The 57,671-nt window shown below is 50.2% G+C and carries 51 protein-coding genes (1 of these 51 running past the window's edge); 32 read left to right on the top strand and 19 right to left on the bottom strand.

What is annotated here, in order from left to right; genetic code table 11:
- On the bottom strand, positions 1–175 hold the 5' end (the start) of the coding sequence (locus GWG06_RS19315) for a heavy metal translocating P-type ATPase (protein WP_235938428.1). 1,880 nt of this gene lie to the left of the window's left edge; 175 of the gene's 2,055 nt are visible here — the first part of the coding sequence; it begins with the start codon at positions 173–175; its stop codon lies beyond the left edge, outside the window.
- A gap of 213 nt (positions 176–388) precedes the next feature.
- Here GWG06_RS19315 and GWG06_RS19310 point away from each other — a divergent pair, with 213 nt between their 5' ends.
- A complete protein-coding gene (locus GWG06_RS19310) occupies positions 389–1,270 on the top strand; it encodes an MBL fold metallo-hydrolase (protein WP_160715290.1) in 882 nt (293 codons plus the stop codon).
- A gap of 136 nt (positions 1,271–1,406) precedes the next feature.
- Positions 1,407–1,544, top strand: a complete 138-nt coding sequence (locus GWG06_RS19305) for a hypothetical protein (protein WP_158631396.1) — start codon at positions 1,407–1,409, stop codon at positions 1,542–1,544.
- Between the two features lie 228 nt (positions 1,545–1,772).
- Here GWG06_RS19305 and GWG06_RS19300 read toward each other — a convergent pair whose 3' ends face one another.
- Together GWG06_RS19300 and GWG06_RS19295 are read right to left on the bottom strand one after the other, a co-directional pair.
- Positions 1,773–3,107 (bottom strand): GntP family permease, encoded by a 1,335-nt coding sequence (locus GWG06_RS19300; protein ID WP_160715288.1) that lies wholly within the window; start codon positions 3,105–3,107, stop codon positions 1,773–1,775.
- 134 nt (positions 3,108–3,241) lie between these two features.
- Entirely contained in the window at positions 3,242–3,871 is a 630-nt protein-coding gene (locus GWG06_RS19295; protein ID WP_160715286.1) for a pyridoxamine 5'-phosphate oxidase family protein, read from the bottom strand.
- 84 nt (positions 3,872–3,955) lie between these two features.
- On the opposite strand from GWG06_RS19295, the gene pdxR reads away from it, so the two are divergent.
- Entirely contained in the window at positions 3,956–5,428 is a 1,473-nt protein-coding gene (gene pdxR / locus GWG06_RS19290; RefSeq protein WP_160715284.1) for a MocR-like pyridoxine biosynthesis transcription factor PdxR, read from the top strand.
- A 118-nt stretch (positions 5,429–5,546) separates the two neighbouring features.
- On the opposite strand, the gene GWG06_RS19285 is transcribed toward pdxR, so the two are convergent.
- Positions 5,547–6,575 carry a mechanosensitive ion channel family protein gene (locus tag GWG06_RS19285; protein WP_235938427.1) on the bottom strand — a complete coding sequence of 343 codons (1,029 nt, stop codon included), beginning with the start codon at positions 6,573–6,575 and terminating at the stop codon, positions 5,547–5,549.
- 131 nt (positions 6,576–6,706) lie between these two features.
- The gene (locus GWG06_RS19280) at positions 6,707–7,474 is read right to left on the bottom strand and encodes a helix-turn-helix domain-containing protein (protein WP_160715282.1); all 768 of its coding nucleotides are present in this window, start codon (positions 7,472–7,474) and stop codon (positions 6,707–6,709) included.
- A gap of 63 nt (positions 7,475–7,537) precedes the next feature.
- Between GWG06_RS19280 and GWG06_RS19275 the strand changes: the two genes are divergently transcribed.
- Complete coding sequence (locus GWG06_RS19275) at positions 7,538–7,990, top strand: putative periplasmic lipoprotein (protein ID WP_160715280.1); 453 nt, start codon at positions 7,538–7,540, stop codon at positions 7,988–7,990.
- Here GWG06_RS19275 and GWG06_RS19270 read toward each other — a convergent pair whose 3' ends face one another.
- Both GWG06_RS19270 and GWG06_RS19265 read right to left on the bottom strand, forming a co-directional pair.
- Positions 7,991–8,557 (bottom strand): NADPH-dependent FMN reductase, encoded by a 567-nt coding sequence (locus GWG06_RS19270; protein WP_160715278.1) that lies wholly within the window; start codon positions 8,555–8,557, stop codon positions 7,991–7,993.
- 43 nt (positions 8,558–8,600) lie between these two features.
- Complete coding sequence (locus tag GWG06_RS19265; RefSeq protein WP_160715263.1) at positions 8,601–8,861, bottom strand: hypothetical protein; 261 nt, start codon at positions 8,859–8,861, stop codon at positions 8,601–8,603.
- Between the two features lie 96 nt (positions 8,862–8,957).
- On the opposite strand from GWG06_RS19265, the gene GWG06_RS19260 reads away from it, so the two are divergent.
- Together GWG06_RS19260 and GWG06_RS19255 are read left to right on the top strand one after the other, a co-directional pair.
- The gene (locus GWG06_RS19260) at positions 8,958–9,899 is read left to right on the top strand and encodes a polysaccharide deacetylase family protein (RefSeq protein ID WP_160715261.1); all 942 of its coding nucleotides are present in this window, start codon (positions 8,958–8,960) and stop codon (positions 9,897–9,899) included.
- Positions 9,899–10,570 carry a class I SAM-dependent methyltransferase gene (locus GWG06_RS19255; RefSeq protein ID WP_160715259.1) on the top strand — a complete coding sequence of 224 codons (672 nt, stop codon included), beginning with the start codon at positions 9,899–9,901 and terminating at the stop codon, positions 10,568–10,570. Before GWG06_RS19260 ends, GWG06_RS19255 begins: the two co-directional genes overlap by 1 nt.
- Here GWG06_RS19255 and GWG06_RS19250 read toward each other — a convergent pair.
- The gene (locus tag GWG06_RS19250; RefSeq protein WP_160715257.1) at positions 10,560–11,066 is read right to left on the bottom strand and encodes a DinB family protein; all 507 of its coding nucleotides are present in this window, start codon (positions 11,064–11,066) and stop codon (positions 10,560–10,562) included. The genes GWG06_RS19255 and GWG06_RS19250 overlap by 11 nt on opposite strands.
- A 146-nt stretch (positions 11,067–11,212) precedes the next feature.
- Between GWG06_RS19250 and GWG06_RS19245 the strand changes: the two genes are divergently transcribed.
- Together GWG06_RS19245 and GWG06_RS19240 are read left to right on the top strand one after the other, a co-directional pair.
- The gene (locus GWG06_RS19245; RefSeq protein ID WP_160715255.1) at positions 11,213–11,506 is read left to right on the top strand and encodes a hypothetical protein; all 294 of its coding nucleotides are present in this window, start codon (positions 11,213–11,215) and stop codon (positions 11,504–11,506) included.
- A gap of 67 nt (positions 11,507–11,573) precedes the next feature.
- Positions 11,574–12,350 (top strand): 3-keto-disaccharide hydrolase, encoded by a 777-nt coding sequence (locus GWG06_RS19240; RefSeq protein WP_160715253.1) that lies wholly within the window; start codon positions 11,574–11,576, stop codon positions 12,348–12,350.
- A gap of 131 nt (positions 12,351–12,481) precedes the next feature.
- Here the strand turns inward: GWG06_RS19240 and GWG06_RS19235 are convergent, their stop codons facing one another.
- The gene (locus tag GWG06_RS19235; RefSeq protein ID WP_160715251.1) at positions 12,482–13,036 is read right to left on the bottom strand and encodes a dihydrofolate reductase family protein; all 555 of its coding nucleotides are present in this window, start codon (positions 13,034–13,036) and stop codon (positions 12,482–12,484) included.
- Between the two features lie 146 nt (positions 13,037–13,182).
- Here GWG06_RS19235 and GWG06_RS19230 point away from each other — a divergent pair, with 146 nt between their 5' ends.
- Entirely contained in the window at positions 13,183–14,169 is a 987-nt protein-coding gene (locus GWG06_RS19230; protein ID WP_127036704.1) for a GlxA family transcriptional regulator, read from the top strand.
- Here GWG06_RS19230 and GWG06_RS19225 read toward each other — a convergent pair whose 3' ends face one another.
- From GWG06_RS19225 to GWG06_RS19215, 3 genes are all read right to left on the bottom strand, one after another.
- The gene (locus tag GWG06_RS19225) at positions 14,170–14,709 is read right to left on the bottom strand and encodes an SRPBCC family protein (RefSeq protein WP_160715249.1); all 540 of its coding nucleotides are present in this window, start codon (positions 14,707–14,709) and stop codon (positions 14,170–14,172) included.
- A 233-nt stretch (positions 14,710–14,942) separates the two neighbouring features.
- Positions 14,943–15,929, bottom strand: coding sequence for an MBL fold metallo-hydrolase (locus GWG06_RS19220; RefSeq protein ID WP_160715247.1), 987 nt, complete (start codon positions 15,927–15,929; stop codon positions 14,943–14,945).
- A 158-nt stretch (positions 15,930–16,087) separates the two neighbouring features.
- On the bottom strand, positions 16,088–16,468 hold the full coding sequence (locus tag GWG06_RS19215) for a VOC family protein (protein WP_160715245.1): 381 nt from the start codon (positions 16,466–16,468) through the stop codon (positions 16,088–16,090).
- A 63-nt stretch (positions 16,469–16,531) separates the two neighbouring features.
- Here GWG06_RS19215 and GWG06_RS19210 point away from each other — a divergent pair, with 63 nt between their 5' ends.
- Positions 16,532–16,813, top strand: coding sequence for a hypothetical protein (locus GWG06_RS19210; RefSeq protein ID WP_160715243.1), 282 nt, complete (start codon positions 16,532–16,534; stop codon positions 16,811–16,813).
- A 12-nt stretch (positions 16,814–16,825) separates the two neighbouring features.
- Here the strand turns inward: GWG06_RS19210 and GWG06_RS19205 are convergent, their stop codons facing one another.
- Together GWG06_RS19205 and bglX are read right to left on the bottom strand one after the other, a co-directional pair.
- Positions 16,826–17,677, bottom strand: coding sequence for an NAD(P)-dependent oxidoreductase (locus GWG06_RS19205; RefSeq protein ID WP_160715241.1), 852 nt, complete (start codon positions 17,675–17,677; stop codon positions 16,826–16,828).
- 173 nt (positions 17,678–17,850) lie between these two features.
- Positions 17,851–20,121, bottom strand: a complete 2,271-nt coding sequence (bglX, locus tag GWG06_RS19200) for a beta-glucosidase BglX (protein WP_160715239.1) — start codon at positions 20,119–20,121, stop codon at positions 17,851–17,853.
- Positions 20,122–20,224: 103 nt separating this feature from the next.
- Here bglX and GWG06_RS19195 point away from each other — a divergent pair, with 103 nt between their 5' ends.
- The 9 genes from GWG06_RS19195 (at position 20,225) to GWG06_RS19155 (ending at position 29,142) form a co-directional block, all read left to right on the top strand.
- Positions 20,225–21,130 carry a helix-turn-helix domain-containing protein gene (locus GWG06_RS19195; protein WP_127036690.1) on the top strand — a complete coding sequence of 302 codons (906 nt, stop codon included), beginning with the start codon at positions 20,225–20,227 and terminating at the stop codon, positions 21,128–21,130.
- Between the two features lie 124 nt (positions 21,131–21,254).
- Positions 21,255–22,016 (top strand): SDR family NAD(P)-dependent oxidoreductase, encoded by a 762-nt coding sequence (locus GWG06_RS19190; protein ID WP_127036688.1) that lies wholly within the window; start codon positions 21,255–21,257, stop codon positions 22,014–22,016.
- Positions 22,017–22,195: 179 nt separating this feature from the next.
- Positions 22,196–22,540, top strand: coding sequence for a hypothetical protein (locus GWG06_RS19185; protein ID WP_160715237.1), 345 nt, complete (start codon positions 22,196–22,198; stop codon positions 22,538–22,540).
- Positions 22,541–22,592: 52 nt separating this feature from the next.
- Positions 22,593–23,300, top strand: a complete 708-nt coding sequence (locus GWG06_RS19180) for an ABC transporter ATP-binding protein (protein WP_127044324.1) — start codon at positions 22,593–22,595, stop codon at positions 23,298–23,300.
- Positions 23,301–23,303: 3 nt separating this feature from the next.
- A complete protein-coding gene (locus GWG06_RS19175; RefSeq protein WP_160715235.1) occupies positions 23,304–24,725 on the top strand; it encodes a DUF3526 domain-containing protein in 1,422 nt (473 codons plus the stop codon).
- A 27-nt stretch (positions 24,726–24,752) separates the two neighbouring features.
- Positions 24,753–26,183 (top strand): DUF3526 domain-containing protein, encoded by a 1,431-nt coding sequence (locus GWG06_RS19170; RefSeq protein ID WP_160715233.1) that lies wholly within the window; start codon positions 24,753–24,755, stop codon positions 26,181–26,183.
- Positions 26,184–26,203: 20 nt separating this feature from the next.
- Positions 26,204–28,300, top strand: a complete 2,097-nt coding sequence (locus tag GWG06_RS19165) for a TonB-dependent siderophore receptor (protein ID WP_160715231.1) — start codon at positions 26,204–26,206, stop codon at positions 28,298–28,300.
- Positions 28,301–28,430: 130 nt separating this feature from the next.
- The gene (locus GWG06_RS19160) at positions 28,431–28,616 is read left to right on the top strand and encodes a pinensin family lanthipeptide (protein WP_160715229.1); all 186 of its coding nucleotides are present in this window, start codon (positions 28,431–28,433) and stop codon (positions 28,614–28,616) included.
- Positions 28,617–28,821: 205 nt separating this feature from the next.
- Positions 28,822–29,142, top strand: coding sequence for a hypothetical protein (locus GWG06_RS19155; RefSeq protein ID WP_160715227.1), 321 nt, complete (start codon positions 28,822–28,824; stop codon positions 29,140–29,142).
- Between the two features lies 1 nt (position 29,143).
- Here GWG06_RS19155 and GWG06_RS19150 read toward each other — a convergent pair whose 3' ends face one another.
- The 4 genes from GWG06_RS19150 to GWG06_RS19135 are packed head-to-tail and all read right to left on the bottom strand — an operon-like array spanning position 29,144 to position 36,748.
- On the bottom strand, positions 29,144–30,991 hold the full coding sequence (locus tag GWG06_RS19150) for a lanthionine synthetase LanC family protein (protein WP_160715225.1): 1,848 nt from the start codon (positions 30,989–30,991) through the stop codon (positions 29,144–29,146).
- The gene (locus GWG06_RS19145) at positions 30,975–31,907 is read right to left on the bottom strand and encodes a thiopeptide-type bacteriocin biosynthesis protein (protein WP_160715223.1); all 933 of its coding nucleotides are present in this window, start codon (positions 31,905–31,907) and stop codon (positions 30,975–30,977) included. The genes GWG06_RS19150 and GWG06_RS19145 overlap by 17 nt, the downstream gene beginning before the upstream one ends.
- The gene (locus tag GWG06_RS19140; protein WP_160715221.1) at positions 31,904–34,522 is read right to left on the bottom strand and encodes a lantibiotic dehydratase; all 2,619 of its coding nucleotides are present in this window, start codon (positions 34,520–34,522) and stop codon (positions 31,904–31,906) included. The genes GWG06_RS19145 and GWG06_RS19140 overlap by 4 nt, the downstream gene beginning before the upstream one ends.
- 21 nt (positions 34,523–34,543) lie before the next feature.
- Positions 34,544–36,748, bottom strand: coding sequence for a peptidase domain-containing ABC transporter (locus GWG06_RS19135; protein WP_160715219.1), 2,205 nt, complete (start codon positions 36,746–36,748; stop codon positions 34,544–34,546).
- Between the two features lie 300 nt (positions 36,749–37,048).
- Here GWG06_RS19135 and GWG06_RS19130 point away from each other — a divergent pair, with 300 nt between their 5' ends.
- The 7 genes from GWG06_RS19130 (at position 37,049) to GWG06_RS19100 (ending at position 46,477) form a co-directional block, all read left to right on the top strand.
- Positions 37,049–38,236 (top strand): efflux RND transporter periplasmic adaptor subunit, encoded by a 1,188-nt coding sequence (locus GWG06_RS19130; protein WP_235938425.1) that lies wholly within the window; start codon positions 37,049–37,051, stop codon positions 38,234–38,236.
- Between the two features lie 21 nt (positions 38,237–38,257).
- A complete protein-coding gene (locus GWG06_RS19125; protein ID WP_160715217.1) occupies positions 38,258–41,437 on the top strand; it encodes an efflux RND transporter permease subunit in 3,180 nt (1,059 codons plus the stop codon).
- Positions 41,438–41,462: 25 nt separating this feature from the next.
- Positions 41,463–42,878 (top strand): efflux transporter outer membrane subunit, encoded by a 1,416-nt coding sequence (locus tag GWG06_RS19120; protein ID WP_160715215.1) that lies wholly within the window; start codon positions 41,463–41,465, stop codon positions 42,876–42,878.
- Positions 42,879–42,944: 66 nt separating this feature from the next.
- On the top strand, positions 42,945–44,045 hold the full coding sequence (locus GWG06_RS19115; RefSeq protein WP_160715213.1) for a sensor histidine kinase: 1,101 nt from the start codon (positions 42,945–42,947) through the stop codon (positions 44,043–44,045).
- Between the two features lie 10 nt (positions 44,046–44,055).
- Complete coding sequence (locus GWG06_RS19110; protein WP_127036344.1) at positions 44,056–44,814, top strand: LytR/AlgR family response regulator transcription factor; 759 nt, start codon at positions 44,056–44,058, stop codon at positions 44,812–44,814.
- 68 nt (positions 44,815–44,882) lie between these two features.
- Positions 44,883–45,464, top strand: a complete 582-nt coding sequence (locus GWG06_RS19105) for a PhnA domain-containing protein (protein WP_160715212.1) — start codon at positions 44,883–44,885, stop codon at positions 45,462–45,464.
- A gap of 137 nt (positions 45,465–45,601) precedes the next feature.
- On the top strand, positions 45,602–46,477 hold the full coding sequence (locus GWG06_RS19100) for an aminoglycoside 6-adenylyltransferase (RefSeq protein WP_420826306.1): 876 nt from the start codon (positions 45,602–45,604) through the stop codon (positions 46,475–46,477).
- 31 nt (positions 46,478–46,508) lie between these two features.
- On the opposite strand, the gene GWG06_RS19095 is transcribed toward GWG06_RS19100, so the two are convergent.
- Positions 46,509–47,813, bottom strand: a complete 1,305-nt coding sequence (locus GWG06_RS19095) for an esterase-like activity of phytase family protein (RefSeq protein WP_160715210.1) — start codon at positions 47,811–47,813, stop codon at positions 46,509–46,511.
- Between the two features lie 524 nt (positions 47,814–48,337).
- Here GWG06_RS19095 and GWG06_RS19090 point away from each other — a divergent pair.
- From GWG06_RS19090 to GWG06_RS19065, 6 genes are all read left to right on the top strand, one after another.
- Positions 48,338–48,853, top strand: coding sequence for an RNA polymerase sigma factor (locus GWG06_RS19090; protein WP_160715208.1), 516 nt, complete (start codon positions 48,338–48,340; stop codon positions 48,851–48,853).
- A 257-nt stretch (positions 48,854–49,110) separates the two neighbouring features.
- Positions 49,111–50,340 (top strand): FecR family protein, encoded by a 1,230-nt coding sequence (locus tag GWG06_RS19085; protein WP_160715206.1) that lies wholly within the window; start codon positions 49,111–49,113, stop codon positions 50,338–50,340.
- 122 nt (positions 50,341–50,462) lie between these two features.
- Complete coding sequence (locus tag GWG06_RS19080) at positions 50,463–54,101, top strand: SusC/RagA family TonB-linked outer membrane protein (protein WP_160715204.1); 3,639 nt, start codon at positions 50,463–50,465, stop codon at positions 54,099–54,101.
- Between the two features lie 11 nt (positions 54,102–54,112).
- A complete protein-coding gene (locus GWG06_RS19075; protein ID WP_127036332.1) occupies positions 54,113–55,582 on the top strand; it encodes a RagB/SusD family nutrient uptake outer membrane protein in 1,470 nt (489 codons plus the stop codon).
- 22 nt (positions 55,583–55,604) lie between these two features.
- The gene (locus GWG06_RS19070; protein ID WP_127036331.1) at positions 55,605–56,453 is read left to right on the top strand and encodes a substrate import-associated zinc metallohydrolase lipoprotein; all 849 of its coding nucleotides are present in this window, start codon (positions 55,605–55,607) and stop codon (positions 56,451–56,453) included.
- Positions 56,454–56,493: 40 nt separating this feature from the next.
- Positions 56,494–57,471: a DUF4302 domain-containing protein gene (locus tag GWG06_RS19065; protein ID WP_160715202.1), complete on the top strand. Its 978-nt coding sequence runs from the start codon at positions 56,494–56,496 to the stop codon at positions 57,469–57,471.
- Positions 57,472–57,671 lie beyond the last annotated feature (200 nt).

The following is a 57,671-nucleotide window of genomic DNA, read 5'->3' as shown; positions in this document are numbered from 1 at the left end:
CGGATAAGGCGCCGCATAACAGGCTGAAATATAATTCGGTGTTTTTACCGAAAATCATCATCGTGTGTTCGTGACCGTGATCTTCTCCGGGAGCATGTACATGAGGAGCCGGTTTGTCTGCCGGTATAGCCTTTGTTGCGGCCGGGGTTGCGGTGGTATTATCTTTCATGTTCATTGGGTTATGTTTTAACATGGCACAAAACATCAGCACACGCTTACAAAGCGTATTAGTTATTAATACTGATGATGGCTTAAAAAAGAGACTGTTTGTATTTACGGGGTGGCTGATGACAACCTTCCATACAAAAGTAATGATTCTTCATTACCGCGCCCAGTCTATTTTTACACGGTGGTTGCAAAAAGCAGGGGGATATTTTTACCTTGCAGTATGAAACAATTGACGATAAGCGGGTATTCCACCGCCCTGTTTTCTACATGGTATTTTATAGAAGAAGCAGGCGTACTTTTTGACGCCGGCGATGGCGTAACTGCCGCCTTGCTCCAGAAGAGCCGGAAAGTTAATCACATTTTCATTTCGCATGCCGACAGAGATCATCTTACCGGATTGTTGCAACTGAATCAGCTGAATGCGCGGGACGGTCTTCCGGTTATCTGCTATCCCCGCGACAGCAAATTCTTTCCTGCACTGGCAGAATTTATCAGCCGCTTCGATGCCTATGCCACCGGGAGTATATGGATGCCCGTTAGTCCGGGCGATGAAATCAGGATTCACAAAGATATGCTGGTCATACCCCTGCGTAACGAGCATGTACGTACCGAAAAGCATATTACCCGCAGCCTGGGTTACCAGCTGATAGAAACGAAGCGTAAGCTGAAGCCGGAGCTGGCAGGACTCTCCAACGCAGAAATAGCCAGGATCAGCCTGGAACATGGGAAGGAGAGTACCACCACAGAAGTACGTACCACGATCCTGAGTTATTCCGGTGATACGCCGGTCGCCGACCCCTCTACATGGGACGGCTCCCGTACCTTGATACATGAAGCCACCTTCCTGGGAGGTGAGGAAGATATACCGGTGCACGCCCATAAGAACCTGCACAGCCGGCTGGAAGAGGTGATGGAGATGGTGAGCGGTATTACCATAGAACAGCTGATACTGGGGCATTTCAGCTCCCGTTATGATGCGGCGGAGATAGACAGGGCCATTTTATCCCTCTGTGATAAGTATGGTATACAGATCCCGGTGTTCCGCGTATTACCCGGTGAAACGGTGAAGGATATCTTACGTTCATCTCCTGTTAATAAATAATTTGCCGTTGATAAGGATATCATTAAACTAGTTTTTAAAACCAAACTATCAGTTTCCCTTAACCTTTTTTGCATAAATCCACGGTTTAACGTATATTCATAAACGAACCTTATTTTTTTGATTTAAACCACGTTTTATGAAAAAGAAGATCAGGAAAAAACTTGACATCAGTAAAATGAAAATCTCTAAACTGAGCGAGGCCAACGACAAAAGAATGAAAGCCGCTACCTTGCCTCCCCACACGTTTGAATGCATTGATATTAAGCTATTTTAGCAACAGGCATTTAGATTATTAATTACGAATTGCGAATTACGAATTGCGAATGAAAGCGAAGAACGGAGGGAATGGTCAGCATTCATCTGTTTGGTTTTTGTTTATGATTTGTAGTTCGTAATTCTTTTTTATGCTGATTCGTGCTTGGAGGATAATTTATCTCCGCTCTTAACTCGTCATTCATCATTGATAATTCATAATTTATCTCCGCTCCTCAGTGACGTTGTGTTAGGTATTTATTAAGAGGCTGATCAGATATACGGCTGCCATGGCTGTTATTCCCATAAAGATGGTGCTGACAGTATACACGCGGAGCATATCCTTCACCTCCAGGCCGGAGAATCGGGCTATTACCCAGAAGTAGGCATCGTTGGTATGCGATATGAGCATGGAACCTGCACCCATCGCCAGGGTGCAGAGTATACGGCCGTTCTCAGTATCCAGTCCGAGGGATAACAGTAACGGCTGTACGATAGAAGCCGCGGTGATAATAGCTACGGTAGACGATCCCTGAGCCGTTTTCAGTATCGCAGTAATCAGGAAGGGGAGTAGCAGTCCCATGCCGGTGATGGCGGGGTTTTGTGCAATATGATGACCAATATCCGCTTTGGTGAGGATAGCGCCGAAAGCGCTGCCACCGCCGATAATAACAAGTATCCCGGCAGCTTTTTCTGCACCTTCGGGTAGTATTTTGCGTAGTGCAGCAGATCCCTGTCTGTTGCCGGTCAGGAGCGCCAGCGCTATACCTGCAGTGATGGCTACTTCCGGAATGCCTGCAATATTGAGGATTTTTATCAGCCAGGTATCGGCTGCTTTATCCAGCGTAAAGAAAGAGCGCAGTGCAATCAGCAATACCGGTATGGCAACGGGCAGCACTGCCTGCCATACCGTGGGCAGTTGCCGTGCTGGCGCCGTAATCACTTCTTCCTGTATAACTGGGGCGGGTATACGTTTTCCGGCGCGGGCCGACCACAGATATCCGCAGAAGGCGGCTGGTATGGCGATCAGCAGGCCATACAGCATCACCTTCCCGATATCCGTATGTATAGTGCCGGTAGCCGCGGTAATGCCGGGATGAGGCGGCATCATGCAATGCACGGCGTATAGTCCTGTAGCCAGCGAAGAGGCCATTACTATCAGCGATATACCGGAGCGCCGGGCCATCGCTTTGTTCAGGCCGCTTAGCACAATAAATCCTGAGTCACAGAAGATGGGCATCCCCACAATATACCCGATGATATTCACTGCCAGCGCAGAACGGCTGCTGCCGATTTTCTGCAATACATAGCCGGCGAGCACGGTAGTACTGCCGGTATGCTCCAGTATCAACCCCAGTGTAGTACCCAGAATAATGAGCAGCCCCAGCGACCCGATGATCTGCCCGAAACCTGTTTTGATGGTTCCCAGTATCTCCGTAAACGGCAGCTGAAAAATCAGACCTGCCAGTACCGCCGCCATCAGCAAGGCAAAGAAGGCATGCAGCTTATAACGTGCCGTCAGCAATATGATAAGTAAAATTCCTGCCAGTAATCCAAGTACGCTCTGAAATAAGGAAACAACCATGGAGTAATGATGAATTATGAATTATGAATGATGAGTTATATGCGAAGATTGATGAGAAGATAATAATTGTTCGCGTAAATCTTCGCTTATAACTCATATTTCATAACTCATAATTCATAATTCATCATTCATAATTATTTCAGGTATTCCGGTAATGGCAGCTGCAGGCTTGTTTCATCCGGAACGGGCGCCAGGCGGCTGTTCCGGAGTGGAATGAGGCCGGACCAGATTGGCAGGTGATTATCTTCGTCTTCGTTGATAACCTGTCCGCTACGTATTTTGGCAGAGGCTTCTTCCAGGCTGAAAGCCAGGATGGTGGTCTTTTTTATTTCGTTGTCCCGGATAGGGCGCAGGCTGTCCCAGCTGTTGGGCGTGATTTTTTCCACAAGCCATTTCAGCGCGTCGGATTTCTGTTCCTTTTCTTCAATCTTTTCCGGTGTGGCAAAGATGACCACGGAGCGGTAATTGACAGAATAATGGAAAGCGGATTTGGCAATAACCAGGTCATCCAGCAGGGAAACGGTAATGCATACCGGTAATCCTTTTTCTATTTCACGTATAAAATGGCTGCCTACAGAGCCATGTATATAGATTTTATCTTCATAACGCACAAAGGCGGTAGGGATAGAAAAGGGCTTGTTATCCATCACAAAGCTGATAGTACATACCAGGGCTTCATCCAGGATGGAGTAGATATTTTCTGTATCGTAATGCGCTCTTTTAAAGCTGCGGCTAGGGACGAGGTGAGCAGGAATTGTAGTCATCGGCTTTTAATTTTCTACAAAGTTGTATCTTTATTGGGTGACTATAATCGTCCGATTTTCATAATTCTGATAGTCCAATTTTTTATGCAACATCTTTATTCGCAGCTGAGGATTGAGAAAGAAGAGCGGCAGCCGGTGTATCTGCAGCTGGCAGACCAGCTGATGTCACTGATACGTAATGGCCCCCTGCATGCCGGGCAGCGCCTGCCCAGCAGCCGGGATATGGCGGAGCAGCTACAGGTGCACCGCAAAACTGTAGTACGGGCCTATGATGAGTTGCTGGCACAGGGCTGGCTGGAAAGCCATACCGGCAGCGGTACCTTCGTAGCCCGGCATCTGCCTAAAACGCAGCTGCAGACATTAAACGGAAAAAAAAGCGATGCGCCGGATCCGCTCACCAAAGCGGGCTTCAGCTTTGAAGTACCGGTACACCTGGAAAGGCCGATCGTGAAATCGGTAGCGCCGCTGCACCTGGACGACGGCTTCCCGGACTCCCGGCTGGCGCCCCTCGAAGAACTATCCCGCTGCTATCGCAGCCAGCTGCTGCTGGGAAATCCGTATATGCGTCTGGGTTACAGCGATACCAATGGTACCCTCTGGCTGCGCCAGGAGCTTTCCGCCTACCTCAACGAAACACGCGGACTGCACACCACACCGGATAATATCCTCGTGGTACGGGGCACCATTATGGGAATGTACCTGGTAGCTACCGGCCTGCTACAGCCGGGAGATAACGTGGTAACGGGAGATCTCAGCTGGGCCGGTGCAGGAGCCAATGCCGCACAGGTAGGCGCCCATCTGCTGAAAATACCGGTAGATGAATACGGACTGGACACCACCGCGCTGGAACAGCTATGTAAAAAGAAAAAAATCCGGCTGGTATATGTTACGCCGCATCATCACTACCCTACAACGGTTATCATGCGGGCAGACCGGCGACTGCACCTGTTGCAGCTGGCAGAGAAATACGGTTTTATCATTTTTGAAGATGATTACGATTACGACTTTCATTATCTCAGCAAACCACTGACACCGCTGGCCAGCGCCGACAAAGCCGGTATGGTCATGTATGGAGGCTCCTTCACCAAAGCGGTATCTCCGGCCTTTCGTATAGGCTACCTCGTTGGTCCCGCAGATGTATTGAACTACCTGTCCAAATTACGCCGCATCATAGACCGTCAGGGCGATAATATGCTGGAAAACGCCATAGCAGCCCTGCTGCAATCCGGCGTGATCCAGCGCTGCCTGCGCAAATCACTGCGCATATACCGCGAACGCCGCGATGTTTTCTGCGATCTGCTGCAAACTGAACTCGGAAAATACGTACAGTTTCAACCACCTGTAGGCGGCCTCGCCGTATGGGCTGATTTTGACAAACGCATTAACATGGCCGCCCTCTCGCAGCAGGCGCTCCGGCAAGACCTGTATATTTACGATGGCAGCGCCTACAGGCAAAGCCTGCCTGCACATAATTTCACCCGCCTGGGCTTTGCCTCCTCCACACCGGAGGAGCTGGAAGAATGTGTAGGGATTTTGAAGGTACTACTTGGAAAGTAATTACGAATTACGAATGGCGAATTACGAATGTAGAAGCGAAGATTAAAACGGAGATCAATGTACTTCTCCGCTTATGTCTTCGCTTCTACATTCGTAATTCGCCATTCGTAATTCGTAATTAATTTTTAACTATTCTCGTAATCGGCAATCCTCCCGGATAGTGCTCATTAACATACTTAATCAGGTGTTCGCGGATATAGCAGCGAAGATCGAAGGCGTTGCCGGAAGTGGCGGCGCTCATCAGTGCCCTGACTTCCAGGGTGCGGTCGGTGATATTGGTGACCTGCAGGGTACATACGCGTTTGTCCCATAGGGGAGAGGTTTGTACCAGGCGCTCGTATTCCTTGCGGATGGCGTCTATAGGGATGGTGTAGTCGAGATAGAAGAAGGCGGTACCCAGTATTTCGGAGCCGGTGCGGGTCCAGTTCTGGAAGGGCTTCTCAATAAAATAATTAATAGGTAATATGAGTTTTCGCTGGTCCCATATACTTAAAACTACATAAGTCAGTGTAATTTCTTCCACACGTCCCCATTCACCTTCCACTACCAGTACATCGTCAATACGGATGGGTTGTGTAAAGGCCAGCTGGAAGCCGGCAAGCAGGTTTCCTAACGATTTCTGCGCGGCGAAGCCAATGATGATGCCACCTACGCCAACCCCGGTGAGGAGACCCGCACCGAGTTTACGCATGCTGTCGAAGCTCAGCAGGATAACGCAGGCTGTTAACACCAGGATCAGCGCTACCGCCAGTTTACGGAGAAACTGCAGCTGGGTGCGTATCTTTCTTTCTTTAAGATTATTGGATTTTTTCAGGTCATAGGTATGGGAAATGTAATCTTCCAACACCTTGATGATGCCAATGACCAGTGCTGCGAAAGACAGCGTCAGCGCTATTTCCGCAGCTTTTCCCATGAGGGGCAGATACTTTGGCGGTACCCGCATCAACGGTAATACCATATTTAATATCAGCAGGGGTAAAAAATAATTGAATGCCTTACCCAGTCTGAAAAGTATGCTGTGTACCAGGGTGAATTCGTCTTTGTTGGCCGCCGGTTTACGCACGAATAACGATAGCAGGAATTTAATCAGCCATCCCGCAATTACTGAAATGCCTACCAGCAGCAGATTCCACAGCAGCGCAGGCAAATGATCCGTTTTATCTAATAATTCATTCCACATAAGCGCCGTTGTCCTCAAAAAAGGTGCCGGGGAGGTATGATGCCAGGAATTAATCCAATGAGGATTTTTACATATTTATTTCAAAACAATCCGTGCAGCTACCAGTAGGCGCCGTCCCTGAAAAATTCCCTCGGCGCTTTGCCGGTGAAAATGCGGAAGTCCCTGATGAAATGCGCCTGATCGAAGTATCCGGCTGCATAAGCGGTGGCAGTAAGGCTTTGGTTGACAGTGTGGGTGTCGATAATATTTTTAAACCTGATGATGTTGGAGAAATGTTTTGGCGTAGTACCTACATATCGCCGGAATCTTTTTTCAAAAGCATCTCTGCTGATGTATAGTTCCTGCAGCAGCGCCGGTATGCTGGCCGTTCCTTTGGCGCTGCGTATCTGCTGTACGGCGTAGGTGATCATAGCGTCCTGTTCCTGCTGCAGCAACGCTTTTTCCAGGAATGTGCTGATGATGCGGATACGTTGCGTGTTGCTCCTGGCTTCCATTAGCCGCGATGTGATTTCATCTGTATTTTTCAGCAGGAGATCCAGGGAGATGCTGGTGTTGGAGATTTCATGCAGCGGCGTGCGCAGGAAGGCGGTAGCGCCGCCTTCGCGGAATTTTACCAGCAGCATGGCCGTATTTTTTTCATAATGTACGGCGTGTGGCGCCTTTCTCAACCCGGAAAGAATGCTATCCGGAAAATGTTCCTGAACAGCTGCATCACTGTAAGAAATACCGCCCTTCAACCGGAATGCCATCACTGCAGCGGTATCCGGGAGGATGCTGTTATGCATGCCGGCCTCGCTTTCTATAATCATCAATGATTCAATGAAAGGCTGCAGTTTTTCCGAAGGAAGATATTTTTCAATTTTCATGTCAGGTACGGCTGCAATAAAGATATTCTTTTTAATCTTGCAGCTGTTTATGTTTATTATTTTATGAAGAAGTATCTGATTTATTCCGCTGTACTGATGACCATTGCCGGATGTGCCTCCCGGCAGACAAAAGATGTTGCGCAGGCCGACAGTACCACACCGGTGGCGGTTTCTGCACCGGCTACTCCGGCAGTTCCTGTTGTACCGGCTGCTTCCGGCGATGAACCAAGACCTTACCCCCATTGGATGGATACCGTGGTGCAGGCCTATATCCTCGTTTCTGAAAGCGCATTGACAAAGCTGGCTGTTAAAGACAGCACTGCTGAATGGCTGTTTGACCAGGTCACGGAACGTGATGGTAACAAATTTGTCGTGTTCCAGATTGGTCAGGATGTGCAGGATGGGGACGGCCGTCGTTTTTCTACCTGCGAGTGGGTATATATCCAGCCACAGACGAGAGAACTGTACCGCTATGATCTGCCCAATGATGAGCTGATAAAATGGACAAAAAAATAATTAAAACAGGGTAGGATGCGGCATTAGTGCTATATCTTCTTCCTTTACCACAGCTGTCAGCGCAGTGATCAGCCTGCGCAGGCTGTCAGCAGTAGCAGGGTCAGTGATAGTTCCGCTGTCGCTGACTTTTGTTTTTACACCGGAGATGACCAGCTGTGCATCTGCTGTAATACGTGATTCAATTATCAGCAGGGTACCCAGTAAAGACTGGTGTGCTTTATGGCCGGAGGTGCCGGCGGTGATGAGTGCCACAGGTTTCCCGGAGAACTCCATGGAGGAAACGGTCCAGTCGATCGCGTTTTTTAATACACCGGGCACCCCGATAGCATATTCGGGTGTGGATATTAGTACGGCGTCGGCTTCCCGCAGCAGTTGCCGGAAGCCGGCTACTGCCGGCGGCGCGCTTTCCGCGTGAAGGTCCTGGTCCGGATTGAAGGGCGGAATGTTCATCAACCCATCGAACAATTCAACGGAAAAAATACCGGCGGCCATAGTGGTCACCGCTTTGATAATATGATGATTGGAAGATACGCTGCGCGTACTTCCACAGATAGCCAATACTTTCATAAGAGATGTTTAACTTACCGCTATCTGCGTAGTGCCGTTAACGTTATTGCACCTTCAGAACAAACACTTCCGGGTTAATATCACCGGGTTGCAGGGCAGAGAGGTTTATCACACAATCTTTTCCCTGCTGCTGCCAGCGAATGCTTCTGTTGCTTCCCAGTACGGTAACGGCGGCCTTTGCAGGCGCGGTATAGTTCCGGATACGCAGCTGTGGCCGGCAGCGCGGAACAATGCAATATAAGGCATCTCTTTTTCTGGTGAAGAACATTTCTATATGAGCGGTATCGCCGGTGGGTTGCACCATTTTTGGAATATCGTAATCCGCGAATGTCTCCGCTGCATTTTAAATCTCAAAATCCCAAAATTCCAAAATCCGTAAATCTTCCCTTATCTTATCGGAATGATAAAATACCTTTTCCTGATTTTCTGCTGGTGCGTATCTTTAACTGCTGCCGCGCAAGCTAAGCTGGTGGCCATAACGATGGATGATGTACCTTTCAATGCGATGCCGTCGCGTTATACGGTGGAGCAGGTGAAGGCGGCGGGAAAAACACTGCTTGAAAAAATTACGCAGCAGCAAACGCCGGTGACGATCTTTATTAACGGAGATGCCTGTATGTCGCCGGAGAAGGCGGCGGAGCGGTGGGAAACTTTGCGCAGCTGGGTGAACCACCCGCTGATTACGCCGGCTAATCATTCGCTGCGTCATCTGAACTGTGGTGAAATGCCGTTGGCGCAATTCCGGGAGGAGGTCAGCATCAACGATTACATCATCCGGAAAGTATGGGGGGATAAGCCTTTGCGCTATTTCCGTTTTCCGTTTAATAATCAGGGAAAGGACAGTGCCGCGCAGGCGGAGCGGCTGCAATACCTGCATGATAAAGGCTATACAGCTGCGCCGTTTACAGTAGAGAGCGCCGATTATATGTATGCCGCCCTCTATGACGCAGCCCTGGCTAGAAAGGATAAAGCCGGCGCAGCAGCGCTGGTAAAGGAATACATCCGGTCTACGCTGGCCGGCTTTGCTTTTGCGGAGCAGCTGTCGAAGGAACAGTTTGGCAGGAACATCCCGCAAATTTATTTGTGCCATGCCAACCAGTTGCATACAGATCATTACGGAGAGCTGATTGCCGCCCTGCGGGAGCGGGGATACCAGTTCATTTCCATGGAAGCGGCCATGCAGGATACGGCCTACGCTTCGCCGGTATATTATTATGGGCCATACGGATTCTCCTGGCTATTCCGGTGGATAAAAGATGCTGCTGTCCGGAAACAGTACCTGCGTAATAGTCCGGATGCAGATGCGAAAATTTATTCCGCTTATGAACAATTATCACACTGATGAAATTACTGACAGAGGCAGAACTGATATGGTCGCCGGTGGTGGCCAATACCCGCATGAACCGCAGCCGGCAGGCAACCGGTGTCAATAGTTATGAAAAGGAATTTGGCTTCAGTCCTGTCAGCTTTCTGGAACAGCGGCTGGCAGCAGGCGCACCGGTAGCATGGCTGGATGTGTGCTGCGGTGAAGGCAGAGCGCTCCTGCAGGCAGCGGATTACTTTGCTGCCCGCGGGTTGTCAGACAAGCTGCTGCTGAAAGGTATTGACCTGCTGCCACCCGCAGATGACCGCGTTATCTTTGAAACTGCTGCCGCAGTAGGATGGAAGCCGCAGGAAACGTATGATCTGATTACCTGTTCACATGGATTGCATTACCTGGGAGATAAATTACAGGTGACGGCCACTTTGCTGAGTGTCCTGAAATCAGCCGGTTGCTTTGCGGCGCATCTGGATCTGCATAACATCCGGATAGCGCAGGATGCCGGCGGAAAATATCTGAAACAGCTTTTTGCTGCCAGCAGTATCCGGTACGATGCCCGCAGGAAACTACTGCTGTGTACCGGGCCACAGCAGCTGCATACCGGGTTGATGTTCCTGGGCGCTGATGATCTGTCAGGCCCCAATTATACCGGCCAGGAAGCCGTTACCTCCTATTACCGGCTTATGCCATAACGGTAACTTTTTCACTGATATGCTGAAGCTGGCGCAGGTGACGCTGTGCATGAACATTGATAAAATGCAGCCATTCCAGTCTGGTCAGCGGACCAAAATCGGGTAGTACAAAATCCAGGCATATCAGATCCAGGTCTTCGGTGGTGGCTATTTCATACAATCTGTCCCAGGCGCCGGCAATATGTTCCAGTACTATTGCTTTCGGCTGATGCTCATCTGTAGGTAAGATAAATTCAGGAGACGAAAATTTAACCTGGAAGTTGAGGAAGAAATCCCGGACGAAGGATACTTTTTCATCCGGTGCGCGGTCAGCAGCTGCGGTGTTGCCAAAGAGGTTGTCGGTGCCTGCGCCTTTGTATACGTGATCTGCTACCTGGGCGGCTGTCCAGCTGCCGGCAAAGGGAACGGTGTTCAGCTGTTCTTCGGAAAGGGAGGAGAGCACATTCAGCAGTTCCTGTCTGGTTTGTTTCAGTTCTTCGGCTATGTGTGGTTTCATGGTTTTTATTTTTTTGTTGATACAAACTTAGCATGAATCATGGAGCTGCATAGGGTGTGAAATTGACAATTAAAGGGTGGTTTGCGTCATCCGGAGGAAGTCGGCTTAAATTTTTATATTGCAGGATGCTAATAAACTAACCCGTCATGACACTTGCCGCTTTTATCGCTTCTGTTAAAGACCCGCAGCCGCCTTCCCTGGATGTATATCTGACTTCCCTGTGGTATGCCCGCAAAGGCAACTGGGATAAGGCGCATGAGCTGGTGCAGGACCTGCCTGATCATGTGGCAGCGCATATTCATGCTTACCTGCACCGGGTAGAGGGTGATGACTGGAATGCTGACTACTGGTACAGGAGAGCCGGTGAAAAGCGCCCGTTTCTCAGCCTGGAACAGGAATGGGAAGCGCTGGCAACCCACCTGCTGCCGCGGGAAAAATAGTGCTTGCGCCACTTTATGATTTTGTCTATTATTGTTTCACCTTCCACGTAAAATAAAAGGTCACTACATGAAGAAAGGAAAATTTTTGCTGACAGTATTTTTAGCGGGCGGATGCTACACCGCTTTTGCACAGGAGAAAACAAAACCCGAAGAGACGGAAGTATACACACCGGTACCGCCGGTAGTACAACCCGGAAAAAAATGCGGGGAGGCGCCATCAGACGCTATTGTATTATTTAACGGCAGCAGCCTGGATCAATGGGTGATGGCGGACGACCGCAATACTCCTGCCAGATGGAATATAGAAAAAGGGGTGCTTACCGTTAACAAGCAAACGGGCAACATCGAAACAAAGCAGGCATTCAATAACTACCAGCTGCATATTGAATGGCGTGTTCCTGCAAACATCACAGGCACCGGTCAGGGGCGCGGTAACAGCGGTATCTTCCTGGCCTCCCTGGGTAAAGGAGATGCCGGCTACGAACTGCAGGTGCTGGACTCCTATAACAATAAAACCTATACCAACGGGATGGCAGGCAGCATCTACAAACAACATGTGCCGCTGGCCAATCCTACACTCAAACCGGGCGAATGGCAATCCTACGATATCATCTGGACAGCCCCCGTCTTCAACACCGACGGTACTGTTAAGCATCCCGCCCGCGTGACCGTACTCTTCAACGGTGTACTGGTGCAGAACGCTGTTGAACTGAAAGGACCAACACAATACATCGGCGATCCGGCATACCGCTCCGCACATGGCCCCAGCCCGATTAAGCTGCAGGCCCACGGCGATAAAAGCGAACCGCTGAGTTTCAGAAATATATGGATAAGACAGATATAGCATTTACGGATTTGGGAATTTAGGAATTTGGGAATTTGGAATGCTGCGAATGATATTCGCGAATGATATTCGCGAATATCATTCGCAGCATTCCAAATTCCCAAATTCCCAAATTCGTAAATCCGTAAATTTTAACCTGGTTTATAATAGAGCACCACGTTTCCTGAATCCATTTTCTTTGTTTCCAGTAATTGCAGGTGAAGCGGGGAGGTAATACCCTGGAATAATTTGCGGCCCTGTCCGAGCATGACGGGGTTAACAATAAGCTGGCACTCGTCTATAAGGCCCATGGATAAAAGGCTCAGCGCGAGGTTGGAGCTGCCAAGGAGCAGCAGATCTTTACCGGGAATATTTTTCAGCCGGGATACTTCGACAGCAATATTATTGCTGATTAATACGGTATTCTGCCAGTCTACGGATTTCAGGGTGCGGGAGAATACAATTTTAGGAAGACCATTCATTTTGGCGGCAACTACCGGGTCATTTTCAATGGCCATCCGGGAAGGCCAGTAGGAAACCATCATCTCATAGGTGATGCGCCCGAATAGTAAGGTGTCTGCGGAATCCAGCAGCTGATGGGCGTAATCATCAAACTCACCGGATACATTGTGCCAGTCTATTTCCCGGTTCGGCCCCTCAAAATATCCATCTAATGACACCATCATTTGAAAAACCACTTTTCTCATAAATATATTTAACAGTTGCGTATAACAAACTTAACCGCATTCACTGAGCTGGTCAGGGGTTGTTTGCGTCAAAAAATGGGGTGTTTGCGACTGGGTTTCGGGCCGTTTGCGACAATTATGTATTTTTACTGTAATTATTTTGGTATATGAAACACATATCTATCCTGGTTCCTAAAGGAAATGTTGCCCTTGGCTGTATTGAGGGCTCTTTTACCGTGTTTAATAAAGTAAACGACTTCCTGGCTGATAAGGACAGAGAGCCGCTGTTTAAGGTACAGCTGGTAGGATTATCTGCTGATACGGAAGTCTATCACCGTTTTTTTTCCGTCACGCCAGACCTGGGCATCCATGCTGTTACTAAAACAGACCTGATTATTATTCCTGCAGTAAACGGGGAAATGGAAAAGGTGATTGAAAACAATAAGGATTTTCTACCCTGGATTGCTGCCCGCTACCAGGATGGCGCAGAAGTAGCCAGCCTGTGTGTAGGCGCTTTCATTCTGGCTTCCACCGGATTGCTGAATGGTAAGAAATGCGCTACCCACTGGGAAGCTGCCAATAACTTCCGTCGTATGTTCCCGGATGTAAACCTGGTGTCCGAAAAAATTATCACTGATGAGAATGGTATCTACTCCAGCGGCGGAGCTACCTCTTTCTTTAACCTGATCCTTTATCTGGTGGAGAAGTATGCCGGGCGCGAGATAGCAGTGATCTGTGCCAAAGTCTTCGAAATAGAAATCGACCGCGTCAATCAGTCTCCGTTTATCATCTTCGACGGACAAAAAGGACATGATGATGAGCCGATTAAAAAGGCGCAGGAGTATATCGAGAATAATTTTATGGAGAAGATAACGGTAGACCAGCTGGCCAGCATGTTATCGCTGAGCCGCCGCAACCTGGAACGCCGCTTCAAGAAAGCTACTTCCAATACCGCGGTGGAATATATGCAACGCGTAAAGATCGAAGCCGCCAAGAGCAGCCTCGAATCTTCACGCGAAAATGTCAGTGAGGTCATGTATAAAGTGGGGTATACCGATACCAAGGCTTTCCGTACTACCTTCAAACGGATAACGGGGTTGTCGCCCATGGAATACCGTAACAAGTACAACCGTCAGGCTGCCATGGCCGGCTGATTATTTTTCCAGTACACCTTTTAAATTGGCAAGGCCCTGTTCGAGGTCTTTTCCCAGCATCTTGTCCATGTCCATGAATAACAGCAGGAAGTTCATCGGATATTTCATACCGCTGCTGAAGCTCCAGGTCACTTTGGTCTGGTTGTCATTCACAGCGGTAGTGGACAGGCGCGCAGTAGCCAGCCCTTCAAATGGCTTGATGAAATGGATGGTTGTTTCCATACTCTCGCCAGGGGTTACTGTTTTAATTACCTGTTCTCCCTGTCCTACTTCTTCCTTGGCACTTTTCCAGGAGTAGGAAAAGCCCGGCTCTCCGTCTGTTCCCTTGTAATCCTTCTGCATGGCGGGATCCATCTGATTCCAGATAGCATAATTATCCTGGTTTTTCAGGTATTTAATGTAATCGAAAACCGGCTGCTTCGGTTTGTTGATGACAACCTCCCGTTGTACTGCATAATCCTTTTTAACAAATAAGGCAATAACCAGGGGAATAGCAATAATGATGAGAATGACAATCAGAATCTTCTTTAAGATCTTCATGGTGGAAATGGTTTAGGTGAAAAGTTACAGGTCTGCTTTGGTTGATAGTTATCATGACAAATGTAACTGGATTTTCGATACGGACACAAGGTTGTTGCATTCCATTTTATTATTTGATTATTTGAGATTTGGTTATTTAAAATGCAGCGAAGGTCTACACGATAAATAATGTTATACGCTACCATCTCTGCTGCATTTTAAATAACCAAATTTCAAATAATCAAATAATAAAATTAACCGGGGTAGGAATAGGTTTCTGCTATCCATTCGTAGCCGTTGCCGTTGATACGGGTGTGTCCTATACCTGGCCATGGCAGATGGTAGGCGAAGATGCGTGTTTTATCTGTTGCGAGCCTGTTAAGTATTGCTTTGCGGGTAGCTGCTGCCTGTTCCAGGTCTGTGTCTCCGAAGAAGCCCCATTCGGGGTGGGGAAACAGCAGCACATCTGAGTGCATCATATCGGCGATATGCACCAGTTCCTCCCTGCCGGAGAAGATGCGTACCAGCGTATGGCCTGGTGTGTGGCCGGCAGCGAGTTCCAGCCGCAGGCATCCGAATAGTTCCGTGGGATGCTCAAACAGTACCAGTTTGTTTTTTACGGTGGTCAGTATCCGTTGGGTGTCAGCAATAATGTTTTGCAGGGCGGCTTTATCGCGGAATTCACTTTTGGAGAAGTCCTGTTTGTCGGCCATCCAGAAGTGGTGTTCTATGGCCGACAGGTGAATGCTGGCGGAGGGGAACAGCAGTTGGCCATCTGTTTTCAGGAGGCCGCCGATGTGATCTGTATGTGCATGGGACAGCACGATGTCTGTCACCTGTTCCGGCCGGAAGCCGGCATCTGCCAGGCTTTGCGGCAGCCAGCCCGAATTTTTGCCGAACAGGGGACCGGCGCCTGTATCTACCAGGATGAGCTGTTTGCCTTTCCTGATGAGGAGTATGTTCATACTGAGATCAATACTGCTGGTGGGGCGGAAGTGCTCGCGGAGCAGGGTGTTCACGGCGGCGCTGTCTGTCCGCGGCGCAAAGGCCGGTTGTACCGGGCTGATAATGAGGTGGCCATCGGTGATAACGGTGAGTTCCAGTTCGCCCAGCATAAAGCGGTGAAAAGGACGTTTACCCGTTGACGTTATATTTCCGTTCAGTGCTGATAGTTTCTTCAATGGCAATGCGGTGGCAAGGCCCATTACCATGAGCTGTTTTACTAGTGCCCTTCTGTTCATGATATGATTATTTCCTGCAAATGTACAGGAGGTGGTATATACCAGACAAGTACGCACTTTTTAGGTACCAGGTTACCTGGCGGAAAGCAGGGAAGGGGTTTTGAAGCTGAAAGTGCCGGCAGATAAGGCTGCCGGCACTTTCAGGTAAAGCAGTGACTTTATTCAGCTGCAGAAATGGATACGTAATATCCGTCCGGATCACGGAGGGAAAATTCTTCCCGTCCGGAATTATGATTCATATGAGGTACTTCTGCTACCTGCAGCTGGCTGATGCCCTGTGCATTTTTCCAGATTTGCCGGAAGTTGCTCACCCGCAGGAAGACGATCAGGCCGTTGCCCGGCGTGATAGCCGGATCTGTAAGCGTAGGGTGGCCGTGGGGCCCCCACTTGTGCAGGCAGAGGATAACAGTACCTTTTTCATCTTTCAGTATTTCGAAAGTATCTCCGCCATGGGCTGCTTCACAACGCAGCAGCTGCTGGTACCAGGTGGCGCTGGCCCGCACGTCTTTTACACCGATAACAAATTCAGGGATGACCATATTTTTTGTCGGATTTGTTCAATTTCCGGGGAGGTAACCGGTATAATTTTGACATAAAAAAAGATGAAATTATTCCTGCTGCTTTCCCTGCTGTCTCCTGCATCCTCCCATGATGGCGATGTTAAAACCAATGCTCTCCACGTATTACAGGAGAAGTGCAATGTCTGCCATGTCCGCCAGAACCCGTTTAAGGTCTTCAATGAGCGGAACATGGAGAAACATGCATCAGGTATTTACAAGCAGGTGTTCCTGAAGAACCGCATGCCTAAGGGCAATGAAATTAAACTGACAGCTGAAGAGCGGGAAACCCTGTATAACTGGTTAACGGCACAGCTGAAAATGTAGTGGCTGTATTAGTCAGGACACCGCGTCTTTACCGATTACTGTCCAGTCGTCCTTACCGTGTCCTTTGGCAATCCAGCGGTCCATTTCAGCTGCAATAGCCGGTATTACGGCCAGTTTAGTACCGCCTTTTTCGGCAGCTTCCATAAACAGCCCGGTATCTTTACGTGCCATATCCAGCTCCCAGGAAGGTTTGCTGTAATCGCCACCGGCTATACGCTGCAGGCGCGCTTTCATCATATTGGCCGGGTTCCAGGATTCGAATAAGGTGGCTACATCGCTGGCAGGAATATGCAATGCCTTGGCGAGCGATAAGGTATCCGCTACACCTGCAGTAAAGCACACCAGGAAATTATTGCCGATCAGCTTCATGCCGGCAGCTTTACCGGTTTCTTCCCCGAAATTGATGACCGTGCCTGTCATCTTTGCCAATGCAGGTTCCATGCGTGCAATTACCTGCTGATCGCCGGAAACCAGCATAAAGCCTGTACTCTCCAGCGCATTGGGCGGACCCATAAATACCGGTGCATGCACATAGGTAAAGCCCCGTTCCTTCCATTCCGCTGTTCTCCTGATAGCTCCATCCACCGAAGTGGTAGTATGATCCACAATGGTTACGCCTGGTTTCAGCGCCGGACTGGCCATCGCCAGCACTACATCCACCGTCGTATCATCTTTCAGCGTCAGATGAATCGTATCTGCATCCCTTACTGCTTCCGCAATATTCTCAAACGCTTTCGCACCATATTGTTCCAGCGCCTTTGCCTTTGATTCCGTCCTGTTCCACACATTCACCTGTTCTCCCTTACTGAGCATCGCCCTGACAAAATTGGCGCCTAAAAGCCCCATACCTAAGAATGCAATCATAGTGATAATTTTATTGGTGTAAGTTAAGGAAATTACGAATTACGAATTGCGAATTACGAATGTAGAAGCGAAGATTAAACCGAAGATTAAAGGAGGTAACTATCAAACATCTCCTTTAATCTTCGGTTTAATCTTCGCTTCTACATTCGTAATTCGCAATTCGTAATTCGTAATTATTTCCAGTTGATTGTAATCTTCTCTCCATCCTCCGAGTTTGTTCCGATCTGAATAATAAACTCACCGGGTTCCCAGATGTATTTAAGGTCGGAGTTGAAGAATTTCAGTTGTTCCGGTGAAATGCGGAAGGAGATTTCCTTGCTTTCGCCGGGTTGTAGTTTTATTTTCTGAAATCCTTTCAGGTCTTTTACAGATCTGGTGACGGAAGCAACCGGGTCGGTGATGTAGAGCTGTACTACTTCTTCACCGGCGTAGCTGCCGGTATTGGTAAGGGTCACGGAAGCGGTGATGGTTTCATTGCCTGCAGGCTGTGCATTGCTCACCTTTATGTTGCTGTAGGAGAAGGTGGTGTAGCTCAGACCGAAGCCAAATGGAAACAGGGGTTCGTTGGGAACATCGAGGTAGTCTGATTTGAACTTCTGGAATGCTTTTCCTTCCAGCGGGCGGCCGGTATTTTTGTGGTTGTAGAATACGGGTATTTGTCCGACGTTGTGCGGGAAGCTCGCGGTGATTTTCCCGGATGGGTTGTAGTTGCCAAAGAGGGCGTCTGCGATGGCATTGCCTGCTTCTACGCCGGGAAACCATACGTCCAGCATAGCGTTAACGTGTTGCGCTTCCCAGCCCAATGTGAGCGGGCGGCCGTTCATGACTACGAGTACAACGGGTTTACCTGTTTTGACAAGTGCCTTGAGCAGTTGCTGCTGGCATTCAGGGATGCTGATGTCGCTGCGGCTGGCGCTTTCTCCGCTCATTTCGGAGGCTTCGCCGAGTACGGCTACTACTACATCCGCCTGGTTAGCGGCGTTGAGGGCTTCCTGCTGCATGGCTTCCGGTGTTTGTGCATCTATTTCCGCACGTGGCCCGAATACATTTACATTTTTGGCGAGGGCAGTATCGTTGGTGATGTTGGCGCCTTTGGCATAGATGATTTTTACATCGTTGCCGGCTACATTTTTAATACCATCCAGTATGGTAACCGCATCATTGAGATTCCCGGAAACGGCCCAGGTGCCGAGCATATTATTTTTGCTGTTGGCCAGCGGGCCTACCAGCGCAATGGTGCCGGATTTTTTCAGTGGTAATGTCTGCCGGTTATTTTTCAGCAATACAAAGGTTCTTGCGGCAATGTCGCGGGCGGCTGCTCTGGTGGCGGGTGTGAGGATGTCTCTTGCCGGCCGGGCTTCGTTGATAAAACGGTAGGGATCCTCAAAGAGTCCCAGTTTGTATTTGGTTTCCAGCACGCGGCGGCAGGCATCATTGATCTGCTGCAGGGTTACTTTTCCTTCCTGCAGTGATTTTTTGAGTGTGGTAAGAAAACCTTCGCCTACCATGTCCATATCCAGGCCGGCACGCAGTGCCTGGGCAGATACGGCCTGCAGATCTCCCAGACCATGTGCGCTCATTTCATTGACAGCGGTATAATCGCTGACAACGAGGCCCCGGAAGCCCCACTGTTTGCGCAGGAGGTCGGTGAGCAGCCATTTGTTGCCGGTGGCAGGAACAGCATCCACATCGTTGAAGGAAGTCATGATACTGCCTACGCCTGCGTCGATAGCGGCTTTATAGGGTGGGAGATAATATTCGTACATTTTAATGCGGCTCATGTCCACGGAGTTGTAGTCGCGGCCGCCTTCGGCAGCGCCGTACAGTGCAAAGTGTTTAACACAGGCCATGAGGGTGTTGCCCTTGCTGTAATCGCTGCCCTGGTAGCCTTTTACCATAGCACTGGCAATCCGGGAGCCGAGGTAGGGATCTTCCCCGGAGCCTTCTGCAATTCTTCCCCAGCGTGGATCGCGTGCGATGTCTACCATCGGGGAGTAGGCCCAGCAGATGCCGTCTGCAGTGGCTTCGGTGGCAGCGATACGTGCACTGTTTTCTATCAGCGCCATATCCCAGGAAGCGGATAGGCCCAGCGGTATAGGGAATACTGTCCTGTAGCCATGAATAACATCGAGGCCAAAAATCAGCGGGATATGGAGACGGGTATTTTTAACCGCGATATCCTGAATTTTGCGGAGCCTTTCCGGACCGGTGACGCCGAAAAGTCCGCCTACGTTTCCTTTACGAATTTTTTCATCGACATCCTGACTTACTACAGCGCCGGTTACTGTGCCGCCGCCGGGTACTACCAGGTTGAGCTGGCCGATTTTTTCTTCCAGCGTCATTCTGCTCATAAGTCCGCCTACAAAGGATTTCATCTTCATGTCCTGTTGTGCCTGCGTTTTTATGGAAGCTATTATCAATACCGAAAAAAATAGTTTTTTCATCTGTCTGATTTATATCTTTTCTTTAGCTGACGAAGATAAATATTCTGCTCATCTGCTACCGGATTTCTTTCCCTATCTTTGATTATTGCAAATGAGAAAATGTATGGAACCTATCTCACTCGAAGGGTTTTATCAGGAAACAGCCTCCTTGATTCCGGAAGGTATAAACAAGGAGATCGGGCACTTCAATGTTTTCAGGATAGATGATCTGTTCCCCGCCAACAAGCCGCGTGTGCCCATGTCCTACAACCGGCGGGCCTATTATAAGATCAGCCTGATAAGCGGCCGTAACAAGGCGGAGTATGCAGATAAGGTGATAGATATTGAGAAGAATGCGCTGCTGTTTGCCACGCCGAAGATTCCTTACCACTGGTTGCCGGAAGACGATCATCAGTCCGGCTACTTCTGTATTTTCACAGCCGATTTCCTGGTGCAGCAGAAGAGCGGCGTTATACTGGACGACCTGCCTATTTTCCAGCCCCGTGGCTATCCGGTGTTTCAGCTCACCGATGAGGAAGCGGAAGATATCCTGTTCATCTTCCGGAAAATGTATAAGGAGCTTTCTTCTGATTATGCCTATAAATATGACCTGCTCCGCAACTATGTGATGGAGGTAATACATTACGGGCAGAAGCTGCAGCCCGCTACGGCATTATATCCTACACATACTGCTGCGGCACGTATATCATCGCTGTTCATAGAGCTGCTGGAAAGGCAGTTTCCGGTAGAATCCCCGCAGCAGCGGCTGTTGCTGCGTACGGCAAAAGATTATGCCGACCGGCTGGCAGTGCATGTGAATCACCTGAACAGGGTGCTGAAGGAGAACACCGGCAAAACCACTACAGACCTGATCAGCGGCCGTATCCTGCAGGAGGCGAAGGTACTGCTGAAGCAGACCGACTGGAACATCTCTGAAATAGCCTATAGTCTTGGTTTTGAAGAGGTAGCACACTTTTCTAACTTCTTCCGTAAACAAACTACTTTGTCTCCCGTGGCCTTCCGTTCCTGAGATGTTTGAATTTTGCAAACATCGGATTGATGTGCGCAACGGCCTGCTCCATATCCCGTTTTACCTTTGTGATATCAGTTGGAATGATGGCATCATCATCCTGTAACATCAAAAAAAGGAAAAAATGACAACAGGTAAAATCGCACTGGTTACTGGTGGTAGCCGCGGACTCGGAAAAAATATGGCGCTTAGCCTTGCTGCAAAAGGTATAGATGTAGTCATTACCTATAACAGCAGAAAAGAAGATGCAGATGCCGTAGTAGCAGCTATTGAGCAGTCAGGCCGCAAAGCTGCCGCCCTGCAGCTGAATACCGGCGACATAAAAACGTTTGACGCTTTCTTTCAGCAACTGGGACAACTGCTGACTTCACATTTTAAGGCAGATCATTTTGATTTCCTGGTGAATAATGCCGGCGTAGGTGTGCACGCACCATTTGCTTCCACAACGGAAGATGATTTCGATATGCTGGTGAACATACATCTGAAAGGAGTATTCTTCCTGACACAGAAGGCTTTACCCTGGCTGAACAACGGTGGCCGTATCGTAAATCTTTCTACCGGTCTGGCACGTTTTGCATTGCCCGGCTACAGCGCCTATGCAGCCATGAAAGGCGGTGTGGAAGTATTGTCCCGGTACATGGCCAAAGAACTCGGCGAACGCGGTATAGCCGTTAACGTAGTGGCTCCCGGCGCCATCGCTACCGATTTCGGCGGCGGCCTCGTCAGAGATAACGAGCACGTCAACCAGCTCATTGCATCCACTATTTCACTGGGCCGTGTCGGCCTTCCCGATGATATCGGCGGCGTAGTAGCCTTTCTCTGTACCGAAGATGCCCGCTGGATCAATGCGCAACGCATCGAAGTTTCCGGCGGACAAAACCTGTAATTATTTTTTTATTTGATTATTTGAGATTTGGCTATTTAAAATGCAGCGGAGATTTTGGCGATGATGATATATGCTGAAATCTCCGCTGCATTTTAAATAACCAAATCTCAAATAATCAAATAAAAAAATAAAAATGCAACTTGGTTTCATAATTCGGAACTTCCCTTATATTTGCTTTTATGAAGCAACCCGGACATAATGTGTGGCCTCGGCTGTGTGCGTTCTTTTTACTGGCTGTACTGGTATTTATACAGGCTGTAAAAACGACGCACCGGCATGACTATGCAGGGAAGGAAGGGATGCGTATTTTTCAGCAGCATAATCCTTCGGGATGTACGATATCTGTTGCTGCACATTATTGCGCCATCTGTGATTATCAGCTGGCGAAAGAGGTGTGGCAGCCATCTGTGAAACCCTCCTTGTTATTACAACCCTCCTGGATGGTGGCATATGCGTCCCTGCATATTACTCCGCCACAGGCAATCATTCTCCACTGCGCCAACAAGGGCCCTCCTGTTGTATAGCCCACCTTTTATTGCATCTGTTTTTTATCAGTGAATCCTTTAAGGAAAAGCTATGCTACAAGCTATTGCGCTGACCCGTCAGTTCGGGCAGCATAAAGCGCTGTGCGCGCTGGATCTGCATGTTGGTCCGGGTGAAATTTTCTGTTTGCTGGGACCAAACGGCGCAGGGAAAACCACGACTATCAACTGCTTTCTCGGATTTGTGCAGCCAGACAGCGGGCAGGCGCTCGTTAACGGTATTAATGTGCAGCAGCACCGGGAGCAGGCCAGGAAGCATATCGCCTATATCCCTGAAACGGTGATGCTGTATCCCTATCTCAGCGGACTGGAAAACCTGGTCTTCTTTCATGCGCTCACCGGTATGCATCATAGCCGGCAGGAGCTGCTGGAATACCTGCTGCGTGCCGGCTTACAGGAAGATGCCGTGCATCGCCGTGTAGGTGGATATTCCAAAGGTATGCGGCAGAAAGTAGGTATTGCCATTGCCACGGCAAAGCAGGCGGCTGTATTGCTGCTGGATGAACCTACGTCCGGACTGGACCCGGCAGCGAGCAATGAATTTTCCGTATTGCTGCAACGCTTCAGTAATGAAGGCCGTGCGGTGCTTATGGCAACACATGATCTGTACCGTGCGCGGGAAGTGGCTTCCCGCATCGGCATCATGAAGCATGGCCGGCTGCTCACCGTGATGGATGCTGCAGATGTAGATCACTATGCCCTGGAAAGTATTTATATGGAACATATGACCGCCGCCCGATAACTTATGTATAAAATTATTGTCGCCAAAGACTGGCAGACCATGTGCCGTAACCGCACCTGGCTGGCAGGATGCCTGTTGCTGCTGCTGATGTGTGGTATCGCTTTCACCGGCACACTGCAGCAGGATGCACAGTTGCAGACGCAGCGTCTTGCAGCAGATTCCCTGTTCCGCGCACAATGGGACCAGCTCCGTGCCGGTAATCCGCATGATGCGGCGCACTTCGGTACCTGGCTGTACAAGCCGCTGTCGGTGCTGAGCAGCTTTGATAATGGTATCCATCACGTTAGCGGCTATACGATGCGTGTAGAGGCGCATGTACAGCATATGCCGGCAGCAGCCCCGGTGCAGCCGGCCGACAACTATCTGCGCTTCGGCGCATTTACACCGGCAGCAGTATTACAGCTGTTCTTCCCGCTGGTCATCATCTTCTGCTGTTACCAGTTATATGTGCAGGAAAGAGAAGCAGGTACACTGAAGCTGCTGCTGATACAGGGTGGCGCACGAGGCGTACTGGTAAGGGCAAAGGCCGGATTGGCCCTGTTACTCTCTAACGGATTGCTGCTGGCATGTCTGCTCTTGCTGTTGCCTGCTTTATTTTTCTGGCGCGGCGGTATAACGTCTGCTATCTCCGTGCAGGCGCTGCTGCTCACGATAGCTTATATGCTCTATGCCTCTGTCATTGCGCTGCTATGCATGGCGGCATCTGTATTGCTGAAGCGCAGCAACCAGGCGTTACTGCTCCTGCTCGCGGGATGGTTGTTCGCCGTGGTGATATTGCCCAGGATGACTGCGGCAGCAGGAGATATGCTGTATCCTTTGCCGGCGCAGTCGGTTGTACAGGAAAATATTTCCCGTGCGGAGAAGTCAGGCATCCACGGCGACGAGCCGCGGGTGCAACGGCAGCAGCAGCTGGAAGCACGCTGGCTGAAACAATACCAGGTGAAAACCACGGCCGAACTGCCTGTTAACTTCGATGCCATCCTGATGCAGGCAGCAGAGGACTATATGCAACGCATATACGAAGATCAGACGAGGCATATAGACAGTATCATCCGTTTACAGCATAGCATTACGGCCTACGCCGTACTGCTGGACCCTTACCTGGCTATCAGGGAGCTGTCTATGGCCTTATGCGGGGCTGACTATATGCATCATGCGCATTTTTTTGCCGCTGCCCGCCGCTACAGGAATGATTTCATCGCGGCCCTGAATCATGAAATGGCTTATGGTGGCAGCAAAACGGGCGACTACTCCTGGAAGGCAGATGCCACATTTTTTAAACAGATGCCGGTATTCAGGTACACGCCTCCCGGCACCGGGGAGATACTGCGGCAGCAGTATCTGGCAGGCATCTCCCTGCTGATATGGGTAACAGCAGGTTTGCTCTTGCTGGGAAAGTTATCCCGGCAGGAATCAGCAGGATAATTCATCAATAAAGTGCAGTCATACACGATGAGATACAGTATACAGATAATTGCTTCAGAACTACGCGCCCTGTTCCGCACGGCAGTATTGCCGGTGCTGACAGCCGTTTGCCTGGCTGCCGGCAGCTGTGCGCTGTTTTATGGGCATCATGTAACTCAGCAGCGTGTAGCCGGTATAGATAGTATGCAGCGCCAGTATACCGAAAGGTATACCGCCATGTATACTTCCTTACGGGCGGATACAGCTACGGAGCAAGGTAAACAGAACTATCAGGCTGCCATTGAGCCGGCTGTAGTTGAATACAGGCTGTACAACAACGCGGTACAGCTGCCGGGCGCTATGTCGGTGCTGGCAATAGGTATGAGCGATGTGGCGCGCCATTATTACCCGGTGAAGATCAATGCCGGTTATACGCCCGCAGAAGAGAAGCTGAGTAATCCGCAGCAACTGATGACCGGTAATTTTGACCTGGCTTTTGTCTGCATCTACCTGCTGCCGCTGATGCTCATTGCGCTCACCTATAACCTGTTTTCTCAGGAGCAGGAACAGGGAACCCTGAAACTGCTGATTATTCAACAGGGTAGTTTCAGAAGAATATTGCTCATGCGCCTGTGTATCCGATGGGTATTGCTGCTGCTGCTGGTAACATTTTTAATCCTGGCGGGGATTATTTTTCTGCCGGCCGGTATCCCGGTGAATGCAGGTGAAGTGTGGGCGTGGATAGCGGTAACGGCCGCCTATACGCTGTTCTGGGCAGGCGTCTGCTGGGTGGTGACCACCTGGGGAAAATCATCGGGCGTGAACCTCATTGCACTCCTCAGCTGCTGGTTGCTGCTGCTGGTCGTTATGCCGGCTGTCATTCACTTCAGGATCAGCGATACGGGTGTTACCGATGATACTGCTACCAATGCCTCGCGGCAGCGGGATATTGCCTGGGATACCTGGGAGCTGCCGCAGCGGCAGCTGCTGGACAGTTTCTATCAGGTATATCCGCAGTACCGCAATCACCTGGCCTATGATACAAGCGAAGGAAGCATGCGCCGTTCCATGGCCTATTATCAGCTGGCAGAACAACGGATGGACCGCATCCTGGCCCCGCAGCAGCAACGCCGGCAGCAACAGCTGGCAGGAGTAACTGCGGCCTATGCATGGAGCCCTGCCGTATATGCGCAGGCGTTATACAGCCGTATTGCGCATACAGACATTACTGACGATTACTATTTCCGGCAGCAGGTAACCGCTTTCCGGGAACAATGGAAGCATTATTTCTACGGATTTTATTTTAACAACCGGCAGTTTACCGCTGCAGCATATGCCACCATTCCGAAATATCAGCCAGCTGGCGACCCTGATGCCGGAAGGATGATCGGAAAAGGCATTTTATACCTGACAGCCGCAGGAATCGTCCTGCTCGCAGCCGGCTGTGTGATAGCCGGCCGGCGTAATATCCAACTATAACCTATAAACGTAATGACTATATGAAAAAAGAAGTACGCTTCCTGTTACTGTTCCTGATAATGGCGTCGTCCGTCTGTGCGCAGCAGCAGCCAGACAGTATCCGCAGGATGCGGCTGCGCGAGGTAGAGGTGCAGGAAAAAAAGAAGCGCCTGCGCGCAGATAGTATTCCGGCTGGTCTGCGCCTGGAAGGCAGCCTTATAGAAACACCGCAGAATATCGTCAGCGTGAGCAGCGCGCTGGTAGCTGAACAGGGAGGACTGGTGATGAAAGACATTGTCAGAAATGCAAGCGGCGTACACATGGGCTACAACACGAATTTATTCGACGGATCTGCCACCATTTTTATCCGTGGCTTTCCTGCGCCCACCTATGTGAACGGTTTACTGCAACGGACCACCATTGACGATGCTGCTATTATTGAGCAGGTGGAATTTATCAAAGGCCCGGCAGGTTTTCTTGCGTCTGCCGGCGAGCCGGGAGGAACAGTGAACATTACCACCAAAGTGCCGCTGCAGCGCCGTGTGCGGAGTGTGGAGATAGCCGGCGGCAGTTTCGGTATGTGGCGGGCTTCCGTTGACCTGGGAAGCATGATAAAGACGAAGGGTTTCTCCTGGAGAATGAATGCTGCCTATCAGCAGGAACGTTCCTTCCTGGACTTTCTTCAAACAAAAAAATATGTGCTGGCGCCTGTGGTACAGTATAATTTTTCGCCGCGTACCTCCGTGCTGCTGGAATATAACCTGCTGCGTGCTTCGTCGGCCGGCGGCAGCGGCCTGAACAAGGTAGGTACGGACGAAGAAATCAGGCATGCGCGTATAGCAGATAATTTTGCCGGAGATCCGGGATTGCCCGGCTCCTACGGCGAAACGCAGTCTGTCCGCTTTTTGTTTAACCATGCGTTAAGCAAAAGCTGGAAGCTGGTAGCACAGGGGCGTTATACCTCCACGCCAGCCGAAACATGGTATCTGTTTTCAGCGAATCAGTCGCCGGTGAACTTTATCAATGATACCACCCGCAGACTCCCGGTGCGGAATCATTCTACCGGGCAGGTAGTGGCATCGCAACTGTATGTCAAAGGTGTTTTCAATACGGGAACGGCTATACGTCATTACCTGATGACCGGTGTTGATTTTAACTATGCCAGGGATGTGTACAATTACACCACCGGGCAGTACAGTTTTTATTTTGACAGAAGGCAGCCGGTGTATGGATTGCATACGGATAGTGTGCGTATGCTGAAAGCTGCTGCCGATCAGGTGGATGAGAACAACTGGGCATCCGCCTATGCCTATGATATGATTCACGTCGGGGAAGCATGGCGTATTAATATCGGAGGCAGGTACACCCGGAATACAAGACCGGGAAAAGAGTTGCAGCAGGCGTTTTCGCCCAGGCTGGGTATTACCTGGCTGCTGCGGAGCAATCTTTCTGTGTATGCATTGTACGACCAGTCGTTTATACCGCAGACAGGATCCGACTTCGATAAGAACCTGTTCAAACCCTTGCTGGGAAATGATTTTGAGCTGGGTGTGAAAGGCGATTGGTTCAATAAACGGTTAAGTACTACTGTTACCGGTTACCGGATTATCAAGAATAATATGCTGGTAGCTGATCCGGAGCATCGCCGCTTCCGCAAACAGATCGGGCAGGTAAAGAGTACCGGTGTGGAAGTGGATGTCATGGGGCAGATAACCGACCGTTTCACGGTTTCTGCCAATTATTCCTATACGGACGCAGTTATCAGTAAGGATACCAAACCAGCTAATGTAGGTACGGCGTTGCCGTTCATGCCGCAGCAGAATATCAATACATGGTTGCAGTACAGTATTCCTGTCAGCACCGCCCGGTTGCGGCTGAGCCTGGGACAGCGTACTGCTATCCGGCCCGGCACCTATACGCCTGATTTGTACCTGCCTGATTATACGCTCTTTGATGCAGGCGCATCATGGGATGCAGGTAAATGGTATGTGCGGATTGTAGCGGAGAATATTACGAACAGACGTTATTTCTCCAGCGGAGATATACTGATCGGATCTGTTTATCCTGATGTGAAAACAACTTATTACATCGATGGAACACCCATTAATTTCAAGGCTTTCGCAGGAATCAGGTGGTGAAAAAAAACTGAAAAAAAGTGCTTTTAATTTTTGCAACAATGTTTCATTTTTATATCTTTATATGGATTGCAATCCGGGGAATGCCGAAACCCTCATAATAGTAGGCATCTAATCAATTAAATACTATTTTATGAAAGAAAACAATGTAAGCAACTTAAAACTGAGCCTGGAAGATCTGAAAATTGAAAGCTTTGTAACCAGCATTGACAGCGAAATGAGCATGCGTCTGGCAGGTGGCCTGGCTGCCCAGGCACACCCTACGCACACAGAGCGTACAGATGATGAAGGACATTTCTGTACAACACAGATTTGCTAATCCCGGATTGACGCAAATCCAGATTGCAGAGAAGATAAAGCGGGCCGCAAGGCCCGCTTTTATTTTTTTATTTTTTTATTTGAGATTTGTGGTATGCATGATATTCCTTTTGCCGGAGAAAAGAATAGTAATAATAATCCGTGCAGGTAAAATCTCAAATAACCAAATAACCAAATAAAAAAATAAAAAATGTTATTTTGGGGGTATGAAACAGGAGGCGTTAAAGAAGGATATTTTATCGGTGCTGGAAGGGGATAATGCTGAGGATGACCGGTGGTTGAGATTTTCCCGGAAGATAGATGAGGGCATTGGTGCGGGGTGGGGAAGAAGGGAAGTGTTTGCGGTGCTCCGGGATATCTTTGAGCATCATGCTGCGGGTCTGAGTGAACAGGTGCAGGAAGAGCTGAAGGAGTTTGAAAATACCATCACCGGATTCTGTGATCCGGTGGATATATACCGGTTCCCCGGCGATCCGCAGGAAGTAGAGGCATTATCTGCCAAGGTGCGCAGTAACAACTGGCGTTAACTCATGCAGGGGTAATGAAGCCGCATTGCAGCAGCTCGTTTACCTGTGCGGTAATGATGTTGTATGCCACCGCATCGGGTGTACCCGGTGGCTGTGTCTGCATGAGCTGTTCCTGTAGCTGTATCATACTCATGGGAGTAGCCAGCCATTCCAGTATCACAGCAGTCAGTTTACCCGCAGAAGTACTATTGATGCCCGTATCATGACTGTACCAGATTACCTGACCACATACTTTCACATGCCGGCTGATTACCAATAGCCGGTGTTCCGTTACTTGTTGTATGAGCTGTTGTTGTAAGCGCCGGCATTCGCGGTGTTGCAGCCATCCTTTGTGCTGCAGCCAGAGATCCGTTGCGGTGTCTTCATTAAGAAACAGGGAGCGCGCATCCGGGTGCCGGATAATTTGTTCCCGTAGCAAAATCCGTAATCCCGGTATATCCCGGGCCTGTAGTAAGATGCCGGCAATGGTTTCATCCTGCGTCAATGTCTGCCAGGTGCGGGGATAATATCTGCTGAATAATTTTTCCTTTATTTCATTTAACGTATATGCGTTTACGTTAATTTCAGTGTTTTCGGTATTGATAGCAGGGTGCAGGATGGAATCCGGGCCGGGCGCATGTATGGTGCTCAGCAGGAAATAGCCTGCGCCAGCCAGTCCGGAAAGGAGTCCGGGATCTTCCGGATCTGTTATGAGGTGGCTGTTATAGGTGTGATGTTTTTCGGAATAATCAATGGCTGCAATTGCTATACGTTGTGCTGCAGCCGTAAGGTATGGTTGTTTCAATATACGGGCGGCCTCCACCAGGAAAGCGGCTATGCCGCCATAGCCGCTGCAGAGCGTATAGTCGCCGCGGTTATCTGCTGCTGCATCTGCCAGGCAGCGGCGGAGTGCCTGTTGAATATCTGCCATGTAGGCCGGGTGGTGCGTATGTTCCCAGATATGCAGCCGCGCGATGCCGATGCCGGCGGCGCCGTGCGCCCAGGTATTAAGATGGCTCATGCCGGCCAGGAAAGGCGTCAGCTCCCACTTCAATATAGCCGCTCCCTGGGTATCTGCCAGCTGTTGCATTCTTTTAACGCCTGTACGTAAATCCATCCAGTTGTTGCGGGCGGGGTCCGCGTAAGTATTTTCATAGGCAAGCGCCTGTTCTGCCAGGTATAGTAATCCATCGCTATGCAGGCAGCGCGCAGCCTGCAGCAGGGCAAAGGCAATGCCGGAGCCGCCGTGAGAAAATCCCGTCAGGCTGTCGTATGCCTGTTTTACCGGGTCCCACTTCAGACCGGCGGGCGCTATACGGGCATGACTCAGCAGCTGGTCAATAAGCTGCCGCATTATCTCCAGGTAGCAGGGATGCTGCGTATAGGCGTAGAGATGTGTGAACAGCAGCAGGTTGCCGGCATCACCGCTGAGCAGGTCATCTTTTTTTACTTCCTGCAGAATACCTTGCTGATAGCTGTACGTTAGCAGCAGCGCCTGTTCCAGGTAATCGCTGTTGCCGGTATAGCGGTGCATCCGGATGCACAGCAGTAATATACCGGTGGCGCCGGTATAGAAAGGATAGAAGGCCGGCTGCCGGATTTCCGGATGTTGCAGCAGCCGGGCGGTTCCCCGTATACATACGCGCAGATATGCGGCCTCGCCGGTATAATCATACAGGGATAGAAAGAAGAAGAGTATGCCGGTAGTGCCGTTAAAAAGGTCCGTGCTTTCTCCCGGCGCGCCGCCCTGTATATGCGGAGGAGTGATCCAGTAAATACCGTGTTCATCCTCCTGTGCTGCCTGCAGCAGCCGCGCGGCGGTACTCATAACGGCATCGTTTATACGTTGATGGTCAGCGGTCATACTCATACAGGTGGGAAATACATTTCAGGGTAAGAAAAACGCACCAGGATTCTTCTGCATTGGAGATGCCCAGTCTGTTGTGTGACATATGCATCATGCTGCAGAAGGCTTCTTCCAGTTGCCCGGCAGCTAATCCGGCGTGATAATACCGTTGCAGCAGGCGGCTGTTACGGTAGGTAAAGGATTGCAGCGCCGGCGGTGCCTTTCCCTGCTTCAGTTGCTGCCAGAGCGTTTCGCTGGCAGGAAGTAGGGAAGGTGCGTATTGCCGGTACATATTTTCCATATGCGTATTTATCAGGGCTGCCTGCTCAGGAGTGTTCATGGAACCTGCTAATGATGGCGACCAGGCCTGGATGAAACGGGTACATATGCGCTGAATATCTGCCAGGGTGGTCTGCATGGCCATGAAAAAGCAAAGGTGCAGTTGAATACCGTATGTCAGGGATGCTGCTGCAGCTCCGTTCTGCAGCTGTTCCATCACCAGCCGGGAAGACAGGTAAAACTGTTCTTCGGCCAGCGGGATCGTGTGCTGGTTGCCGTAGCGTGCTGTCTCCTGTTGGTAGTGCATAAAAGCCAGCGTATCATGGAGGGGCATTTCGCCTCCGCTGACCGGCACTGAGGGATATTCGCTGAAATAGTTTCCGGCAGCTTCTTTTAGCATATGCCGCACCGTTTCTGTGTGCGATGTGTTGACGTGTAGCCGTAACCGTATATGGGGGCCTCCTTCGCCATAGCGTATAAAGAAGAAAGGACTTACAGGATGCAGACAGGCGGCTACCGTGGCGGTGAAAGGAGCGGCCAGCAGATTTATCAGCCGGTCCAGCGGGCCGCGGGAGTAAATATGCGCGGAGAGCCAGGCCGTTCCCGTATTGGGCAAGGCAGAGCGGTTGGCTGCAGACCAGCTGTTGGATGGATGCTTCATGTTCCGTAATTATACCAGTGCAATAATTGTTCTGTTACCGGCTCCTGCTGCAGGTCACTGGTATGCGGCAGCATCTCTTCCAGGTATATCTGTGTACCGGCGCGGGCCAGTAGTTTTTTAAGTAAACCCATCAGCAAAGGTTGCCCGAAATGCAGGTACTGCGGCTTGTAATCATCCCGCTGCAGTGCAGAAGGAGAGTCCTTATCCGCTTTGCTGTAGCGGGAGCGGAGGAACAGGAATACCTGCTCCGGAATGCCTTGCTGTTCCCGCCATTGCTGTACACGCAGGAACCAGGCGGCCTCCGTTTCTGCTGTCTGCTGCTGCGGTATGTCAGCCGTTTGTACGAGCCAGCCCATTCTGCGCAGTACCACCTTGCTTTCAAAAGTGATGCGCGGACGGATATGCCCTTGCTCCGGAAAAGCGGTTGCATGGGCATCATCTGTCAGCCGGAAGAATTTTTTAAGCGGCAGATAAGGCTCCGGGTTAAAATGTGCCAGCAGCTGATAAAAATTGGAGCGCAGATAAAAGGATTCCAGGCAGAGATCATAGGCGAAGATGCGGCGTTGATCCGGCGCATGCTGCAGCCAGAGCTGCTGCGAGGCTTCGTCATATCTGACCAGTACATCCTGCAGCCGGGCACGCTGTTCCGCCGGATAGTTGTTGTATCCGCCGGGAACAGCTATTTCAAAAGGCAGCAACGGCAGGTGTATATTGGCATTGAAACTGGAACCATCGCTCAGCTCCATCAGCATATGATCGGGGTATAGGGCCTGGTTCCAGTCACAAAACTGCGCTGCCAGCGAAGGATCGAACAGATCCAGGAAGCGGCCGGCTACTTTTCCCATGCCGGGCAGCAGGTTGTTTACCACACCTGTCAGGCCTGCGGGGCCCCGGTAAAACTGCACGAACGCCGCTCCTGCATGGCGCCTGTCCGGCAGTGCTACTTCACGGGCGCTGATTTCAGCATGGAACGCATTGCTGAAATGTGTATCCAGTAAGGATTCCAGACGTTGCTTTGTTGCTTCGGAGACTGGGAGCAGGGACCTGTCTCCCTGCTGCGTTTTTCTTACTTTTTTTTCTTCCAGATAATACTGATGATAGAAGGTGGTTACAGCAATCTGTTCATCCGGTTCATAATGTTTCAGAAAGAAATCGCGCATGCTGGTTCGTTCTTCCTGCAGGTCATCCAGCGGGGTAAGCGACTGGAAGAGCTTTTCCAGGGTTGCCGTGAAAGCGTGGATGTCTGCCGCCGGGAGATGACCGATGCCGGTGGCAGCAGCATCTTCATAAAAAATACCGGCAGGAGAAAAATTTCTGCGGGCAAACATGTCGGTAACAAAAGCGCCGGACTCCCTGATTTTAGCAGCAGCACTTTCCGGTGCGGCAAGGGCGGCCGCCAGTTCAGGTACGGCATAGAGGGTTTCCAGTGACTGATTAATCAGTGTGGCAGCGTCCTGCAGCAACCGGTACCTGTCTGCCGGTGATGCATATACGTAATCCCGGCGCGAAGTGAATAATTGCTGTAATAACTCATGAACGGGCAACAGGGCGGTATGCACTGCCAGGTTATCCCGGCAGAACTGCAGCAGCTGTTCTTCCCATTGCGGGTGAACGGCAGAGCAGCCGGTAACTGCTTCCAGCAGGCCGCTGCTCACCAGTTTCAGGAGGTATGCCTTTACAGTATCCCTGTCTGTATCCGCTAGTTTAGCATGTAATGCATCTGTTACCGTCTGCAGACTTACCCTTTCCCTGCTGTTCGTGATAAATGCGTACAGCCATTGCATAATGCCGCTATCGGGCATGCGCTGGAAAGATTCTATATTAAAGCAGTTGACCAGGAACAGCAGCTGTCCGTTTTCCCTGGCGATGGAGCTGTTCAGCCGGAGGTACAGGGCTTCATTCAGTAACGGATGCTGTAGCATCAGCGATTGCAGGGTAGTAAACAGGGTGTTGTTGAGCCGGATGCTGCTGTGGCTCATGGCAGGCGGTGCGGTAGTTGCCGCTTCTGCTGTAACGGCGGTAAGCCCCGTATAGGTAAAGGTGCTGAAGGGAGAGGTTTTAAATGCCATGCGTGTGATATAACGCAGGAGGCTATACTCTATTTTCAGTTCCTTATGCCTGAAAGCAGCGGGATGTGCAGTGGTATAGGCGGGCAGCTGTTCGTACAGTACGGGGCTGGATAACAGCAGGCCGTTCAGCAGTAGTGGATTGCGGGTCCATTGCTGCAGCTGCTGCCGGTATTGCTGCAGGCGGCGGTCGTAGTATGCCTGCCAGGAGGCAGGCAGTGACTGGCGGCGTAGCAGCAGCCGTAGCTGGCTTTCCAGCTGTACTTGCAAAGCTGCCGGTAATCCGGGTGGAAGCTGTGCCGGTAGCTTATCCTGCTGCAGTTCCCTTTTAAGTTTTATCAGTTGTTTCCGGAGGCTATCGTCTTCCTGTTCCCGGATGAGGTGAAACAGGCCTTCACAGAGCGCTTCGCGGCCGGCGATCACCAGTTCGCCGGTGCGCTGCTGCAGCCACAGCTGCCGGCGAATGCCGGGTAGTGTCAGCGGGCGGAAGTCCCGGTGATGAATAGTACTATAACGGGTAAGCGTATACGGAAAAATGTTTACTGGCATGGTGATGGGTTTACAAAGTGATTACTTCCCCAGTTCAAGCTGGTTTTTTATCAGCTGGTAATAGGCGCCGTTACTGGCTGCAAGTGCCGCATGGGTACCGCGTTCCACAATCTGGCCCTTGTCCATGACTACGATCTGATCGGCGTGTTTAACAGTGCTGAGACGATGGGCTACTACCACCACCGTTTTTCCGGGGAAGAACTGGTGAAGGTTCCCGATGATGGCGCGTTCGTTATGCGCATCGAGTGAATTGGTGGCTTCATCCAGGAAGATGAAGGACGGGTTACGGTAGATCAGCCGCGCTATCAGCAGCCGCTGGGTCTGGCCTTCGCTCAGGCCGTATCCGTCTTTCCCCACCATGGTTTCGTATCCGAAAGGCATGCTGCTGAAGAAGTCGTGGATACAGGCCATTTCAGCTGCGCGGAACATCCTGGATTCATCCCTGATCTGTGCGCCGGCATAGATGTTATTGGCGATAGTATCCATAAAGATGTACCCATCCTGCATAACTACGCCGCAATGTCTGCGCCACTCTCTGGCAGGCAGGCTTTGCAGCGGTACTGTGCCTACCAGGATCTGACCGGATACCGGTGCATAACAGCGGAGCAGCAGTTTGAGCAGGGTCGTTTTTCCGCTGCCGCTCATACCGACAATAGCGGTCACTTTACCGGCAGGTATCACCAGGCTGACATGTTGCAGCACCATAGGAGAATGTTTATGTCCGTACTGGAAGCAGAGGTTGCGCAGCCGTATATCCTTTTCCGTTATATCCGGGAAGGGTGCTGCCTGCGGCGGATCTTCATCAGGTTCTTGCTGTACTTCCTCCATCCGTTGCAGACTGAAGCGGGTATTCTGTGAAACACGGATGAACTCTGCCAGTTGCAGTACCGGCGCGTTGAGCTGCCCGCAGATAAAGGTAATGGCGAGCATGGCGCCCAGCGTAATCTGGCCTTCTATTACCAGCATAGCGGCCACGCCGGTGATGAGTATATTTTTGATTTCGTTGATGAATGCGCCGGTGCCCTGCATGAACTGGTCCATGCGCAGGCTGTCCAGCTTCAGCGCCAGCGATTTATCCTGCAGGGCTTCCCACTGTGTGCTTTTGAGATGTTCGCTGCCGGTGAGTTTTATTTCCTGCATGGCGGAGAATATTTCGAGGAGTATGTGCTGGTTGGCAGACAGTATCCTGAATTTCTTCTGATCGAGGATGCGGCGTTTTTCCTGGAAGGAGTTGGCCCATAGTACGCTGACCGCCGCACTTGTAAGGAACAGCAGGAAAATCCATGTATTGTACCATAGCAGCGCGCCGCCAAGTACTGCAATGGTGATGACAGACAGCATGAAATTTACGAGGGAGGATGTCAGGAAGTCTTCTACCCGCTGGTTGTCTGTTACCCGTTGCATATTATCGCCCGCGTGGCGATTGTCAAAGAAAGCGAGCGGCAGGCGCATCAGCTTTTCCAGGTAGGCTTTCAGCAATTGTATGCTGATGAGAGCGCCGGCTTTGTAAAGCACGCGTGCGCGGATGAAGTCCATCAGGGTGCGGCCGGTAAACAGCAGCAGCAGCCCTGTGCAGATGAGGAGCAGCAGCGGCAGGTTCTTGCCGGTGATAGCCGTATCCACAATACGTTGCGTGAGCAGCGGTGTCAGCAGGGAGCACGCGCTGGCGAGCAGGAGGGTGCCGGCCACAGCGGGCAGGCGGCGGGTATGGGGACGAAGCCAGGGCAACAATGACCAGAGGCGGACATCTTTATCCGGTACGGCTTCCCCTTCATTGAAGCGCCCGGTTTTTTCCAGCAGCAATGCCCTGCCGGTACGGCTGCCCGGCTCCTGTTCCCATGCCGCGAGGAAATCGGCCAGCGGATAGCTGACAGGCTTTCCCAATGCGGGGTCTGCGATGAATGCGTGCGTTTTTGTTATATCGTACAACACCACAAAGTGCTGTTTCTCCCAATGTAAAATACAGGGCAGCGGTGCTTTATCCGTCAATACCTGTATATGCAGCGAGGCGGGCAGCGTATTAAATCCCAGCTGTTCCGCCGTTGCCTCCAGATCCGCCATGGTAACCCCTTGCCGCGTCAGCTTGCTGATGTTGCGCAGGTACTGCAGCGGAAACTTCCGGCCGTAATGTTCCGCAATCATTTTCAGACAGGTTGGTCCGCAGTCCATACCATCTGACTGTTTATAGAAGGGGAACTTTTTCCGTGTGAATAATTTTTGAAACATTGTTGCAATTTTAAAACAATAATTTCAAACCACCAATATTTGGTTATTTGATTATTTGAGATTTGATTATTTGAAATGCAGCGAAGATTACCAGGACGATTTCAGTATTCTTTTCCTGGTAATCTTCGCTGCATTTCAAATAATCAAATCTCAAATAGCCAAATAATCAAATCTTAAATAATTCACCCTGTTATTTATCCGTTTCAGCTCCTGTTATTTCCGTTTCGTAGGGAATTGTGCCATACCTCTTTTTAATGGAAGCGATATTTGCTTCTCATAGGTTAAAAATTTCTCATCGTAATGAAACAGTTATTACATACAGGAGGACGCAGGGGAACCATTTGCGGATTAGCGCTGCTGGGCATGCTGGCAGCTGGTATTACCGGTTGTGGCGGTAATGCCGGAGCTGCTGCGGGCGCAGAAGCCATGCCTCCCCAGGAGTTGCCCGTTGCGACCCTGGATACTACTACCGCTATGACTACCAAAGCCTATGCTGCCCAGCTGGAAGGAAAGGTAAATGTGGACGTGCGTCCGCAGGTAGATGGCTATCTCGATAAAATTTATGTGGAAGAAGGCAGTTACGTAAAGGCAGGTCAGCCGTTGTTTGGTATTAACGACCAGCCTTACCGGGAGCAGCTTAACAAGGACATCGCCAGCCTGCATGCGATGGAGTCCGCACTGGCCGCTGCCGAACTGGAAGCCGAAAAAATCCGGCCGCTGGTAGAAAACAAGGTGGTTGCAGGTATACAACTGAAAACAGCGCAGGCTACCGTACAGACGGCGAAAGCCAATGTGGAACAGGCCAAAGCGGCTGTTGCAGCCTCCCGGATCAATATGGGCTTCACCGTTGTAAAAGCGCCGGTGAGCGGCTATATAGGCCGTATTCCCAAAAGAATAGGTAACCTGGTAGGAAAAACAGACGCTTCGCCGCTGACGACCCTTTCCGATATCAGCGAGGTATATGCCTACTTCTCCATGAGTGAAAATGATTTCATGGATTTCAGCCATGGCGGCGCCGCAGGTAATTTATCCCAGCAGATAAAACAGCTGCGCCCCGTAACGCTGGTGCTGTCTAACGGTACCGACTATACGCATACCGGCCGCATTGAAATGGTAGACGGGCAGTTCAACAAAGCCACAGCAGCTATCAGTCTGCGGGCCACTTTCCCGAACCCCTCCTCCGTACTGCGTTCCGGTAATACCGGCAAGGTAAAGATAGAGACGCTGAATTCCGGCGTACTGCTGGTACCGCAGGCCGCTACCCTGGAGATGCAGAACAAGGTGTTTGTGTATCAGCTGGGTGACAGCAATAAAGTAAAACGCCAGATCATAGATATCGCCGGCAGCAGCGACAATAACTTCCTGGTAAAGGGAGGATTGAAACGCGGAGACAAGATTGTGACAGCAGGGATTGAAACACTGATGGAAGGCGCCGTAGTAACGCCGGCTGCAGCCCCTAAAGATTCCGCTGCCGCAAAAGCAAAATAAGCGCTTAAACGAATTCTGACTATGTTAAAGAAAATTATACAAAGACCTGTACTGGCAACGGTAATATCCGTCATCCTGGTGATACTGGGGGTGGTAGGACTTACCCGGCTGCCGGTGACACAGTTCCCCGATATTGCTCCTCCCAGTGTTATGGTGAGCGCCAGCTTCCCGGGTGGTAACGCCGCAACGGTATTACGTTCGGTAGTTACGCCGCTGGAAGAGGCCATCAACGGGGTGGAGAACATGACCTACGTACAATCCACTGCCAGCAACGACGGCAGTGCCTCTATCTCCGTGTTTTTTAAACTGGGTACAGACCCTGACCAGGCGGCGGTGAACGTACAGAACCGCGTGGCCCAGGTAACCAGTACCCTGCCGCCGGAAGTAGTACAGGCAGGTATTACTACCACCAAGCAGCAGAATGGTATGATTATGATCCTCGACATTGTGAGCGGGGACCAGAAAAAATATGACGAAGCCTTCCTGCAGAACTTTGCCAAGATCAACGTGATCCCTGAGCTGAAACGTATCTCCGGAGTAGGGCAGGTGCAGGTGTTCGGCGGTAAGGACTACTCCATGCGCGTATGGCTGAAACCTGCTGCACTGGCAGCGTATAAGGTAACGCCTGCAGAGGTGATGAACGCCATCCGTGACCAGAGCCTGGAAGCTGCTCCCGGTAAATTCGGAGAGGGCACGGATGCTGCCTTGTCCTATGTTATCAATTACAGCGGTAAGTTCAATACACCGGAGCAGTTTGAAAATATTGTAGTACGCGTAGCCCCGGATGGCTCTGTATTATTCCTGAAGGACCTGGCCCGCATAGAACTGGGAAGCGCCACCTATGCAACGGATAACCGCGTAAACGGTCAGGATGCCGTAACCATGGCCGTTTTCCAGACCAATGGCTCCAACGCCAATGCGATACAGACCACTGTAAAGGAGGTGATGGAAAATGCCCAGAAGACATTCCCCAAAGGTATCCGTTACCAGATAACGATGAGTACCAAAGAACAGCTGGATACCTCCATTGCGCAGGTGAAATCCACGCTGATAGAGGCATTCATCCTTGTATTTGTGATCGTATTCCTGTTCCTGCAGGATTTCCGGTCAACCCTGATCCCCGCGATAGCCGTACCGGTATCGCTGATAGGAACTTTCTTTTTCCTGCAGCTGATGGGCTTTTCGGTGAATATGCTGACGCTGTTTGCCCTGGTACTGGCCATTGGTATTGTGGTGGACGACGCTATTGTGGTGGTGGAGGCAGTGCACAGTAAGATGGAACGCTCGCATCTGCCTGCCAAAGCCGCCACTTTATCTGCTATGAGCGAAATTACCGGCGCCATTATCTCCATTACCCTGGTGATGGCGGCAGTATTCCTCCCGGTAGGTTTCATGGAAGGCCCTACCGGCGTATTCTACCGGCAGTTTGCCTTTACGCTGGCTATCGCCATCCTGATTTCAGCGCTGAACGCGCTGACCCTGAGCCCGGCCTTATGTGCATTGTTTCTGAAGAACCCCCACACCGCTGAAGGTGATAATGAAAACAGTAACGGTCATACGAAGAAAGGTTTTGGCCGCCGCTTTTTCACCGCTTTCAACACCGGTTTCCAGGCGATGACCTACCGCTATACGCGCATCATCAAATGGCTGATCAGCTACAAATGGGTCAGTCTGGGTTCCCTCGCGGTGATCATCGCAGCAGTGGTATACCTGATGCGGGTAACACCGAAAGGGTTTATCCCCAATGAAGACGGCAACTTCGTGGCATGGTCCCTGTCTCTCCCTCCGGGAGCAGGCCTGGAACGTACCACCAAAGCCCTGGAGAAAGCAGACAGCGTATTGAAAACCATGCCCATGGTAGTTTCCGGCACCAGCATCTCCGGTTATAACATCCTGAGTAATGCCGCCAGCCCTGCCTATGCGATGGGTTTCGTGAAACTGAAAGATATTAAGGACAGAGGAGAAGTACAGCAGATTGATCACGTAGTGGCGGTGATGACAGAAAGGCTGAGCACCATTAAGGAAGGTACTTTCAGCGTATTCACTTTCCCTACCGTGCCGGGATTTGGTTCCTTCAACGGGCTGGAGCTGATGTTGCAGGACCGCACCGGCGGCTCTGTGCAGAACTTCAGCGAAACGGCCAATAACTTCATCGGGGAACTGATGCAGTGCCCTGAAATAGGGGTGGCGTTCACCATGTTCAAGGCGGACTTCCCGCAGTTTGAAGTACAGGTGGATGCGGTAAAAGCCAAACAATTAGGCGTGAGTGTGAGTGACCTGATGATGACGCTGCAGACCTATTACGGCAGTAACCAGGCATCGGACTTTAACCGTTTCGGTAAATATTACCGTGTGATGGTGCAGGCTGCGCCGGAAGACCGCAGCGATGCCGCCAGCATGGAAGGGGTATTTGTAAAGAATGAACAGGGAGAAATGGTGCCTGTCAACAGCATCGTTACCCTGAAAAAAGTATATGGTCCGGAGATGATGAACCGCTATAATCTGTTCAACGCCATTGCGGTGAACGCGATGCCTAAACCGGGATACAGTACCGGTCAGGCTATGCAGGCGGTAGAGCGGGTGGCAGCTACAAAATTGCCGGCTGGCTTCAGTTTCGAATGGACCGGTTTAAGTAAGGAAGAGAAAAATTCCGGCAATCAGATGGTACTCATCTTCGCGCTGGCGATTGTATTCGTATACTTCCTGCTGGCAGCGCAGTATGAGAGCTATATTCTTCCGCTGGCAGTATTGCTGTCCATCCCGACGGGGTTGATAGGCGTATTCCTCGCCATCAACATGGTGGGTATAGACAATAATATTTACGTGCAGGTGGGGCTGGTAATGCTGATTGGTTTGCTGGCCAAGAACGCGATCCTGATTGTGGAATTTGCCGTACAGCGCCGCAGGGCAGGCAGAACGTTGTTGTCTGCCGCACTGGAGGCAGCCCGGCTAAGGCTCCGTCCTATCATCATGACATCGCTGGCCTTCGTGGTGGGGCTGATCCCGCTGATGTCCGTAAAAGGTCCGTCAGCCATGGGGAACGTTTCCATCAGTATAGGCACCGCCGGCGGTATGCTCACAGGTGTTATACTGGGGGTATTTATCATACCGGTGCTGTTTATTGTTTTCCAGTTCCTGCAGGAAAAAGTAACCGGTAAAAAGCCGGCAGAACATGCAGTAGCAGAAGAAGTACATGCTTAATCATCTTCTTAAATCAGTATTTTTTATGAAAGAAAAAATATCACTCATCCTGGTAATGGCCGTCATCTGTGTGACGACGGCCTGCCGGGTGGGTAAAGACTTCACCAGGCCGGCAGTAGCATTACCGGATAAGTACCGCGGCGCCGGTGCGGCCACGGATACCACCAGTATTGCCGGCATCCCCTGGAAATCATTCTTTACAGATCCGGTGCTGCAAACGCTGATAGACAGCGCCATTGCGAAAAACTTCGATATGCTGACAGCCCTGAAAAATGTGGAAGCGGCAGAAAGAAGCGTACGTGCGTCCAGGTTAGGTAACCTGCCGGATATCAACCTGACAGTACAGGGTAACCGTAACTGGCCGTCTAAAAACAGTCTGAACGGCTCCTTGTCGCAGGAATTTATCGGCACCAGGTTCATGGATGACTATAACGCCAACGTAGGATTGTCCTGGGAAGTGATTGCCTGGGGTAAGATCAGCAGGCTGAAAGAAGCCGCGCTGGCGGATTACCTGCGTAGTGCCGAAGCCTCCAAAGCGGTGCAGACAAAACTGGTAAGCGATGTGGCGCAGGGGTATTATAACCTGCTCATGCTGGACAACCAGCTGGAGATAACGAAGAAGAACCTGGCGCTGAACGACAGTACACTGCGTATCATGCGCCTGCAGTATGAATCCGGACAAACAAACACATTAGCAATAGAACAGACGGAAGCCCAGCGCGACGCCGCTGCTGCGTTGCTGCCCAAGATTGAACAGCAGATCAGTCAGCAGGAAAATGCCCTGCGACTGCTCACCGGCGATCTTCCCGGCAGCATCGCGCGGCAGGCAAACCTGCAATCCGTGCGTTTCGACGGACAGTTATCCGCCGGTGTACCGGCCGCCCTGCTTAGTGCGCGCCCGGACGTACATGCCGCTGAGATGTCTGTTATGGCCGCCAACGCCCGTACCGGCGTAGCGCGCGCAAATATGTACCCTGCGCTGAACATCACAGCCAGCGCAGGTTTGAATGCTTTTAAGGCAAGCAGCTGGTTTAGTATTCCTGGTAGCCTGTTTGAAACGGTGGGTGGAAGTATCACGCAGCCTGTATTTCAGCGGAGGAAGCTCAAAACAGAATGGGAAACAGCAAAGATCGAATGGGAAAAGTCAGTCATCAGCTTCAGACAATCAGTACTCACAGCCGTAGGAGAAGTGTCTGATGCGCTGGTGAAAATCGACAAGCTGAAAGCACAGTACAGCATCACGCAACAGCGGGTACAGAAGCTGGAAAGTGCTACCAGGAATGCCAGCATGCTTTATCAGAACGGAATGGCCAATTATCTGGAAGTGATTACCGCACAGGGCAACGTACTGCAGAGCGAACTGGATCTCGCTGCCATACAGCGGGAACAGCTGGGCGCCGTCACGGAATTATACCGTGCTCTCGGCGGCGGTTGGAAATAGTAGCCGTGGATTTGTTAATTTTAACTGTCATTTATAACTGTCAATACCCCGGCTAATATTCCGATAATGGGCAAATCTACCACACAGGAAAAATTATTTAACAGGTATTACAGGATATTCATCTTCCCGATGATATTCCTCCTGTACTACCTGTTATCTTATCTCGTAAATCCTTTCAGCGGCTACTGGGAGGAACTCTGGAAGCAGAAATGGACAGACATCCTGATAGAAGGTGTCATCATGATGATCTTCTGTGCGCTGATCACTGAAATGAGTCTCATCATTGCCCGGCAGCTTAACAAGATCATGCCGTGGAATGAAAAGCCGATAGCCCGTTCTTTTATCCAGCTGTTATTGCAGCTGGTATCTGTAGGGCTGCTGCTGGCTTTTCTATACTATACGCTGTTCTTTATTTTCGGACCTCCCCCCAAAGCAACCAAACCCCCTGATAAGCTCGATGAGTGGCAGTTTGTATTTGTCTGCTCCATGTTAGCCATTCTGATCAGCGCCGTACATACCGGGCATTATTTCCTGCAACGCTGGAAAACCTCTATGCTGGAGGCTTCTGAGCTGAAGCTGAAAGCGGCCGAGTTCAAACAGATCGCCATGCAGGCGCAGCTGCAATCGTTAAAGCTGCAGCTCGACCCGCATTTTATGTTCAATAACTTCAGCGCGCTGTCTGCGCTCATCATGGAAGATAAAGACGTGGCATTGTCTTTCCTGGAGAATCTGGCCAAAGTATACCGTTATATGATTACCAATCTGAATAACGATATTATCACGCTGGCAGAAGAAGAAAAGATCATCCGCGCCTTCGCTTACCTGATAAAGATCAGGCATGGCGATAACGTAGTTATTGATATTGATATCCCTGCATCCATTGCCGGCAGAGGAATTCCGCCGATTACGCTGCAGCTGCTCATAGAAAATGCCATCAAGCATAATATGGCTACAGCTGCCAGGCCGCTGCTGATAAAGATCTATGAAGATGATTCCGGCCGGCTGATTGTCAGCAACCGTATTCAACGGATCAGGCACCAGATACAATCCACCAAGCTGGGATTGGAGAATATACGTAACCGCTATCGCATTTTATCAGATCAGCAACCAGTTATCAAAGAAGAAGATGGTATGTTCATAGTTGTGTTGCCGGTACTGGATATATAAAATTTTGTATATGGAGATTTTAATAGTAGAAGATGAAGCATTGAACGCCACCCGCCTGCAACGTATGTTGCAGGAGATCAACCCGGATATCCGGATCCCCGGTGTTTGTGAAAGTATTACTGAAACCGTTGACTGGATCAGGTCCCACCCGCTGCCGGACCTCGTTCTGATGGATATACGTCTTGCTGATGGCCTCAGCTTCGAAATATTTGAACAGGTGGAAATCGGGTGTCCCGTGATCTTTACCACTGCCTACGACGAATACGCTATCCGCGCTTTCAAGGTAAACAGCATCGATTATCTCATGAAACCCATTGTGCAGGAAGACCTGAGCGCCGCCCTGCGCAAATTTGAGAGCCTGCGCCAGCAGAAGGTAGTATCAGAGCCGGTGAAGGACATCCTGCGCTATCTTGAAAAGAAAGAAACCATTTACCGCTCCCGCTTCCTGATACCCTATAAGGATGGTTACCGCACCGTCAGCGCTGCCGATGTGGAGTTTGTGGTATATGACTACGGTATCACGCACCTGGCGCTGTCTGACAAGACTACGGTTACCGTACTGCAGACCATGGACGAACTGGAAGAACAGCTGGACCCCGCACAGTTTTTCCGTGCCAACCGCCAGTACATCATTCATATCAACAGCATTGAAGGCATTCACAATTATTTCAACGGCAAGCTGAAAGTGAAGCTGCGCACCTCTCCCCAGAGTGAAGTTATCATCAGCAAGGAAAAGGCCCGCCTGTTCAAAAACTGGCTGGACCGCTGAAAGTACAGGCCCGCCGGTAGCCTCCTCATAAAAAGCCTTATATTGCGCCGAATTTTATTCTCAATAGCATGAAACTGGAAGAACAACTACTGGAAAGGAGCAATAAGAAATGTGAATTATGCCAATCTGGCGATTCCCTGCAGGTATATGAAGTGCCGCCGCAATCATACAGCGATCCTGAAAACTGTATCATGATCTGCGGGAAATGCCATACGCAGATTGACCGGAAGGCAGAACTGGAAAGTATGCACTGGCGCTTTTTGTCGGAAGTGATGTGGAGCGAGATTCCCGGAGTACAGGTTGTTTCCTGGCGCATGCTCAACCGCCTGCGCGCCGAAAGCTGGGCCATGGAAAGCCTTGATATGATGTACCTCAATGACGAAACGCTCGCCTGGGCCAAAGCTACCGGTGATCATGACAACGATGCCACCGTGAGCCTGCACCGCGATAGCAACGGTGCTCAGCTCTTCAACGGAGACACCGTTATACTCACCAAATCCCTGGACGTAAAAGGTTCCACCCTCAATGCCAAACTCGGCACCGTTGTAAAAAATATACGCCTCGTAGAAGATAATACAGAACAGATAGAAGGTAAGATAGAGGGGCAGGTGATTGTTATTCTGACGAAGTACCTGAGGAAACAAAGCTGATGGGTTAATTACGAATTACGAATTGCGAATTACGAATGGGGAGCGAAGATGTAAGCGAAGAAGTAAATTTTCTATCCGCTTACATCTTCGCTCCTCATTCGTAATTCGTAATTCGCAATTCGTAATTATCTTACAGCATGATTATTCCTCGTACTGAAAAGCTGCAACAAGTAATAGCATGGGGTGCCGGCAATGAAACCATCAGGGCCATGCTGCTTACCAGCTCGCTGACAAACCCGCATGCTCCTGTGGATATGTTCAGCGACCTGGACATAGATATTGTAGTGCCTGATCTGCAGGCATTCCTGGCAGATGACAGCTGGCTCACCGCTTTCGGCCCTGTTATTACCACTATTGTAGAAAATGAAGAAGTGTTCGATGGACGACATGCTTCCCGCATGGTTATCTATGAAGACTATACGAAAATTGATTTCCTGATTTATTCCGTAGAAAAGTTCCGGGAGCAGGCATCTGCAGATACCCTGTATGAAGACTGGGACATCGGCTATGAGGTACTGCTGGACAAGGATCGTCTTACTGCCGGTATGCAGGCGCCGACCCACCGCGTGTTTAATATCCGCAAGCCTTCGCAGGAGGAGTTTGCTTATGTGTTTAATGATTTCCTGTTCTGTACCACCTACGTGGCCAAGTGCCTCTGGCGCGATGAGTTGTTCTATGCCCGTTTTGTGGCGGAGCAGATCATGCGTTTTGAGAGCTTTCAGAAGATGATAGAGTGGTACATCGGGTCGCAGCATAACTGGAACGTCAGTACGAATAAATACGGTCGTTTGTTCAAGCGGTATCTGTCGCCCGGCATGTGGAAGAAGATTGAGGCCACCTTTGCCGGTGCGGATATAGCCGGCAACTGGAATGCATTGTTTGCCTATGTGGACGTAGCCGGTGAGCTGGGCCGGGAGCTGGCGCAGCAGCTGGGATACAGCTATCCGGAGGCTGTGGAGGAGAAGATCAGGAAGTATCTGCTGGAAGTAAAAAAGATGGGCGCCCGTCAGTAGCTGAAAGACGCCCTTGTTCAAACCTGCTTTTTTAGAACAATGGTGTTGCCAGTCTGATAAAATAGACAGTATTGAAATCTACTTTGCCGGTGCGTGGCAGTATTTTAGCGATATAGTTGTTGTTGACAGGATCTGCGGGGAGTATGCCGAAGTCGTCGTCATTACTGAGCGCGATGATGTTATTACCTACTAGCACGATGCCTTCCGGTTTATCATGCGGATAGTCCGGGATATCTTTGATAATATCCACTACCAGTGTTTTGCTGACAGTTTTGATGCCGGCAGCCAGCAATTCTTCATCGCTGAGTACTTCCAGTGTTTTACTATTCACCAGGCGGCCGTTGGCGCCGTTGCCGGGATCCGAAACGTCGGTGCCGGTACTGAGATCTATTTTATATATCCTTTTGATGCGGGACGGTTTGGCAGGATCGCCGGGGAATTCGCCGTCTCTTTCCAGCACCAGGAAGGAATTGTTGCTGATAGCGGTAATCTCGCTGTTGGCGGTATTTTTATCATCCAGTTTATAGAGGTATTGTTTGGTATTGCCGGTAGCGATATCGAAGGTGACGATGCGGGTGTACAGGGAGTTGCTCACTGCACTTTTGGAAGGATTGTAGAGGGGAGACTGCATCAGTCCTACGAGTGTTTTGCCGTCTGGTGTGATGGCGAGTCCTTCCATGCCACGGTTGGCGCGGCGGGTAGCGAGTACCAGTGGTAATTTTCTGCCACCTGTGCCGGTGCCGAAAGGATTGATTCTTTCGAGTGTTTTGCCGTTTCTGTCGAGATGTACGATATGCGGACCGTATTCATCGCTGATCCAGAAGGAGCCGTCCGGAGCGGCCACGAGGCCTTCGCAGTCGATGCCTTCCGCGTCGGTGCTGAGTGTAGCGCCGTTCATATCCAGCGCAGTTTCGCCGGTGCCGCCGCTGCCTGCAGGGTTGGGTAATCCGGTTACCGGTGTGTTGGCGGCGGATTTGATATGGATGGTTTCCACGAGTATCATGGAGTCGCCGCTGAGGCGGAATTTACCGATCTGCGGGTTGAAGGCAGGCACCGGAAATACTTTAGAATCCTTGATGGTGCCGTCCACGTTAGGGCCGCGGTCGGTCATCAGGTAGAAGGAGCCGGCTTCGCCGGGTACGCTGGCAATGGAAGAGCCGTAGCCGCCATTGAAAACATTTGTGCCGGCGGTGTTGGTATATATTACTTTGGCGCCGGCCAGGCGGGCTTTGGCAGGGTAGGAGGTGTTGCCGCCGTTGTCAGAAGGGCCGTCATTTTTCTGGCAGGCGAAGAGGAAGGCGAGGCCGAGAGGAGCCATGCGTAATGCTTTATTCATGTATCAGCTGAATTTAGGCTGCAAAGATTGGGCGGGTATGTGAACGGGGGATTATGTATTTGTTATGAAATAGTGAAATGATAAGGAGGATACAGGCCGGATACGGGAAGGAGAATAGGACGGGAGGTACCGGCATTTCAGCAGATAGATTACTTAGTATATCTTAATTCGTAACTCCTGATAATTACAGATGCAGTTTACAGCATATTGTAATTGCACTACAGGACTCTTATTTAAAAATATTCTCCCTTTCTACTGCAGTGACACATACACCCAACTTGATAAAACCGTATATTTATCCGACAAAATACCCGGCACTGTATACCAGTGCTCATCAATCAAAATAAAACTAAAACTATCCCTGTTGAAAATTTATCATGTTTTTTCTCCGCCTGTAAAATACCACGGTAATCAGATGTAGCACGATAGTAGTTCATTACCGTTATTTATTATATTTCACAATTTGCAGGACATTAAATGGTTGGGTAAGATTGCCGGCAGATTTAAGACATATTGAAGCAGGAATGCTCTTACGTATCGCGGAAGGGGACGAGCAGGCATTTACCGCGTTGCTGACAGCCACCTCCGGATTGCTGTACAGTTTCGTATTGCGCCATACCGGCTCCCGCGAGGTAGCTGAAGAAATAGTGCAGGATATCTACACCCAGATCTGGCAAACCCGCGAAAGCCTTTCTGCCATCAGAAATTTCCGTACCTACCTTTACGTGATCTCCCGTAACCGTATACTCAATGAAATCAAGCGGATGGCCCGGGAACGCCGGCGTCATCAGGCATGGGAACAAACTGCTGCCACCGTTCCGCAGGAAGACAGCTCCATGCGGGAGCAGCACTACTCCCTCATAGATACCGCCGTAAACCTGCTGCCTCCCCAGCAATATAAAGTCTGGGTACTGAACCGCCGCCAGAAAATGACCTACCAGGAAATCGCTGCAGAAATGCAGATTTCGCGGGAAACCGTTAAGACATATTTGCAACATGCCACGCAGGCGATAACGAGGTATATTAAAGACAGGGTGTAGGTGTTTAATGGTGAATTACGAATTGCGAATTGCGAATTACGAATGCAGAAGCGAAGAACTAAACGAAGATTAAAGGTGATACTTAATACTTATCATCTTTAATCTTCGTTTAGTTCTTCGCTTCTGCATTCGTAATTCGTAATTCGCAATTCGTAATTGATTCCCCCAAACTTGTCTAGTCAAAAAATCCCTTCCCCCCATTACCCCCTTTTTCTCAACCCTGTTGTCCTTATAATGGAAAGATAAAATACCGCATATTGAAAGACGCAAATACCAGGTTGGCATACCTGTATAATTTATGGTGTAAACAGCAACTTACTGAGGAGGAGCGTGCAGAATATTCCGCCTTACTGGAGGAGGAGGATCTCGCGGGTGAGCTGGAGCCATTGATGATGCAGCAATGGAATGCCGCTGTGGATGAGGGGCAGCTGGAAATGAGCCGCCGTGAAGCGATAGCGCAGCGTATTTTATCTGATTACCCGGTTCAAACGGAAACGGTTACACGAAGTATATTCCCTGTGCCTGTGTTCCGCCGGTGGCGCAGTGCTGCGGCTGCAGCCGTAGTGGTAATGGCTGCCGCCGGCATGTATTTTATGCTTCACCCAGGGCAACGACCTGTGGCAGCAGCAGTAAGTACTGAGATAGGCCCCGGTCATGAAGGCGCCATACTCACCCTGGCTGATGGAAGCCAGGTAGTGCTGGATAGTTTGCCGGATGGTGTAATAGCCAGTCAGCAGGGCGCTACGGCAGTCATGACAAACGGGCGCCTGTCCTATAATGCGGGGCAGTCTTCCGATACGGGCATGGTATATAATACCATGTCAACCCCGAGAGGGCGGCAATTCCGCATGGTACTGCCGGATGGCACCAAAGTATGGCTCAACGCGGTGACATCGCTGAAATACCCCACCGCTTTCAAAGGAAAGGAGCGTGTGGTGGAAGTAAGCGGTGAGGCGTATTTTGAAGTGGCGAAGGATGAATCCAAGCCCTTCCGGGTGCAGTTTACCTCCACTGCCGGCAATGATCCGCTCGGAACTGTACTGGCGCTGGGTACCAGCTTTAATGTGTCCGCGTATTATGATGATCCTGCTGCAAAAATCACCCTGCTGGATGGTAAAGTAATGGTGTCGCCGGCAAAAACGGAACATAAGGATAAAATATTGGTTCCCGGCCAGCAGGCCGCCATGGCTGTCAATGCCGGAATGCCAGGCAATATCTCCGTACATCAGGCAGATACGGCTAAAGTAAACGCCTGGCGGTATGGTATCCTGAATATGCACCAGATGGGCCTGGCGGAAGTAATGAAGCAAATATCGCGATGGTATAATGTAGATATAGTATACGAAGACAGTATTCCGGATATCACCTTCTGGGGTGAAATCAACCGGACAGAAAACCTGACAACTGTATTAGGCTTTATGGCAGAATCGGGCGTTAAATTCAGCATAGTAAATGAAGGCCGGAAAATAATCATCCAAAAAAAGTAGTATCAATAAGAAAAAATTAAAAAAAGTCACAACCCTATTCCTGACAAAGTAAGGGAATAACCGCCGGCTACCGTCAACTTAGCCGGGGAAGAACGTTTTATCAATCAAAGTAAATCAAATCTATGCACTTATCAACCAGTAAGGGCTGCTCCGGAAAGGAGCGGCTGGGCAAGCTATGCAGAAAACTGACCGCCTCTGTATTGCTGCTGATCTGCCTGCACATCAGCGTTAGCGGGCGATCTCAGATGGTTTCCATCTCCGGAAGAAACATCCCTATGGAGGAAGTCTTTTTTTCTATCAAGAAACAAACTTCCTTCTCCGTCGTTTGCAAGGCATCCCTTATGAAGGAGCTGAAACCGGTGGACCTGAACGTAACCGATATGCCACTGCGGAATGTGATGGACCTGACAGTAAAACCGCAGGGCGCACAGTATACCATCGGTAAAAACTCCGTATTCGTATTCCCTGATTCTTCCGCAGTCAGGCAGCATCACCTTCAGGTGGAACAAACAGAAAGCAACCTGCAGCAGGAAGATCCCGTTAAAGGTAAAGTAACAGATTCCGCCGGATTACCTTTACCCGGCGTAACCGTTTTTATAAAAGGCAAATACAATACCGCCACCACTACCGATGGTAATGGTGTGTTCAACATCAACGCAAAAGACGGCGATGTGCTGGTAGTGTACAACCCCGGCTTTGCCACCCGTGAAATTGTTGCACGCAAAGGCAGGCTGATGGCCGTTTCCATGAGGGTGTCGCAGCAGGCGCTGAATGAAGTGATCGTTACGGGTTACCAGCAGCTCCGCAAAGAAACCTTCACCGGCGCAGTTGGCCGCGTAGATAAATCACTCCTGCAACGTGGCGGCGTCGGCGACGTATCCAAAATGCTGCAGGGCGCTGTAGCCGGCGTAAGCGTGGAAAACGTTTCTTCTACTTTCGGCAGCACGCCCAAGATCAGGGTGAGAGGAAGCGCCTCCATCAGCGCCAACCAGGAACCGCTGTACGTGGTAGACGGTGTGCCTATCACCGCTCCGGCCAACATCCAGCCCAACCAGCTCTACTCCGGCGACCCCGCCTCCCTGCTCGGTTCTGCCATAGCCGGCCTGAACCCCGCCGATATTGAGGATATCGTTATCCTGAAAGACGGATCCGCTACCTCTCTCTACGGTACCAGGGCTGCCAACGGCGTGGTATCCATTACCACCCGCAAAGGAAAGAAAGGACAGATGACCGTCAACGCAGGTACTGCGCTGACAATGGGTATCAAACCCAATGTGGCGACTTTCAACCTGATGAATTCCAAAGAGCAGATGGACCTCTCCGCGGAACTCTATCGCTACGGTTATCTCTCCGTACTGAACTATCCCAGCTCCACCGGCGCTTTCACGGATATTTACAATCAGTATACCCAGCGCAAAATATCCATGGATAAGGCGAATCAGCTGCTGAACAACGCCCGTTCCGCCAATACAGACTGGTTCGACGTGTTATTCAGGAATAACCTGGTGCAGGAACACAACCTCTCCCTGCAGGGCGGCAGCGATAAAGCTACCTACTACCTCTCCGGCAGCTATCTGCATGATGACGGACAGGCGAAAGGATATAACACCAACCGCTATACGGCCAATTTTCGTACAACCGTTAACGTTACCAGCAAGCTGGAAGTAGACTTCCTCACCAACTTCACCTATCGCGATCAGATGGCGCCGGGTACCTTCGATACCACTGCCAGCGGCAGCAACGGTAACATCGTACGCCGCTTTGAGCTGAACCCCTTCAGCTATGCGGTGAACACCAGCCGCGCCATGACGCCCTACGATGAAAACGGTAACTACAAATATTACCTGCGCGATTTTGCTCCCTTCAATATCCTCGATGAGCTGAATGAAAACTTCAACACGCTGAAAAGCCAGGATATCCGCTCTGTACTGCGCCTCAACTATAAAATCATTCCGGGACTCACCTATGAAGGGTTATTGTCTGTTCGTAAAACCGTCAGCGACAACAGCCACGTAATGACCGAAAGATCCAATGTGGCAGCTGCCTACCGGGTAGATAACCCCCGCTCTATCGCAGATATCAACCCGCTGCTCTACAAGGATCCCAACGATCCGAATGCCATCCCGCAGACCATCCTGCCTTCCGGTGGCCTGCTGGAACAGCGCGCTTTCAGAGGCTCTTTCCTGAATATGCGCCATACCCTCAACTGGCGCAACGTGTTTGATAAAAAACACGCCGTGAATATCTTCGGCGGTTTTGAAATGGGCAGCGATAAAATCAATTCCAACTTCGTCAGAGGATATGGTTACCAGTATTATTCCGGTAAAATCATCTCCCCCAGCGTGCTCGCGCTCAAAAGAGCTGTGGAAAGGGACGAGAAATATTATGAAGAAGGATTTATCAGAGAGAATAAAACTGCCTTCTTCCTCAATACCAACTATATCTACAGCGATAAATACATCGTTGACCTGGCAGCCAGGGTGGATGGCAGCAACCTGTTCGGTTCCGCCACCAAAAGCAAATTCCTGCCGAACTATAGTATAGGTCTGGCCTGGAACCTGCACAAGGAAAAATTCATGGAGCCGCTGGCAGCTAAACTGGACCTCCTGAAAATCCGCGGCAGCTACGCATTACGTGGTAACGCCTGGCAAAACTCTCCCGCACTGAATGGCACCTTTATCAACGCCTACAGGGGAGATCCCAACTTCAACGAACTGGGTATCAACATCACCTCTCCGGAACTCTATAACCTGAACTGGGAGAAGGATTATACTACCAGTATCGGTGTGGACATCGGACTGTTTAACAGGCTGACCGTTACGGCAGAATACTATAACCGGAGAAACATGGACCTGGTAGCGCCCCGCAACGTGGCCTACGAAGATGGATTTACCACCAAAACCATCAACTGGGCCAGCATGTCCAATAAGGGTATAGACGTTACCATCAGCGTGCGCAACATCACCAACTCCCGCAACTTCCAGTGGAACGTAAGCGGTCTGGTAGGCCATGTGAAAAATCAGGTACTCGACGGCACCTTTTCACCGCTGCTTACCCAGAAAACATCTCCATGGGGATACGGCTCTATCGGCAAACCGCTTAACGGCCTCTATGCCTACCGTTTCGCCGGACTGGACGTAGCTGGACAACCACAGTTCTACGGCGCCAAAAACCAGCTGGTATCCAATATTCAGCTGAACTCACAGGATGATTCCCTTATTACGTATATGGGTTCCCGTGACCCAACCTTAACAGGTTCCTTCACCAACAGCTTTAACTATAAAGGATTTGAGCTGCGGGTATTCCTTACCTACAGCTTCGGTAACAAAGTATTCAGAAATCCGGTTATCAGCAGGATTTATGCTGACAACCTCGCTACCCAGAAAGACGTGGCAGCCCGCTGGCGTATTCCTGGCGATGAACAGACCACCAATATTCCCGGACTGGTATCCAATATCCAGCAGGCCTATAACAACGCAGCCTTTATTCAGAGAGAATTTGCCTATAACAGGGGAGATCATATGGTTGTAAATGCCGGCGTAGTGCGCCTGAGCGAAGTAGCGCTATCCTATGATTATGTGCCGAAAGTAAGACCCGGAAAATTCAGCGCCATCAAATCCGCACGCGTAACGCTTTCCGGTAATAACCTTTATTTCTGGGCCGACAAAGACCTGAGAGGAGTAGATCCGCAGAGCATCATCACCGGGGTGAGCCTGCCTAACGTTACCTCCTATACGCTGAGACTTAACGCCCAATTTTAAAATCTTGAGAAATGGTACAAACTGAGCTGAAAATAAAAACTGTTGCGATTTACCTGTTCGCGCTCTGCCTTACCGCCGCCGGCTGTAAGAAGTTTACAAGCGAACCATATGATAACCGCGCGCAGCTGCAAACTGCTGAGCAATACCAGCAGGTACTTGTAAATGCCTATCCTGTCAGACATGACCTGTTTACGGATATCCTGACAGATGATTTCGAATACCATGCACAGCTGGCGCAGGCATCCAATATTACCGACTACCTTCCCATGTATCAGTGGAAGGACGATTATCCTGATGGTATTACCACCGGGCCGGCGAGGGCATATGAAGGATTCTATCAGAAAATTTACCTGGCCAACCTGGCGCTGGAAGGAATAGAATCTGCCTCCGGCAGTGAGGAACAAAAGGCGGCAGTAAGGGGAGAAGCACTGCTGGTCCGCGCCTACTGCCATTTTATACTGGTAAACCTTTTCGGTATGCACTATGAGGCAGGCACCGCTTCCACCAATCTGGGCATCCCGCTGGTAACCGTCAACAACCGTGGTAACATCAACACCTACAGACGTAATACCGTAAAAGAAGTGTATGACCAGGTAGAATCAGATATCGCGCAGGGCATTGCCCAGCTGAAAAACGGCGGTGCGTTTGTATCTGCCAACCCCTACCACTTCTCTGTTGCAACCGGTAACGCCCTGATGGCCAGATTGAAGCTGTACAAGGGAGAGTGGGACCAGGCGGTGAAATACAGTGAAGATGTCATCAACGAAAGAGGTTACCAGGTCAGAAGGCTTGCAGATGATATACCCTTTTATACCTCCAATGGTATGCTTTTCTTTGCCACCAGATACATGGACCCGGCCTCTCATCCTAATATTCTGTCATTAGCCTATAACCCGACCATGGGACCACTGGTGCCTACCGGCTACTTCATCTGTGGTTTCTTCCCCAGCGATTACATGATAGCGCAGTATTTCGCAGGAAATACCGACCTGAGAAGAAGAGTGTTTGTTTCTGTAGGTACCGTTATCGACGCGCGTTACATTGCACTGAAATTTGCCACACAGGCGAACAGCCCATCCAATACGCCGATCAAGACGCCTTACTTCAATATGGAAGAAGTAATACTGACACACGCGGAAGCGGCCCTCAGAAGCAACGACGCCAACGGCGTACAGAAAGCACTCAACGATGTGGAATCAATCCGCAAGCTGCGCTATGCGCCCTACACTCCGCTCAACACCGGTATTACCAAGGATGAACTGCTGGAAGTAGTACTGCTGGAAAGAAGAAAGGAACTGATTAACGAAGGGTTACGCTGGTACGATATCAAACGCCTGAAGCTGAGTGTAACGCACCGCCTGGCACGTGGTAATACCGCCGTGGAAGTGCTGAAGGAAAACGATCTCCGCAAAGCCATTCAGATACCAAGGATGGAGCAGGAAAGAAATATCCCGATTGCATCTGAGCTGAACCCAAGATAATATCACCCTTAATTTTTTTGTTATGAAACAAGTTGCTAAACTATTTATACTGGCAGGGTTGATAGCCGTAATGACTTTCTCCTGCACCAAAGACAAGGCGCCGGTGATTAATGATACGATCGATTATTTTGCCATGCCCAAACCCCTGAATGCGCTGGACAGCCTCATAGATACCATCCAGCACACCTACGGGCTGCGGGTAATCTATAAATTTGAACCGCGCGTAATAGATCCTACCACCTTCTTTGTACCCGCACTGATTAACAGAGCGCAGGGCTATACAAAATATGTGGTGGAAAAGATGTGGCTGCAGCCTATCAGCATCTTCGCACCGCAGTTCTCTAAAAACCAGATCCCGGTGGAGTTCCTGACCATCGGTACAGCAGTGCATTTCAACAGCATCAGCTCCGGTGGCGCAGCAGGTGCAGGGCTTAACGGCCAATACTACCGGCTGGGTATGGGAGATGTTAACAGCTTTGTTGTTAACCGCGCCTGGATCCGGGAACATATCAATATCCTCTATCATGAACATGCGCATCAGCTGGATCATAAATTTGGCCGCCCTAAAGGATACGACCAGGTATCACAAGGCTTGTATTATGACCTGCAATATATCAGCAGAACAGACGAGCAGGCGCAGAAAGACGGATATTTCCGTGCTTACGGCGGGTTTCAGCCGGTAGAGGACTTTGCTACCACCGTAGAAGCAATGATGCGGTTTCCGAAAGATTCCATCCTGAAGATCATTGCCAAAAATCCAAAGCTGGAAACAAAGTATAAAATGGTAAACCAATTCTATCTCAGCAAGGGAATAGACCTGCATATGATGCAGATAAAACTGGATTCTGTAGTAAAAGCGCTGATTCCGTAAGACAAGGTTGTTTTTATCATTCACATTCTAAACAAACAACATGAAGAAGATATATAAACTGCTGCCGCTGCTGATAATGGCTGTCAGCGTCATCAGCTGCGTAAAATATGAGAAGGATATAGATCTGGACCTGACCCTGGTGAAGCAATCGCAGCTCACTGCCAGAATACGTTCACAGATTGGCGACGCACCCAACGGCTGGCTGCTGATGATCCCGAACCCGGATCCTTCCATCAAAACAGCTATCCCGATCATTTTAAAGTTCGACACCGTAAAGAATACATTCACCTCCCGGTCCATGTTCCCTTCCTCTACGGTAGCCACACCCCCGGTATATGAACTCAGCAGCGCCACCGGCGCACCCCTGCTGAGCTTTGCCAGCGGCTCAACCTTTTCTGCCATTTATGAATCCGGCTTTATCCAGGACTTCTATTTTAAAATAATGGACGTAACGCCCGACAGTATCACCATGCAGCCCTACCGCAAAGGAGAAATCTATGCATCAGAAGGTGGTACCGTCATGAAGATGTACAAACTGAAATCACCGGTGACCTGGTTCGATACCCAGTACCCGCTGCTGGCCCTGTTTTCAGCATCCAATTCACCCTTTGTCATCAGCGCCACCAATCCGCTGAAGCTGACGTACAAAGACGGATACCAGGCCCCTGCATGGAATATGGAATTCTCCGGTGTAGGCGCAGGCAATACCAGTTTCTTCAAAGCTAACATCGGCATCTCCAGAGACGTAGGCCTGAACCCGATAGCCCTGTATTCCAACAGCGACTATAACAACTACGCCTTCTACTATGTTAGCGGCACCGCCATGGTAACCGCTGTCATAAAAGGCTGGAGCCCTCCCGGCCCCTTCTCGCTGGAACCGATGAAATTCATCAACGCCATTAAAACGGATTATCTGCTGGTACGCAGCATAAGCCCCGACTATACAAAAATTGAACTGTTCGCCCTGAACCGCTACGGTCAGGAAGTGATTACGGGGACGCTGGAGGTAGAGCAATAGGGAGAGTAATTACGAATTACGAATCATTGGTGTCCGGTAAAAATCAGACCTACTACAAGAAAAAAGGGGGCAATTGCCCCCTTTTTTTGGTAGATTTAAGTTACCACACTTTAAAATACCATGAATAAAGGTACTTATTTTACCGGACAGCCGATCTTTAGTCAACTACTTTCTTTTGTTCCCAGATCTCTGGTAACCCG

The organism is Chitinophaga solisilvae (genome assembly GCF_009928525.1).
Taxonomy (GTDB): domain Bacteria; phylum Bacteroidota; class Bacteroidia; order Chitinophagales; family Chitinophagaceae; genus Chitinophaga; species Chitinophaga solisilvae.
The sequence above is the reverse complement of the archived record's forward strand: the minus strand, read 5'-3'. Positions and strand labels throughout refer to the sequence as shown.

Bases quoted from the DNA above. Each gene is read 5' to 3' on its own strand.
- GWG06_RS19255 (WP_160715259.1), top strand. From the start codon at position 9,899: ATGAAATTACTGACAGAGGCAGAACTGATATGGTCGCCGGTGGTGGCC.
- GWG06_RS19300 (WP_160715288.1), bottom strand. From the start codon at position 3,107: ATGGTTGTTTCCTTATTTCAGAGCGTACTTGGATTACTGGCAGGAATT.
- GWG06_RS19250 (WP_160715257.1), bottom strand. From the start codon at position 11,066: ATGAAACCACACATAGCCGAAGAACTGAAACAAACCAGACAGGAACTG.
- GWG06_RS19210 (WP_160715243.1), top strand. From the start codon at position 16,532: ATGAAATTATTCCTGCTGCTTTCCCTGCTGTCTCCTGCATCCTCCCAT.
- GWG06_RS19205 (WP_160715241.1), bottom strand. From the start codon at position 17,677: ATGATTGCATTCTTAGGTATGGGGCTTTTAGGCGCCAATTTTGTCAGG.
- GWG06_RS19235 (WP_160715251.1), bottom strand. From the start codon at position 13,036: ATGAGAAAAGTGGTTTTTCAAATGATGGTGTCATTAGATGGATATTTT.
- GWG06_RS19265 (WP_160715263.1), bottom strand. From the start codon at position 8,861: ATGGTGCAACCCACCGGCGATACCGCTCATATAGAAATGTTCTTCACC.
- GWG06_RS19145 (WP_160715223.1), bottom strand. From the start codon at position 31,907: ATGAAGCATCCATCCAACAGCTGGTCTGCAGCCAACCGCTCTGCCTTG.
- GWG06_RS19280 (WP_160715282.1), bottom strand. From the start codon at position 7,474: ATGAAAATTGAAAAATATCTTCCTTCGGAAAAACTGCAGCCTTTCATT.
- GWG06_RS19115 (WP_160715213.1), top strand. From the start codon at position 42,945: ATGGGCAAATCTACCACACAGGAAAAATTATTTAACAGGTATTACAGG.
- GWG06_RS19295 (WP_160715286.1), bottom strand. From the start codon at position 3,871: ATGACTACAATTCCTGCTCACCTCGTCCCTAGCCGCAGCTTTAAAAGA.
- GWG06_RS19240 (WP_160715253.1), top strand. From the start codon at position 11,574: ATGAAGAAAGGAAAATTTTTGCTGACAGTATTTTTAGCGGGCGGATGC.
- GWG06_RS19130 (WP_235938425.1), top strand. From the start codon at position 37,049: ATGAAACAGTTATTACATACAGGAGGACGCAGGGGAACCATTTGCGGA.
- GWG06_RS19135 (WP_160715219.1), bottom strand. From the start codon at position 36,748: ATGTTTCAAAAATTATTCACACGGAAAAAGTTCCCCTTCTATAAACAG.
- GWG06_RS19270 (WP_160715278.1), bottom strand. From the start codon at position 8,557: ATGAAAGTATTGGCTATCTGTGGAAGTACGCGCAGCGTATCTTCCAAT.
- GWG06_RS19100 (WP_420826306.1), top strand. From the start codon at position 45,602: ATGATTATTCCTCGTACTGAAAAGCTGCAACAAGTAATAGCATGGGGT.
- GWG06_RS19155 (WP_160715227.1), top strand. From the start codon at position 28,822: ATGAAACAGGAGGCGTTAAAGAAGGATATTTTATCGGTGCTGGAAGGG.
- GWG06_RS19190 (WP_127036688.1), top strand. From the start codon at position 21,255: ATGACAACAGGTAAAATCGCACTGGTTACTGGTGGTAGCCGCGGACTC.
- GWG06_RS19180 (WP_127044324.1), top strand. From the start codon at position 22,593: ATGCTACAAGCTATTGCGCTGACCCGTCAGTTCGGGCAGCATAAAGCG.
- GWG06_RS19260 (WP_160715261.1), top strand. From the start codon at position 8,958: ATGATAAAATACCTTTTCCTGATTTTCTGCTGGTGCGTATCTTTAACT.
- GWG06_RS19195 (WP_127036690.1), top strand. From the start codon at position 20,225: ATGGAACCTATCTCACTCGAAGGGTTTTATCAGGAAACAGCCTCCTTG.
- GWG06_RS19105 (WP_160715212.1), top strand. From the start codon at position 44,883: ATGAAACTGGAAGAACAACTACTGGAAAGGAGCAATAAGAAATGTGAA.
- GWG06_RS19125 (WP_160715217.1), top strand. From the start codon at position 38,258: ATGTTAAAGAAAATTATACAAAGACCTGTACTGGCAACGGTAATATCC.
- GWG06_RS19110 (WP_127036344.1), top strand. From the start codon at position 44,056: ATGGAGATTTTAATAGTAGAAGATGAAGCATTGAACGCCACCCGCCTG.
- pdxR (WP_160715284.1), top strand. From the start codon at position 3,956: ATGCAACATCTTTATTCGCAGCTGAGGATTGAGAAAGAAGAGCGGCAG.
- GWG06_RS19150 (WP_160715225.1), bottom strand. From the start codon at position 30,991: ATGAGTATGACCGCTGACCATCAACGTATAAACGATGCCGTTATGAGT.
- GWG06_RS19090 (WP_160715208.1), top strand. From the start codon at position 48,338: ATGCTCTTACGTATCGCGGAAGGGGACGAGCAGGCATTTACCGCGTTG.
- GWG06_RS19245 (WP_160715255.1), top strand. From the start codon at position 11,213: ATGACACTTGCCGCTTTTATCGCTTCTGTTAAAGACCCGCAGCCGCCT.
- GWG06_RS19070 (WP_127036331.1), top strand. From the start codon at position 55,605: ATGAAACAAGTTGCTAAACTATTTATACTGGCAGGGTTGATAGCCGTA.
- GWG06_RS19220 (WP_160715247.1), bottom strand. From the start codon at position 15,929: ATGAACAGAAGGGCACTAGTAAAACAGCTCATGGTAATGGGCCTTGCC.
- GWG06_RS19165 (WP_160715231.1), top strand. From the start codon at position 26,204: ATGAAAAAAGAAGTACGCTTCCTGTTACTGTTCCTGATAATGGCGTCG.
- GWG06_RS19065 (WP_160715202.1), top strand. From the start codon at position 56,494: ATGAAGAAGATATATAAACTGCTGCCGCTGCTGATAATGGCTGTCAGC.
- GWG06_RS19225 (WP_160715249.1), bottom strand. From the start codon at position 14,709: ATGAAGATCTTAAAGAAGATTCTGATTGTCATTCTCATCATTATTGCT.
- GWG06_RS19095 (WP_160715210.1), bottom strand. From the start codon at position 47,813: ATGAATAAAGCATTACGCATGGCTCCTCTCGGCCTCGCCTTCCTCTTC.
- GWG06_RS19230 (WP_127036704.1), top strand. From the start codon at position 13,183: ATGAAACACATATCTATCCTGGTTCCTAAAGGAAATGTTGCCCTTGGC.
- GWG06_RS19305 (WP_158631396.1), top strand. From the start codon at position 1,407: ATGAAAAAGAAGATCAGGAAAAAACTTGACATCAGTAAAATGAAAATC.
- GWG06_RS19275 (WP_160715280.1), top strand. From the start codon at position 7,538: ATGAAGAAGTATCTGATTTATTCCGCTGTACTGATGACCATTGCCGGA.
- GWG06_RS19310 (WP_160715290.1), top strand. From the start codon at position 389: ATGAAACAATTGACGATAAGCGGGTATTCCACCGCCCTGTTTTCTACA.
- GWG06_RS19160 (WP_160715229.1), top strand. From the start codon at position 28,431: ATGAAAGAAAACAATGTAAGCAACTTAAAACTGAGCCTGGAAGATCTG.
- GWG06_RS19170 (WP_160715233.1), top strand. From the start codon at position 24,753: ATGAGATACAGTATACAGATAATTGCTTCAGAACTACGCGCCCTGTTC.
- GWG06_RS19140 (WP_160715221.1), bottom strand. From the start codon at position 34,522: ATGCCAGTAAACATTTTTCCGTATACGCTTACCCGTTATAGTACTATT.
- GWG06_RS19215 (WP_160715245.1), bottom strand. From the start codon at position 16,468: ATGGTCATCCCTGAATTTGTTATCGGTGTAAAAGACGTGCGGGCCAGC.
- GWG06_RS19120 (WP_160715215.1), top strand. From the start codon at position 41,463: ATGAAAGAAAAAATATCACTCATCCTGGTAATGGCCGTCATCTGTGTG.
- bglX (WP_160715239.1), bottom strand. From the start codon at position 20,121: ATGAAAAAACTATTTTTTTCGGTATTGATAATAGCTTCCATAAAAACG.
- GWG06_RS19080 (WP_160715204.1), top strand. From the start codon at position 50,463: ATGCACTTATCAACCAGTAAGGGCTGCTCCGGAAAGGAGCGGCTGGGC.
- GWG06_RS19185 (WP_160715237.1), top strand. From the start codon at position 22,196: ATGAAGCAACCCGGACATAATGTGTGGCCTCGGCTGTGTGCGTTCTTT.
- GWG06_RS19075 (WP_127036332.1), top strand. From the start codon at position 54,113: ATGGTACAAACTGAGCTGAAAATAAAAACTGTTGCGATTTACCTGTTC.
- GWG06_RS19175 (WP_160715235.1), top strand. From the start codon at position 23,304: ATGTATAAAATTATTGTCGCCAAAGACTGGCAGACCATGTGCCGTAAC.